The organism is Thalassococcus halodurans (genome assembly GCF_900108225.1).
GTDB classification, from domain to species: domain Bacteria; phylum Pseudomonadota; class Alphaproteobacteria; order Rhodobacterales; family Rhodobacteraceae; genus Thalassococcus; species Thalassococcus halodurans.
Genome location: NZ_FNUZ01000004.1, coordinates 169,907 through 226,675 on the forward strand (window position 1 = coordinate 169,907; position 56,769 = coordinate 226,675).

Below are 56,769 nucleotides of genomic sequence, written 5' to 3' on the forward strand. Positions count from 1 at the left end.
AACATGTGAACGTGACTGTGGCTGACATTGATGCATCGGCTGCTTTGCTGGGGCGTTTGTTCGACTGGAAAGTGCGCTGGGAAGGCGCCAGCATTCATGGTGGCCGGTCTGTCCATGTGGGGACAGAAGACAGCTATGTGGCGCTTTATCAGCCGACGCACCAAGCCCGCGCCGAGGCAGAGACCTATTTCACCACCGGCGGGATGAACCACATCGGTGTGGTGGTCAATGATCTGGATGCCGCTGAAAAGCGCGTCGCGTCCGAAGGGCTGATCCCGCACAATCACGCGGATTACGAGCCGGGCAAACGCTTCTACTTCGACACCCCTGACGGGATCGAAATTGAGGTCGTCAGCTATGCGTGATTGTTCGGGCGGCGTTAAGCCGACCTAGACAATTTGACCAGCATATGGGAAGGGCACTGCGAACAGGAGACTCGCATGACAACCACCCGTTTCGCACCTTCCCCCACTGGCCACATTCATGTGGGCAATTTGCGCACCGCTTTGATGAACTGGCTGATCTCGCGCAAGGCGGGCGGCACGTTCATTCTGCGTATCGACGATACCGACCCCGAACGGTCGAAAGAAGAGTATGTCGACGGTATCAAACGCGATCTGGAATGGCTGGGCCTGCATTGGGACCGGACCGAACGCCAGTCCGAACGTCTGGACCTTTACGCGGATGCCGCTGACAAGCTGCGCGGGATCGGCCGTTTCTATGAGGCGTTCGAAACGCCCACCGAACTGGACCTGAAACGCAAGAAGCAGCTGAACATGGGCAAGCCGCCGGTTTATGACCGTGCAGCACTTGCGCTGTCCGACGATGAAAAGGCCGCATTGCGGACTGAGCGCGGTGACGGCGTATGGCGGTTCAAGCTGGATCACGAGCGGATCGAGTGGACCGATGGCATCCTTGGCGACATCTCGATCGATGCAGCCTCTGTATCTGACCCTGTCCTGATCCGTGGCGACAAGCAGGTTCTGTATACGCTGGCCTCTGTTGTTGATGACACGGATATGGGCGTGACCCATGTTGTGCGCGGCTCGGACCACGTGACGAACACAGCGACGCAAATCCAGATCATGGCGGCACTTGGTTTTGACCATCCGTCCTTTGCGCACCATTCGCTGCTGACCGGCCCGCAAGGCGAAGGTCTCTCCAAACGTCTTGGATCGCTGGCGCTGAAAGACCTGCGTGAAAGCGGGATCGAACCGGAGGCACTGCTGAGCATGATGGCCCGTCTGGGATCGTCGCAGCCTGTAGAACTGCGCATGACGCTGGATGAAATTGCCGAAGGGTTCGAGCTGTCGCAGTTCGGCGCGTCGCCGACCAAGTTTGACGTAAACGACCTTTACCCGCTGACAGCACGCAAACTGCACGGTTTGTCTGCCGATGCGGTTTCCGCCGATCTGGACGCGCTGGGCATCCCTGCGGACAAACAAGAGGCGTTCTGGAACGTCGCGCGTGAAAACATCACCACACGCAAGGACATCGCCGGTTGGTGGGACCTGTTCACCAACGGCGCAGAGCCGCTTGTTGCGGACGAGGATCAGGATTTTATCGCTGAAGCGATGACCCTGCTGCCGGAACCGCCCTATGACGCCGAGACATGGAAGAACTGGACGCAGGCGGTCAAGGATCAGACAGGCCGCAAGGGCAAAGGTCTGTTCATGCCGCTGCGCAAGGCCGTGACTGGTATGGAGCGTGGCCCCGAAATGGGCGACGTGATGCCGCTGATGCAGGTGGTCAAGGCGCGCGGCTTAGCCAAGGCATAACTTTGCTATAGTCATTTTGAAAGCTATGGCGCAAAATGGCCTCGCAGACCCTGCGGGGCCATTTTCTTTTGGCATTTGCTAAGTGCGTTTTACTATCAATTACAGGTGTTTGCCTTACGTCAATAAAGGGAATTTAATATACATTTAACCTACAGAATATAGGCGGGTCGGCTCAGAACTGGGCGTTCGTGCATTTCCTTGCGTGGCCCGAGATACCTTTTGCCGAATCCATGAATACGACATTGGGTCGATTGATTTCGCATTTTAATACCGTGATGCGATTGCAATTCCCTTTTTCGGTATCCAGCCATCTTTTTTAATTGGAGGTGGGGTGAAAAAGCGGGGCTTTGAAATAATGTATTTTTAATGTTTATTTTCTATTTCTGATAAAATGGCGTTTTCATTTCTCAGTTTTACCCTGCGTTAATTATTTTAATTCGGCGTGATGCCAATTGTTCGTCAACCCAATCAGTTTCTTCCGCACTCAACTTTTGCGATCTTGGATAAAGCGGTGCAGCGCGATCATTGATGACCGGAGCATGCCACCCTGTGGTTGACTCGAAGAACTTCAGCGCGCCTTCAACGCCGTAAACCTCAAGGTAACCCTGCAAAACTACATCAAGGTAGGACAGGATGACGGGGTGATCATCGCTTGCGATGGTCGAATTGGCAGGGGGGATTGCGTAAATTGCGATATCAAGCGGCTCATTTACTGCGTGATCGGTGCATTCATTGGCATTTAGACGTTCATAGAATTCTTCACGCTCGTCCAGCGCCGCCCAATCCTGATTTGGGACCTCGGCAATTAAGCCTTCAATTTCGCTGCTTGAATCCGGAATTGCCGTTAGGAAAGCCAACTCTCTTCCGGGGACCCAGCGCCACTCTCTTCGCCATCCTTTTGCGCAAGCCTGAGTTGCACGCTTGTATAAATGCGTTTTCGTGTTTACTAGGGATCCATATCCAAAGAAAAACGATTTAGGCATAGCGGTTATTTTCCATTTCAACTAATAAGAGTAGCAAGCAGTCTATTCTTCAAGTTTATTGCTGAATTGAGGCGACGGTAATGCGGGTAACAAAGCGAACTGATATTGCGCTTAGGGTTTTGATGTTTTGTGCTATCAAGCGCGGCGAACGCATTACTAAGTCCTCCATTGCTCAGGTGTGCAATGTTTCCGAGCATCACCTTGGCCAGATCGTGAATCAACTTGCCCAGCTTGGGTACTTGCGAACCCAGCGGGGACGCAAGGGGGGGGCTCGCTCTTGCCCTAGCGGAAGAGGATATCACGGTGGGTGCCGTGTTCCGGTCTTTCGAATCCAAAGTGCCGATTGTCGAATGTCATGACATGGTGACAAACACCTGTCCGCTGGCTGCGGCCTGTCGTTTGCGCACCGCGCTCGATTCCGCCGAAGAAGAATTTTACAAAAGTCTGGATGACGTCAATCTTGCGTCCCTCGTCGGCGGAAACACCGAACTTTCGGGCATTTTTTCAGCAAGTTAACCCCTGCGACCTTCTTTCCGAATGGAACACTTGCCAGAGGCGGAAGCTTGGTCTAGCGTCTTTGCATCACAGTGGGAGAACCGACTTTAGTCGGTGCCGAAGGAGCAACCGCCCCGGAAACTCTCAGGCTCAAGGACCGCTGCGATATTATGCTCTGGAGAGTGGTTCGTTCATCGCGGACCCGCCGAAGGGATAACGATCTCAGGCGCGATGCAGACCTTGGTCTGCTGCAAGGACAGAGGGGGCGTTCCAGGCACGGGGAGGGTCCGTGTCGTGAATGCCCGAGAGCAGCACGTGGCTATTCTATGTGCGACGCGACCCGGGCGGCTAACAAGACGGGGTGCCGCATGGCCAACGGGGACGACAATCGTTTCAAGGAATTTGAAACACAGGATATTTGCGGCTGTGGCGTGCCGCATGGTCCTGGCGAACATCATCACCACCACCATCACGACCATAGTCACGTTGAAGAAACGGGGCCAAAACGTACGCCGCTTTATGATCTGCACGTCGAACTGGGCGCAAAGATCGTCGAGTTCGCGGGCTATGACATGCCGGTCAGCTATCCGCTGGGGGTGATGAAAGAACATCTGCATACACGCGAAAAGGCCGGTTTCTTTGATGTCAGCCACATGGGGCAGGTTGTTCTGATCGGTCGCCGCCGTGATGCCGCCGAGGCGCTTGAGGCATTGGTGCCTGTGAATGTGCAGGGGTTGGCCGAAAACCGTCAGCGTTATGGCTTTTTTACCAATGACGCGGGCGGGATCGAAGATGACCTGATGATCGCCAATCGCGGGGATCATTTGTTTCTGGTCGTGAACGCGGCCTGCAAGGATGCCGATATTGCTCGGCTGCGCGACGGGCTTGAACCGGATGTCGTTGTCAAACACATCGAAAACCGCGCGCTGTTTGCTATTCAGGGGCCCGCGTCCGAAGCCGTCATGGCGGAACTGGCACCGGCCTTGAAAGACATGCGCTTTATGGATGTCGCGACCGTTGAAATCGAAGGCGTTGAATGCTGGGTGTCCCGTTCGGGTTACACTGGTGAAGACGGGTACGAGATTTCGGTGCCCGAAGCCGCCGCTGTCATGCTGGCGCGCAAAATTCTGGATCATGATGACGTTGAGCCCATTGGCCTCGGTGCGCGAGATTCCCTGCGCCTTGAGGCTGGGCTTTGCCTTTACGGGCATGACATCGACACCGAAACCTCGCCGGTTGAGGCGGGGCTGACCTGGGCCATTCAGAAAGTGCGCCGCAACGGGGGCGACCGCGCAGGCGGGTTCCCAGGGGCGGATCGCATTTTGGCAGAATTGGATAATGGCGCAGACCGCCGCCGCGTGGGCCTGATGCCGGGAACGCGCGCGCCGATGCGCGAAGGCGTTATGTTGTTTGCCGATGAAACCGCGACCGATCCGGTCGGAAAGGTCACATCGGGTGGTTTTGGGCCATCGGTCGAAGGGCCGGTTGCCATGGGATACGTGCCTGCCTCGATGGCCGAGACAGGGACGACTTTGTTCGGGGAAGTACGCGGAAAACGGTTGCCGGTGACGGTGGCTGATCTTCCGTTCGTACCGGCCCGCTTTAAACGCTGACTTGTGTAGGGAGTATATACACATGAAATTCACAGAAGAGCACGAATGGCTGCGCGTAGAAGATGACGGCATCGTTGTGGTCGGGATCACCGAACACGCGGCCGAACAGCTTGGCGACGTTGTGTTTGTCGAACTGCCCGAGGTTGGCGCCACCATTTCCAAAGACGACGAAGTTGTTGTCATCGAAAGCGTTAAAGCGGCCTCGGATATTCTTGCCCCCGTTGATGGCGAGATCGTCGAAGTGAACGAAACGATCGTGGATGAACCCGGCAAGGTCAACGAAGACGCCGAAGGTGAATCCTGGTTCTTCAAGGTCAAAGTCGAAGACATGTCGCAGCTGGACGACATGATGGACGAAGCGGCCTACAAGAAGTTCATTTCCTGATTTCCGGCGGGCAGGCGCGGTGATGCGCGGCCTGCCTGTCCTGAAAGACAAACGAAAAAACAAGATCCGTCGCGGCCATCCCGTCGCGGCAGGCAACCGATATATTCAAGCGCTAGGGCCGTGGCCCGACACGCGTTAGCAAGGAGCCTGAGATGCCCTTTCAACCAACCGAATATCTGCCATACGATTTTGCCAACCGTCGCCACATCGGCCCGTCGCCGTCTGAAATGGCCGACATGTTCAACGCCCTTGGCGTGGCCGACCTTGAACAGCTGATCGAGGAAACGGTTCCTGCATCTATCCGCCAGAAAGAGCCGCTGGAATTCGGCAAGCCGATGTCCGAGCGCGAATTGCTATGGCACATGCGGCAGGTGGCCAAGAAGAACAACGTGGTCACATCGCTGATCGGGCAGGGGTATCACGGCACAGTCACGCCGCCTGCGATCCAGCGGAATATTCTGGAAAATCCGGCATGGTACACGGCCTACACGCCCTACCAGCCCGAAATTTCGCAGGGCCGCCTTGAGGCGCTGTTGAACTACCAGACGATGATCACCGATCTGACCGGTCTGGAAATTGCCAACGCGTCCTTGCTGGATGAATCCACGGCCTGTGCCGAAGCGATGACCATGGCGCAGCGTGTGGCCAAGTCGAAGGCCAAGGGCTTTTTCATCGATGAAAACTGCCACCCGCAGAACATCGCTGTCATGCGCACCCGCGCCGAACCGTTGGGGATCGAAATTATCGTCGGCAAACCCGAGGATATGGACCCCGAACAGGTGTTCGGTGCGATCTTCCAATATCCGGGCACCTATGGTGGCTTGCAGGATTTCTCGGCCCCGATCGAGGCGCTGCACGAGGCTAAGGCGCTTGGGATTATCGCCGCCGACCCGATGGCGCTGTGCCTGCTGAAAGAGCCGGGCGCAATGGGTGCCGATATCGCCGTTGGCTCGACCCAGCGGTTTGGCGTGCCCATGGGCTTTGGTGGCCCGCACGCAGCCTATATGGCCTGCCGTGATGCCTATAAACGCGCGATGCCGGGCCGGATTGTCGGCGTGTCCATCGACGCGCACGGCAACCGTGCCTACCGTCTGTCGCTGCAAACCCGCGAACAGCACATCCGCCGCGAAAAGGCGACGTCGAACGTCTGTACGGCTCAGGCTTTGCTGGCTGTGATGGCTGGTTTCTACGCGGTCTTCCACGGCCCCGAAGGCCTGAAGGCCATTGCACAACGCATCCACCGCAAAACTGTGCGTCTGGCCAAAGGTCTGGAAGAAGCAGGCTTTGCCATTGATCAGGCCGATTTCTTTGACACGATCACGGTTGATGTTGGCCTCTTCCAGAAAGGCGTGATGGAGGCAGGCATCCAGAACGGCGTGAACTTCCGTAAGGTTGGCAAGACCAAGATCGGGATCACGCTGGATGAAACCACACGTCCCGCCACAATCGAACGTATCTGGCGGGCCTTTGGCATCGAACGTCAGGATTTCGATCTGATGCCGACGTACCGTTTGCCGAACAACCTGATCCGTCAGAGCGCCTATCTGCAGCACGACGTGTTCCACATGAACCGCGCCGAAACCGAGATGATGCGCTACATGCGTCGTCTGGCCGACCGCGATCTGGCGCTGGATCGTGCGATGATCCCGCTGGGGTCCTGTACGATGAAGCTGAACTCGGCCGCGGAAATGATGCCGATCAGTTGGCCGGAGTTTTCCAACCTGCATCCATATTGCCCCGCCGATCAGGCGGAAGGCTATGAAGAGATGATCACCGATCTGAACGCCAAGCTGTGCCAGATCACTGGCTATGACGCGATTTCCATGCAGCCGAACTCGGGCGCGCAGGGTGAGTATGCGGGTCTGTTGACCATCGCGGCGTACCATCGTGCGAACGGGCAGGGGCACCGCAATGTCTGTCTGATCCCTGTGAACGCGCATGGTACCAACCCCGCGTCGGCGCAGATGGTGGGGTGGAAAGTGGTTGTCGTGAAATGCGATGATCAGGGGTCAATCGATCTGGACGATTTCCGTACCAAAGCCGAACAGCACGGTGAAAACCTTGCCGGCTGCATGATCACCTATCCCTCGACCCACGGCGTGTTCGAAGAAACCGTGCAAGAGGTTTGTGAAATCACGCATAAGTATGGTGGTCAGGTGTATATCGACGGCGCCAATATGAACGCGATGGTGGGTCTGTCCCGTCCGGGCGATCTGGGCGGCGACGTAAGCCACCTGAACCTGCACAAGACGTTCTGCATTCCGCACGGCGGTGGTGGCCCCGGCATGGGCCCGATTGGTGTGAAATCGCACCTGACGCCGCACCTGCCGTCGCATCCGCTGGATGTGACCGGTGCTGGCCCGGTGTCGGCTGCGCCCTTCGGATCGCCGTTGCTGTTGCCGATCAGCTGGGCCTATTGCCTGATGATGGGCGGCGATGGTCTGACCCAAGCGACCAAGGCCGCGATCCTGAACGCGAACTACATCGCGACGCGTCTGTCCGGTGCGTATGACATTCTGTACCGTGGCAAATCTGGCCGCGTGGCCCATGAATGCATCGTCGATGTGCGTCCGTTCGAGAAATCGGCAGGTGTTACGGTGGAAGACATCGCGAAGCGTTTGATCGACTGTGGGTTCCATGCCCCGACCATGAGCTGGCCGGTTGCAGGTACCTTGATGGTCGAGCCGACAGAGTCCGAGACCAAGGCCGAACTCGACCGCTTCTGCGATGCGATGCTGGCGATCCGCGAGGAAATTCGCGCGATTGAAGAGGGCAAGATCGATGCGGAAAACAACCCGCTGAAGAACGCGCCCCACACGACCGAAGACTTGGTCGGCGATTGGGATCGTCCCTATAGCCGCGAACAGGGCTGCTTCCCTCCGGGTGCGTTCCGCGTGGACAAATACTGGCCGCCGGTCAACCGCGTGGACAACGCTTATGGCGACCGCCATCTGATCTGCACATGTCCCCCGATGGAAGACTACGTAGACGCGGAATAAGCGTTTTAAATCAAATAAAAAGCCCCGTCTGAGCGATCAGGCGGGGCTTTTCTTTGTCGTGCGGGTAAGCGATCACTCGGCCGCGATGGCGGTTTCCTCAGATGTCTCAAGCAGAAACGCAAAGACATCGCGCAGCTTGTCCCATGTTTCCTTATTGGGCGCGCACAGCAGATAGCCTTCGGTCATGTCACCGCGATAGTCGCTGCCGTCCAGCATGGCCGCATAGCCACCGGCCTGACGCAGTACGGCGACGCCCGCAGGCTGATCCCACGGGGTCATTTTGCCGAACAGGACAAAGTCGATGTTGCCCTGTACCAGCAGGCGGAATTCGTGGCAGGCGCAGCGGAACATGGTGCAGCGCTGGAACTTGGTCAACGTCACAGCGGCCTGTTCACGCTTGTCTTCGGGCAGCAGGTAAAGCGGCACGCTGCCGGTCAGATCGGCGATATCGCCACCGTCCGAGACTTTGACCTCGCGGCGGATGCGGCGGGGCAGAACCATTTCGGCGGGGCTAGTGTGATCGGCCATGATCACATCGTTCATCACCGGATCATACAGCAGGCCAAACACCGGCTGACCATAGCGCAGGATCGCCACCATCACGCCAAAGACGGTCAGGCCATTGGCATAGTTCCACGTCCCGTCGACCGGATCGATGGTAAAGCACAGTTCGGCGCCCGCGATGTCCTTGATCACATCAGGATTGTCCGAGGCGTGTTCCTCGCCCACGATCAGTGCGTGGGGGAACATGATCTGAAGGCCGCGCGCGATCATCGCCTCGGCGGCTTTATCTGCCTCTGTCACCAAATCCTGCGGGCCGGATTTCTGATCAATCTGATGGCTTCCCAGATTGCGGAAGCGCGGCAGGATTTCGGCCTTGGCCGCACGGCGCACGAGGTTCAGGATTTGTGTCTTTTGCGCGTTGGACAGCGGCGCTGTGACGGTGGCGGGTAAAGTTTCACTCATCGAATCGTCTCCTGACGGCAAGTGCCTGTTGGGTAGGCCCCTCTGACTTTGTGTTCAAGTTATTCGCGGGCACGCAAGACCTGCGCAGGCCGTGCGGCCAATGGACGCCACGCAAAGAACAGACCTGCCAACAAAGTGGTCAACAGACCGCCCAGCACGATGCCAAAGGCGGATGGCCAGACGACGGCAAAGCTGGTTTCCATCAGGAAGGTCGACACAGCCCAGCCGCCCAGAACGCCTGCGACAATAGCCACGGCACCGGCCGCCGCGCCCAGCAGAGCAGAGCGCAAAGTGAAGCTGATCAGGATGCGTTTCCGGCTGGCCCCTAGGGTTTTCAGAATGGCGGCCTCATAGGTGCGGGCCTGTTCGCCTGCGGCTGCCGCCCCGATCAGAACAAGGAAACCGGTGAAGAGCGTTGCCGCCGCGCCCCAGCGCACCGCGCCTGCGACGCCGTCCAGCAGGACCGACACACGGTCGATTGCATCGCGCACGCTGATTGCGGTGATGTTCGGGAAGGCGCTGGCCACCTCGCGCAGAACGCGGGCCTCTTCCGCTGGATCCGCGTAGACGGTCGAGATGAAGGTATGCGGTGCCGCCTGAAGCGCATTTGCGTTCAGCGTCATGACAAAGCCCATGCCCGCGTTGGAAAAGTCGACCTCGCGGAACGATGTGATCGTCGCTGTGATATCTCGGCCAAGGATGTTGACAGTGATCTTGTCGCCCAATTCCAGCCCGATCTCGGCGGCTTCTTCGGCGGCAAAACTGACCTGCGGTTCACCAGTGTAATCCAAGGGCCACCATTCGCCCGCGACGACGTCTGTGTTGTCGGGCAGTGCGTTGGCATAGGTCACGCCACGGTCGCCGCGGATCACCCAGTGATCGCCGGCAACTTCGGTCGCGGGGATGCCGTTAATTTCGGTCACAACACCGCGCAGCATCGGCGCGCTTTCGATGCGGGACACGGCGCTGTCGGCGTTCAGGATCGCCAGATAGTCGTCCATCTGGTCTTTCTGGATGTCCACAAAGAAATAGGACGGCGCGACATCCGGCAGATCGCGGTTGATCGCCGATCGCAGGTTGCCGTCGATCTGGCCGATGGCGGCCAGAACCGACAGGCCAAGGCCCAATGACAGAACGACTGATGCTGCCTCTTCCCGTGGTCCGCCGATGGATCCCATCGCCCACCGCCAAGCGGGGCGACCGCGCATGGCTTTGACCGATTTGCGGGCGACGAAGCGGATCAGCATTGCGGCCAGCCCGAGGATGATCAAGGCGCCCAACAGGCCTCCTGCGGTCCAGAGCGTGATCAGCGCGTCGCCGGAAAACAGGATCGCGGTGCCCACGAGGATCGCGAGCAGGACCGCCGTCGCTAAGATGTAGCGCGGGGCGGGCAACAGGCTGGCACCTGCCATCGCATCGCGGAACAGGGTGGCGGCGCGGACCTCATCGGTGCGGGCCAGTGGCCAGAGTGTGAAAAGAAGCGCGGCGAGAACGCCGTATATCGCGGCCTCGAACAAGGGTGCGGGGTGGATGCCGAACATGGCAGGCACCGGCAGTGAAGCTGTGATCAGCGGTGAAAATACCACAGGGATCAACGCACCTAGGATCAGGCCCAGCACAATCCCCACCAATGAAAGCGCACCGATTTGCAGGAAGTACGTTTGGAAAATCGTCGCGCGGCTGGCCCCCAAGGTGCGCAGCGTCGCGATGACGGATGTTTTGCGCGATAGGTAGGCGCGGACCGCAGCGGACACGCCGATGCCGCCAACGGCCAAGCCGGAAAGGCCAACCAGCACCAGAAACGCACCCATCCGGTCGACAAAGCGTGCTGTTCCAGGCGCACCATTCCGGCTGTCACGCCAGCGGATTCCGGTATCGCGGTAGCGGTCTTCGGCCTCGGCCTTGATCGCGTCCAGATCGGTGCCTTCGGGCAGCAGCATCCGGTATTCGGTTTCAAACAGCGTACCCGGTTCCAAAAGGCCCGTACCGATCAGATCGGTCGTACGCACCATGGTGCGGGGGCCAAGACTGAACCCGCCGCCGGTGTCATCCGGTTCGGTTTCGATGACAGCGCTTAGATGAAAGTCCTTATCGGCCAGCTTGAACGTGTCGCCGGGGGCAATGCCCAGCCGGTCTGCCAGAAGCGGCGCCATAACCGCGCCGGGAAGCGCGTCGGTTCCGTTTAGGGCTTGGGGCAGTGGAATGTCCGGCGATAGCACCATGTCGCCTAGCAGGGGATAAGCGTCATCGACGGATTTGACTTGCGTCAGACCGCGTTCGGCGGTGTCGCCTTCGCCAACAACGACCATCGACCGGAAGTCGGTCACCTCGGACAGGGCCGTGGATTGGCTTTCTAGCCAAGCGCGTTCTTCGTCTGTGGCAAAGCGGTAGGTGAACTGCGCCTCGGCATCGCCGCCCAACAGAACGGCACCCTGATCGGAGAGACCCGCCTGAATGGCTGACTTGACCGAGCCGACACCGGCAATCGCGGCCACGCCCAGCGTCAGGCAGGCGAGAAAAATCCGGAAGCCCTTGATCCCGCCCCGCAATTCACGGCGGGCAAATTTTGCGGCTGTCTTCAGGCTCATTCGGCGGCCTGCAGGGCTGCCTGGTCAATCGCGCCGTCGGTCAGGCGAATGACGCGGTCGCATTTATCGGCCAACTCGCGCGAGTGTGTGACCATGACCAAGGTCGCGCCATGCCGGTCGCGCAGACCGAACAGCAGGTCCATGATCGCTTCGCCGTTGGTGCCGTCCAGATTGCCGGTGGGTTCATCGGCCAGCAGGATTTCAGGTCGCGGTGCGGACGCGCGGGCTAGGGCGACGCGCTGTTGTTCACCGCCCGACATCTGGGACGGGTAGTGATCGGCACGGGACGCAAGGCCCACGGCCTTCAGTTCTTCTGCCGCGCGGTCGAACGCATCGTCTACGCCAGCCAGTTCCAAGGGCGTCGCCACGTTTTCCAAGGCGGTCATCGTCGGGATCAGGTGGAAGGACTGAAACACAACGCCCATGTGATCGCGGCGGAACCGCGCCAGCGCGTCTTCGTCCATCGCCGTCAGATCACGGCCAAGCGCGCTGACGGTGCCCGATGTCGCGCGTTCAAGCCCGCCCATGATCATCAGTAGCGAGGATTTGCCAGAACCAGACGGCCCGATCAGACCCAGAGTTTCCCCTTTTGTGACGTCCAGAGAGATGCCGTGCAAAATCTCGACAAGTCCGGCATTGCTTCTGAGCGACAAGGTCACATCTTTAAGGGTAAGAACGGTATCGGGCATAAAATGAGGATCCGGCAGATGTTACGTTTATTCACATATGGGGCTTCAAATCGCCTGAGCAAGACGGCGCTGGCCCTGATTTTTTGCACAAGCGCCGTTGCAGCGGAACCTGTCGAGGTTGTGGCGTTGGGGGATTCCCTGACGGCTGGCTATGGTTTGCCGCAAGGTCAGGGCCTTGTGCCCAAATTGCAGGCATGGCTAGACGAACAGGGTGTCGACGCCAAGGTCGTGAACGCTGGCGTGTCAGGCGACACGACGCGCGGGGGGCTGTCGCGGGTGGAATGGTCTTTGTCTGATCAGTCCGATGCGATGATCGTGGCGCTGGGTGGCAATGATCTGCTGCGTGGCATTGATCCAACCAGTTCGCGCGACAACCTTGCTGCCATTCTGGACATTGCGGCCGCGCGCGACTTGCCTGTGTTGCTGGTCGGGCTTGAGGCGCCGTCGAATTACGGGGCCGGCTTTAAAGAGGCTTTCGACAGTATGTATGCAGACCTGTCACAGGAATATGACACGCTGTTTTTGCCCGATTTCTTTGAAGGGCTTCGCGTGAAGGGCGGAACCAACCTGCAAGACGTTCGGGAATTCATGCAGCCGGACGGCATTCACCCCAATGCTGAAGGGGTCGAGAGGATCGTATCCGTGCTTGGGCCGCGCGTCGAAGAACTGGTCGAGCGGACGCAGTAATCCGTCGCTTGCTTTGCATTAATTGCTTCGCGGTTGGTTTGGCCGGGTTGCTTGTTTGATAACTTTGATGTGCAAAAAAGCCCGCACGATGGCGGGCTGATGTAAGCAGGCTTTGCGAAAATTCCTTAGGGTTTCGCGAGGCCGACCATTCCGTGGCAATCTTCATCGGAATTTGTCGACAGGGACAGCATTGCGCCCAGAACGCCAAATCCAAGGCTGATGGCTAGGTAAACACCAAAGCTTTGCAAAAATCCCAGATCAAACGCGGTCCAGCCAGCCAGAGCCGAAAGAGAACCTACGATGGAACCTGCCATGATCATTACCAATGCCATTTGTCGTGCACCTTTGCATTAACCGCTTGTCCCCATCTCTAACGGTCATTGGGGCGGGAATGTGACAGGGGCTAGGCAAATAAATGAATTAAAATTTTGGAGCGCCGATCGGGGTTGCCGCCCGCATCAGTAGTCTTGGCATTTTAGTCAGTATCTTACGGGATATTTCGCTGTATTCGGTCTGGCCAGAAAGTAGCTGCATATAGGCGTTTTTCATGGTGGAAGACCGTTGAAATCCGTTCAAAAACGGCCGTCGAAGCGTCGGATTGAACAAAAGGTGCCGCAACTGTCGTGCTTGCCACATCGCCAGATGCAAGGGGCGCAGTTGGGCGCGATAGATCGAAAGCGCTGCCTCGGGGCGTCCTTCGTGTAGCGCTGTCTGCGCGGCATCCGCAGCCATCTTCCCGCTTTGCAGCGCAAAGGCGATGCCTTCGCCGGTGATCGGATCAACCAGCCCCGCGGCATCCCCAGCCAGCAGAACGTGCGCCTTGCCGGGTTTTGTACGGGCGAAGCCGAAGGGCAGATATTGCCCCTTCACCTTTGGGGCGTCAGCGATGCCAAGGGTTTTCAGATAATGCAGCATGTCGCGCCGCATATCAGGGTTACGGGCATGGATGCCGCCAATCCCGATTGTGGTGCTGTCTGCCTTCGGAAACTGCCAGCCATATCCCCAGTTGGCCGCGCCGAAATCAATGCGCAGCGGCAGATCGGGGGAAAGGCCAACTGCTTCAACCTCAAGCGCGAAACCGATCTGGTCTGGTTCAAAGGCCTTGCCGAACAGATGCCTAGCGACAAAGCTGTTCACCCCATCGGCGCCGATCAGCACAGGTGCGGTCAGAACGCTGTGACCCAGATTGACCCTGACCGGATCCGTCGACAGACCGGTGATGCGAGAGCCGGTAAAATCCTGCGCGCCTGCATTTATAGCCAGTTCGAACAGATGCGCGTCCAGCGACCGGCGCATTGTCAGGCGGAGGGGGGCAGGGCTGTGCAACTGCCCAAGCGGCGATCCGAAGGCGTAGAATTCGACGGCATCGCGCGCGACGTAGGGCGCGCCCAGATCGTTTTGTGCAAAAATCTGACGGTAAAGCCCCATGGCGCGCTCGGTAAACGCGCCGCCACACAGTTTGTCGCGGGGGAAGGGATGTTTGTCGATCAGCGCGACCTTCAGTCCGGATCGCGCCGCCCAACATGCAGCCGCAGAGCCCGAAGGCCCTGCGCCAATCACGATAAGGTCGAAATGTAAGGTCCGGTTCACCCGTCCGTCAGACGACGGTCACTTTGGTGCCGCGCGGAACACGGTCGTACAGGTCGATCACATGGTCGTTGATCATCCGGATACAGCCGTTGGACACAGACAGGCCGATGGTCGAGGGCTGTGTCGTGCCGTGGATGCGGAAGTAGGTGTCACGACCGTTCTGGAACAAATACAACGCACGAGCGCCCAGCGGGTTGCCGGGGCCACCGGGCTGGACATAGTCGTTGTCGACGAACTCGGTGTACTTGTGCGGATCGCGTTCGATCATGTCGTTTGTCGGACGCCATGTCGGCCATTCTTTTTTGACCTGAATGGTCGCGGTTCCGGTAAATTCCAGACCGGCCTTGCCCACGCCAACGCCATAGCGACGGGCCTGACCCGGGGCTTCGACGAAGTAGAGGAAATGCGCCTTGGGCGCGACGATGATCTGACCTGCTTCAAGATCGGAGCGCACCTTAACGGTTTGCGGCATGAAGCGAGGTTTGACGGTAAATGCCAGCGCCGGTGATGCCAGTGTCACCGAAGCTGCGGCAGATGTAGCAAGAAAAGAGCGTCGGGAAAACATAGCGAGTCTCATATAATTTTAGCAGCCATCCTATTTTGCCGAGGTGTCCTCGGGAATCAATGCACAGTCTGGTCAACTGTTTTTGAGTTGTTGCGGGGCAACATATACGAAGGCTGTGGTTTGTTTCGGGTTAAGGCGGTTATTTGCACAACGCGCGCCCTTCCATTATGGTTCCCGCATCTGCGTGAGCACCCGTCTGAGATACGGCCTCACTGAACCCATCCCCTGACTTGATTGGATACCTAATGACCGACGTCAAAAGCGGTGACACCGTTCGCATTCATTACACAGGCACGCTGGCTGACGGCACGACCTTTGACAGCAGCGCAGGCCGTGACCCGCTGGAATTCACCGTAGGCTCGGGCCAGATCATCCCCGGTCTGGACAAGGCGCTGCCTGGCATGACCGTGGGTGAAAAGAAAAAGGTCGAGATTCCGGCAGACGAAGCCTATGGCCAGCCCAACCCCGACGCGATGCAGAAAGTCCCGCGTGAACACGTGCCCGCGGACATCCCGCTTGAGGTTGGCGGTCAGCTGCAGGTGCAGACACCCACAGGTCAGGTCATGCCCGTGACCGTGGCAGAGGTGACCGAAACCGAAGTGACGCTAGACGCCAACCACCCGCTGGCAGGCAAAGACCTGACCTTCGACTTCGAGGTCGTCGAGATCGTCTGATCTGTTTGCCCATTGTGGTGTGAGATTGAACCAGTCCCGTTTCGGGGCTGGTTTTTTTTGTTTGACAGGAGAGTGCGGCTGCGCTTCCTAGGGTTGTATTAATGCATCATTGTCTTGATGTGCGGCAGTTGTTGTAGAGAGCTTCTTGACCATAGACAGCGCCCTGTACCTATTCGCCAATAGGTTTCGCTCGGTTACGAGTGGTCTGTGCAACTATTTAATGAAGCTAGTTTATAGTAGGGAGTTTTACATTGAAGCGTGCATCAGTTTTGAGCGTCTTTCTTTTCGGATTCTGTAGCCAAGCCTATGCATCAGACATAGCTGAAGACTTTTATGATAAATCCTATCTTCAGGTGGAGGCGTGTTTCGAAATTGATCCGGTCCAGCGTGAGCAATGCGTAATTTCCGGAATTCAACGATGCGAGAAAGCTCTGGAAAAAGTGCTTTTTCGTAATGGATTGGGGAGTCCGGGGGGAGGCGCTGTGTCACCGCGTGAATACTGTAACTTTATTGGTCTTGAGCGCGCAGACGAGCACCTGAATGCGGTTTATAACAGGATTTTGAAGCAAGGGCCGCTTATTGCGCACGACGAAACGGCTTTGCCGAATTTGCGCAGCGCTCAGAGGCTCTGGCTTCAGTTTTCCAGCGAATTGTGTTCCGAAGATAATATCGTTGGTTGGCATGCGGGGGGCTCTGGCTGGGGAGCAGTTACCGCTGAGTGCACTACGCGCCTCTCGATTCAGCAAGCCGGTCATTTGGAGCGTTACTTCACAATCTCTGATTGAATTTCTGCGGGCGAGGTCAGTGGCCGATACCTGATACCGAAGAAGGTTGATGATCAAGCATGGACGACGCGCGCGGTGGCGATCCGGCCTATGAACTCCTCGATTTTTCCCAACCAAATCCGAAGGAGTCCAGCGCTTTAAGCCAAGCCCGACAAATCGCCGCCGCGTGGGCGCGCGTCGTCGATGCGCGGCGGCCTTCGGCCTTGATTCCGCGCTTTGGTCCTTAGTCGATTAAGCCTTAGTCTCGTTTCCCCGAGAACCGTTCCTGCCACTCTGCGCGCTCATCATCTGTGATCTTGCGGAACAGGTTTTCCGGTACGGTAAAGGCGTGGCCTGCCTCTAGGGCTGTGGTTGCAGCGCCGATATCGGACGGCCAGTCGGTGCCCTCGGCGCCCATTGCTTCCAGCATCACAGCGGCGGCGTCGGGGATGAAGGGGGCGGACAGGACGCCATAAAGCGGGATCAGGTTCAGCGCCGTGCGGATCTGCATTGCGGCCTGATCGGGGTCTTCCTTGAACGTGGCCCAGGGGGCGACCTCTTGCAGGTATTCGTTGCCCAGAACCCAGATCGCGCGCAGCGATGCGGCGGCTTTGCGGACCTCGATCGTGTCCATATGTGTCTGGTATTCGGCCAGTTTCGCCGCCAGATCGGCCCGCAGCTGTTCTTCGCGCGCGGTCTCGGTCCCGCCTGCGGGGACGGCCTCGGAGAATTTCGAGCGGCAGAATTTGGTGACGCGGCTGACAAAGTTGCCCAGCACGTCGGCAAGGTCTTTGTTCACAGCGGTCTGGAAATTTTCCCACGTGAATTCGGCGTCCGAGCTTTCGGGTGCGTGGCTCAGCAGCCACCAGCGCCAGTAGTCGGACGGAAGGATCGCCAGCGCCTGATCCATGAACACGCCACGCCCGCGTGATGTGCTGAACTGGCCACCTTCATAGTTCAGGTAGTTGAAGGATTTGATGTAATCGACCAGCTTCCAGGGCTCTTCCGAGCCAAGGATCGTGGCGGGGAAGGACAGGGTGTGGAAGGGAACGTTATCCTTGCCCATGAACTGGGTGTAGGTCACATCATCCGCGCCCTTGTCGGTGCGCCACCAGCGTTCCCAATCGGTGCCTTTGCCCGCATCGACCCATTCCTGCGCACAGGCGATGTATTCGATGGGCGCGTCGAACCAGACGTAGAACACTTTGCCTTCCATGCCCGGCCAGTCTTCGTCGCCTTTTTTGACGGGTACGCCCCAGTCCAGATCGCGGGTGATGCCGCGGTCTTGCAGGCCGTCACCGTCGTGCAGCCATTTCTTGGCAATCGAGGTGGTCAGAATGGGCCAGTCGGTTTTGCTGTCGATCCATGCGTCCAGCGTGTCTTTCATCTTGGACTGGCACAGATACAGGTGCTTGGTGTCACGCATCTCCAGATCGGTCGAACCCGAGATTGTGGAATGCGGGTTGATCAGGTCAACGGGGTCCAGCTGTTTGGTGCAGTTGTCGCACTGGTCGCCGCGCGCACTGTCAAAGCCGCAGTTCGGGCAGGTGCCTTCGATATAGCGGTCGGGCAGGAAGCGGCCGTCGGCGTGGGAATACATCTGGGTTTCAGACACTTCGCGGATCAGGCCGCGTTCGGCCAGAACACCTGCGAAATGCTGGGTCAGCTTCTGGTTCTGTTCCGAAGACGAGCGACCGAAGTGGTCAAAAGACAGGCGGAAGCCTTTTGCGATTTCGGCCTGAACCTCGTGCATTTCGGCGCAGTATTCCGCGACGGGCTGGCCTGCTTTGGCGGCGGCCAGTTCGGCGGGGGTGCCGTGTTCGTCGGTGGCGCAGATGAACATCACCTCGTTGCCGCGGGCGCGTTGGTAGCGGGCAAACAGATCGGCGGGCAACTGAGAGCCCACAAGGTTCCCGAGGTGTTTGATCCCGTTGATGTAGGGAATTGCCGAGGTGATAAGATGCCGTGCCATATGCCTGTCCCTAAGCGAAAGTCGCGTTTGATCTGTCCCTTAACTTATGTCGCGGGCGGGGGAAAGTGTGCGTCACGGCTGTTGTGGCTTTGCAGGCCCGTTGGGGCCTAATTGCCAGCTTTTGGGCGGGGCCATTCGGGCGCGCAGACGGTCCAGTCGCCAGCGGGGGCTGTCGGGCGTGTGGGTCGGATCCATCCGGTAGCGCGTTTCCACACCCGCCGCGCCGCCATCGCCCGGTGTCAGCAGCAGGCCAAGGGGGCGACATTTGCCCAACTCGGCCCCGCTTTGCGCGGCGAGGTGCAGGCGACGTACCGGTGTCAGGGGCGGCGGGCCGGGCAGGTCGCAGATGACTACGGGGGCCACGCCGGACCGCAACGCCTCTTCCATAGACCACAGCAGGTCTTCAGGGCGGCGGGGGGTGACAAACACCAGATTGCGTGGAGGCACGATATCGGCCACCGCTACAGGGTTCAGTGGATCAGCGCCCCACGCAGGGGCAATCCACAGCACAGGCCCGCCCGTTTTGGCCGCAATACGCAAAGCCAAGGTGCGCCGCGCCCTCCCGCACAGTTCATGCACCCGCGAGACCGGCAAGGCGATATCGTCCCACAGCGCTAACGCCGGAGGTGGTGTGTGCGTGGTCCGTTTCAGCAGTGTATGAGTCATGCGGGTGAGTATAAATGTTCACCAAATGCTCTCAAGGATGTTCGGCGACTTTTGCCGAAGGTCACAGAGGCTGTGACCCGCTCGTGAAAACAATGGATGTTCTGCGGTCGCATTTGTTTTGTGCGTAATGTTCAGAAGGCCTCAGGATTGTTTCCATTTTTGATACAAATCCTGTTGGTTTATGTCGATATTGCCATTCTGTTGGACCTCTGAGACCGATCCCGTTAGGGTTGATTCCAATTTTTATTAGTCATTTGGAGCTTGAGAATTATGGCGAAGCCCAGCGGTAAAGGTAAAGGTGGCAACGATGGTGGGGACGGTACCACCGACAGTGGCGGCGGCAAGGTTCGCGGGACGAACGGCAATGACGTGTTCACTTCGACATCCGGCAACGAGCTGTTTCAGGGCCGCGAAGGTACTGACACGCTGATCCTAAACGGGTCGGTGTGGGATTATGACTGGAACGTCGAACTGCACGAACGCGGCGTCGACTGGACCATTCTGGATACCACTGGCGCCGATGGCGAGGATTCCCTCAGCAGCGTTGAAATCCTGCAGTTCGACGACGCAACGATTGTTCTGGGCCAAGACACGCCCATGGAAATCATCGCGGATGCGCCGGAACGGTTTGTGGTCTACGAGGATGAGACCGACAGCTTTAATCTGATCATTCAGGATCTTGATGACACTGACGTTGATGTAAAATTCGAAACGGGTCTCTGGTCGCAGGATCGCGACTATGCGGACCTGACCATTTTGCAAAACCTCGACAGTGATCATAATCGTTATGGTGCACATTCGGTGCAGCGGGTGTACGAGTTCACCTATGACTACGTCGAAGGCGACGTATCGCTGGCCGAAGGCGAGGAATACGTTCAGACGGTCACGTTGATGGCAACCACAACGTCGTCGGAAGATTTCTTTGGCTACACCGAAGAGGAAACACGCGCGATCACCTTTGATCTGGTCATCATCGGCCAGAACGATGCGCCGACCATTGGCGCTGGCGCTAGCTTTACCACTAATCAAGTTGCTGGCGATGTGTTCGACCTGTCCGGCCTTGGTGATGATATCGACAGCGACGATGACGGGGCTACGCTCGACTATGAAATCGTCTCAGTCACGCAGCAATATACCTATTACAGCTATCCTCTTAGCTTCTCGACAGATGGCAGCACTTTGGTCATGTCTGGCGACGGCCTGCCCGTCGGTATGACAACAGACGAAGAGGCATGGGCCCAAGTCGAGTTTCGGGCGGTCGATCGCCATGGCGCGACGTCTGCAACCACGGCCGAGGTGGATATTGTCGTCCAAGGGACCGCCACAGAACGCGTTCGCGCCTCTGTTTTGGATGAAAATGGCAACATTGATCTGTCGTCGGTTGCCTTTGGTCCGGACGACGTTGTCGACTATGGTCCGGATATCCTTTTTGATACTATAGATCTCGATCCAGCACTGATCGCACCAATGTTGGAGTACACGTTGGGTGATGACGTGCGCCATATTACGGCAGGCACCATCAGCGGTTTCGAATTCGAAACCGATGCCACAGCGACTGCCGATGGCGGCATCGGTGCAGACACTCTGATATTCACTTTTGAAAGTCCGGTGGAATCGTACTTTGCCTTGAACTCGATCGAGACAGGATATGGTGAAGACGTGGTGATCGTCGATATTACCGGCGCGCCGGAAACATATCATTATGGCACCAGCATCGACACCGGAGCGCAGAGCGATCAGGTGATCATTCGACAGGATGCATCTGTGAATGCATGGCTAATGCCGGATGTATTTACAGGGTCTGGCCATGACGTTGTCGATATCGAATTTGTCTGGGACGGCACGGGCGATTATTCGCAACTGATGTTGCAGCCGAATGTGAGCCTTTGGTCAGGCGATGACACGTTCCGGTTCGTTGCAACATCCAGCACCGGCAACGCAGCAGGTTATAATCTGACCTTTGGCGTGGATGCTGGCGACGGTGATGACTATCTGGTCATCGACACGTCCGGACTGCCTGCGGGAACGCCGATCCCTGGTGGACTTGGTGACGCGTACAATATCTACAACGAACAATATCCGGGCGGCGCAGGCGGCCATATCTCATTGGGTGCCGGAAGCGACACGCTTGAACTGGCTGTCAGCGATCCGTTCTATGGTGAGCGCACTTTGGTTGTCACTGGCAACGCGTTCTATGAGGAAGGAGCCGACTGGGATCACGTCATTCTGACCGAGTGGACCCAAGCCGATCTTGATATCAACATGTTCACCGATGATTACGGTCGGGCTGGGTTCCGCTTGTCGACCGATGGCGGTCAGCATGTTGAACTGATCGGGATCCAACAGGTCACCTTTGCCGACGGCACGGATTGGGTTCTGTAAGCGCTTGGATCAACCAGCAGGGCGGGCGCCGGTCCAGTGGCCGTCCTCTAGCAGTTTCTGAATAACCGAATGCAACACATCCCTAACGGCTGTCTGTGCGCGGGTGGCGGGGCGGTTGCTTTGTGCGACCAGATGCACACGCCGCCACAGTCCAGGGGTGGTGACATGCACGGCTTTCAGGCGGCCATGGGACACGTCACGCGCGACCGCGTGATAGGGCAGGATCGATGCGCCATAGCCTGAAGAGACAAGGCTTTTGATACTGGCGTAGGCGTCGATTTCGACGGCGATTTGCGGCGTGACGCCGATTTCCCCCAAGGCCAGGTCGATCAATGCCCGCAGGCCGTGGGCGGGGCTGGGCAGAACCATTTTCATGGCGTCCAAATCTGACAAGGAGATCTCGGTTGGGCTGTCTACGTCGGCAGCAAGGATTAGCACCAACTCTTCATCCAAGAGCGGCTGCGATGTTACATCCGATCCATTCGGTGCGCTGTAAAGCACACCGATGTCCACGCGGCCTTCGGTCAGCCAGTCAGAGACGAAGCCGCTCATTCCCTCAAGGATATTCAGTGTCACGCCGGGGTATTGGGCGTGGACGGCCTCGATCAATGGCAGGGCGACGAGTTCTGCGATCGTGCCGGGAAGACCGATGCGCACAGTGCCTGTCGGGGCGGCCTCTAACGTGCGGATGTCATCGGTCATGCGGGCGACGTCATCCAGAATGCTGCGGGCGCGCGAGGCCAGCAGGCGACCGGCTTCGGTCGGGGTGACGCCAGCCGCGTGCCGCTCGAGCAACTTCGTGCCCAGTTCCGCCTCCATATTCTTCAGATGCAAAGACAGGGCAGGTTGCGCCACGCCCAATACCTCGGCCGCGCTGGTGATCGAACCGCGGTCGGTGATAGCAAGGAAGTAACGAAGCTGGCGCAGGTTCACAGGCAGTCCATATATATTTGTTATCGAATGTATATGCATCATATATTTGATAAATGATAGCCCGCAGTCCTATGTGGTCTGAACCTGCAAAAGGACCAGACCCGAATGACCTTGATCCAAGACGATTACCAAGACATCCGCGATGGCGTGCGTGCGCTGTGTGCCCAGTTCCCTGCCGAATATCACCGCAAGGTCGATGAACAACGCGGATACCCCGAAGAGTTCGTCGATGCGCTGACCAAAGAGGGCTGGATGGCGGCGCTGATCCCCGAGGAATACGGCGGCTCGGGTCTTGGGTTGGCCGAGGCCTGCGTGATCATGGAAGAGATCAACCGCGCCGGCGGAAACTCGGGCGCGTGCCATGGCCAGATGTACAACATGAACACGCTGGTGCGACACGGGTCCGAAGAACAGCGCCAGCGTATTCTGCCGAAACTGGCGACCGGCGAATTGCGCCTGCAGTCCATGGGCGTGACCGAACCCACAACGGGCACAGACACAACCAAGATCAAGACGACCGCCGTCAAGAAGGGTGATAAATACGTCATCAACGGCCAGAAAGTCTGGATCAGCCGCGTCCAGCATTCCGACCTGATGATCCTTCTGGCGCGGACCACGCCGCTGGCCGAGGTCAAAAAGAAGTCCGAAGGTCTGTCGATCTTTCTGGTCGATATCAAAGAGGCGATGAAAAACGGGATGGAGGTCAAGCCGATCCCGAACATGGTCAACCACGAAACCAATGAGCTTTTCTTCGATAATCTGGAAATTCCGGAAGAAAACCTGATCGGGGAAGAGGGTAAGGGATTCAAATACATCCTGACGGGACTGAACGCTGAACGGACCCTGATCGCGGCGGAATGTATCGGGGATGGCTATTGGTTCACCGATAAGGTCACGGCCTATGTGAACGAACGCGAAGTTTTTGGCCGCCCCATCGGGATGAACCAAGGCGTGCAGTTCCCGATTGCCGAGGCGTTCATCGAGGTCGAGGCAGCAAACCTGATGTGCCGCAAGGCCGCCGCGCTGTTCGATGCGGGCCAACCATGCGGGTCAGAGGCGAATATGGCGAAATATCTGGCTGCCAAAGCCAGCTGGGAAGCGGCCAACGCCTGTATCCAGTTCCACGGCGGGTTCGGCTTTGCCAATGAATACGATGTCGAACGCAAGTTCCGCGAAACGCGTTTGTACCAAGTGGCCCCGATTTCGACGAACCTGATCCTGTCCTACGTGGCCGAGCATGTGCTTGGCATGCCGAGGTCCTTCTGATGCGCGCGCTTGAAGGCGTAAACGTCGTTGCCATCGAACAGGCGGTTGCGGCGCCCTTTGCCTCGTCCCGTCTGGCGGATGCTGGTGCCAAAGTCACCAAGGTCGAGCGGCCCGAGGGCGATTTTGCGCGCGGCTATGATGCTGCGGTCAAAGGCCAATCCAGCTATTTCGTCTGGCTGAACCGAGGCAAGGACACCGTCACGCTGGATTTACGTCAGGACGCGGACAAGGGCGTTCTGGCCGATCTGATCGGTCAGGCGGATGTTCTGCTGCAAAACCTGAAACCCGGCGCGCTGGATCGTTTGGGTTTTGCGCCTGCGTCTTTGCGTGAAGCGAACCCCCGCCTGATCACCTGTTCCATCAGTGGCTATGGCGAAAGCGGGCCTATGGCCGATCGCAAGGCGTATGACCTGTTGATACAGGCCGAGGTTGGCTTGTGTTCCGTTACTGGCGGCCCGACCGAGCCGTCACGTGTGGGCGTCTCTGTTGTCGACATCGCTACGGGTGCTGCCGCCTATTCCGCGATCCTTGAGGCGCTGATCCGCCGCGGCATCACGGGGCAGGGCGCCGAAATTCAGGTATCGATGTTTGACGTTATCGCCGAATGGATGGCTGTGCCGCTGTTGAACCACGAAGGCGGCAATAGCCCGAAACGCATGGGGTTGGCGCATCCGTCCATTGCGCCTTACGGGGTGTTCACGCCCAACTCCGGCGCGGATATCCTGATCTCGATTCAGAGCGACCGCGAGTGGCAGGTCCTGTGTGACCGATTTATCGGTCAGCCTGATCTGGCGACAGACCCCCGTTTCGCCACCAATGTTGTGCGCGTTAAGAACCGCGATCAGACGGATGCGATCGTGGCCGAGGCGTTCGCGCGGTACGATGCCACCGAGGCAGTCCAGCTGTTGTCCGAGGCCAAGATCGCCTTGGCATCGGTGAATAACATGGCCGCGCTGAGCGATCATCCCCATTTGCGCCGTATCTGTTTTGACAGCCCGAACGGCCCCGTATCAGTGCCCGCACCGGGCGTGCGGTTTGCTGGTGAAGACCGTGATTATGGCCCCGTGCCCGCCTTGAAACCTACCGGAGCTTCCACATGACCGACGTCGATATCGACCACCTGCGCAGCTGGATCGGGCGGCAAGAAACCGCCTCTGAAGGTCTGTCGCCGACGCTGGTTAAGCAATTCTGCACGACTTTGGGTGCCGAGGTGTCCGACGGTGACATCGCCCCGCAGGTGATCCATTTCTGCCTGACCCAGCCCGCCGCGCCGATGGATGCGCTGGGCCGCGACGGGCATCCGGCGCGCGGTGGCTTCCTGCCGCCAGTGCCATTGCCCCGCCGCATGTGGGCCGGTGGCGCGCTGGAATTCCATGCGCCTTTGCGGGTTGGGCAAGAGGTTACGCGTAAGTCCGTGATCAAGGACGTGGTGATGAAACAAGGGCGCAGCGGGCCTTTGTGTTTCGTCACCGTCGAACATGAAATCCGTGGCGACGGAGAGTTGGCCGTCATGGAACGGCAGGATTTGGTCTACCGCGAAGACGGCTCAGGCGGTGCCGCACCGAAGCCCGTCGGCGACGTCCCGCAGGGCGATCACACAACCAGCTTTATGCCTACTCCGACGCTGCTGTTCCGCTACTCGGCCATGACATTCAACGGCCACCGCATCCACTATGACCGCGACTACGCGCAACAGGTCGAAGGGTACCCCGGATTGGTCGTGCATGGCCCCATGAAGGCGACCTTGATGTGCCACTTCGCGGGAAAGATTGCAGGAAAACCGCCCAAAACCTTCCGCTTCCGCGGCTTGGCACCGGCCTTTGATGGTACGGAAATTACCCTACATGCCCGTAAGGAGGGCGACGGGATGAAGCTATGGACCGTGCCGGACGGTGGCCCCGTTTCGATGGAGGCCTGGGCGGGGTGGTGATTGGTTGTAACAGGTGTGCATCAGTCTACAGATTGCAATAAGTGACGGCACCTGCGTCAACAGCGATACGCCCTTGTTTTTCAAGAGCAGTAACGAGGTCTTCGCACTCCGCGATATCAAGGCTGTTGCCGAACATGCTTTTGATAGAATTTGCCAACGTTTGGGTTTTCTTGGGCAGATTTGCTTTTCGTGACTTTAAATTGGTAGTGACCAATTCAATTCTGTCTTTAATCAAGTCTTTTTGGTTAGCGGCGATAAATGGCAGCTCGCTGATCGATGTCCATCTTCGCACCTTTAAATTGTCGGCCCGCAGGTGCTCGATCAGGGGATCGTAGCCTTTGTCTTTTGATATTATGTGAAAGTAATCACCGTCCTTAAGAGCGCACGCGCGGCCCAAGTAATAAGTGATATGAAAGTCCAAGGCATTGGCGCGAGTTTGCGAAATTGAGCAGTAAGTCGCTCTGTCGCCTAATGATTGAACCGCTTTCGCGACCTCAGTGGATATCGTTGTTTGGGTGGCTCCGACGAAAACGATTACTCGGACGTCATGCTCTAATAGGAGCCCAAAGTTCTTCGGTTGTACGTTTTCGAAATCTACAAATATGTGGTTTGTGCTCAACGCGAATGTCCCAAATTCAAAAATCTGCCACTCTAAATCGGCGGCTAAACTAACAGTAATTGATTGGGATTGATCAAAGCACGGTGTTCAATGATTTCAAGTCCAAAGTTTCGATCAGACCTTGAGACTGAATTTATAACTTTGTGCGGCTAGAGAAGTGATCCTAGTAGCTTACGTGTCGCCTCCATGACCCGTTGCAAAACTGGGCGCGGGCCTTCGGCCTCCAAAAGACCCGTCATTGGTACTTCCAGACCTAAAGGCAAATCATCCGGCAAAGCGCCTAGGAAATCGTGCAGGGGGATGTCCCCTTCACCCGGTGCCAAACGTTCGGCACGGCCCGCGAAGAGCAGGTCGTCGGTTGTATAGCTCGGCATGACGGGTGCATCGCAGAGGTGCGCAAAGCGTAGTCTGTCGCGCGGGATGGCCCGTAGCTGTTCCAGCGTGCTGCCTGATCGGTTGAAGTGCAAGCTATCGACGAGAATGCCCACTTCAGGCCCCGCGCGTTCGACCAAAGCCAAGGCGGACGTCAGGTCGGGCACAACTGTCCACGGAAAGAACTCGAACGACACGTTCAATCCGCGTTCCTGTGCCAAATCGGATAACTGGCCCAAGCGGTCTGCAAGGCGGTTGAGGTCGGGGTCATAGGGCGCGGTGATCACTTCGCGAGCGCCCAATTCGACACCTGCGTCGAGGAAGGGGATCAGGGACTTAACATCGGTGTCAGGTTCGATTTTGACGAACTCGATGTCATGTACCTTCAGCCCAGTGTCTTTCAGCGCGGCCTTGGTGGCGCGCATCATGGCGGGATCGTCCATCAGCGGATAGCCGGGGCTGGCGTCGGTCACGCGGATCAGACGCAGGCCCACGGCGTCAAAACCCACGTCCGCGGCCGCGTGGATCAAGTCCGGCGGGGGAAGGGTGATCGCGGTCAGATGGGCGAGGGAAAGAAGCCGTGTCATGATGAGCTTTCTGCTGCGTGGCGGCCTGCAATAAATCCGAAAGTCAGGGCGGGGCCCAGATTGATGCCGCCGGCGGGGTAGTGCCCGCCCATGACGCTGGCCATGTCCGTGCCTGCCGCATAAAGGCCCGGGACGGGCGTGCCGGTGTCATCCAGAACGCGGGCTGAACCGTCTGTTTGCAGGCCCGCAAAGGTGCCGAAACTGCCGGGGATGACTTTGACCGCGTAGAACGGCGCTTTGAGGATCGGGGCGACGTTGGGGTTTGGTGTGACGTCTGGGTCGCCCTGAAGACGCATGTAGGCGGTTGTGCCGCGTCCGAAGGCAGGGTCTTCGCCCTGTTCGGCGTGCTCATTGTAGGCCGTCACTGTGCCAGTCAGTCCATCGGGATCAATCCCGCAGGCGCGGGCCAGATCAGCGATGGTCTTGCCGGTTTTCAGATAGCCGGACTTGATCCAACTTTGGTGCGGGACAGGTGCAAGGCGCACGATGCCCAGGCCATAGCGGCGCAGAAAGTGGTGATCGCAGATCAGCCAAGAGGCTGCTTCGGCACCTTCTGGCAGCGCGGTCAGCATGTCGCGGACGTAATCGTGATAGCCTAAACCTTCGTTGCAGAACCGTTTTCCGTCCGCCAGCACCCCAATCACGCCGGGTTTGCCGCGGTCGATGATGTGGGGGAAAACGCCTGTCTTGCCATCCGGCCAGGTCACCTCGGACACAGGGCACCACGCACCATAGGACGCCAGATCATCCGCCTGATGGCCGCCTGCATCTTCGCCCAGTCGCAACCCGTCACCGGTGGAGGCTTCGGTCGCAAGGGCGCGATGGGTTTCGGGATGCGGGAAGGTCCGTTTGCGGCGGGGCAGGTCGTGGGAATAACCACCGCTGGCCAGCACGACGCCACGTTTGGCGAGGATATCGATTTCACCGTCTGGGGTGTGTAGCGTGGCCCCTTCGACTTTGCCATTGTTCTGGATCAGACGGGCGACGGCGTGTTCAGGGCGGATATCGACACCGGCATCCAGCGCGCTGCGCAGCAATCGACCAACAAGCGCGTTGCCGTTCCGAAGCTGCATGCCCCTCCCGTAAAACGCCAGATCCAACAGATGGCGGGTCACGCGACGGGTGACATAGGCCAGCGATTTCACCGACCGCATCACCGTCATAAAGGCGCGCAGGTCGGGGCCTGCCTGAATGGTCATGCCCCAAAAGGTGGTTTCGCGCATAGGCTTGCGCAGCAGCTCCAAGTCCTTGCCCAACTTCCGCGCGTCATAGGGCCGGGCGATGACGGACCGCCCGCCGAACCCTGCGCCGGGTAGGTGGCTGTAGGTGTCAGGGATCACAGCGCCGCAGTCGAATGTCAGGTCGGTTTTGTCTTCGAAGAAGCCGACCATTTCGGGGGCGGCCTGCAGAAAGGCATCGACCAGTTCAGGATTGAAATTGTTGCCTAAAACCGCCTCGAGGTATGTGCGCGGTCCGCTGGTGTCTTCGTCGATGCCGTGGCGTTTTGCGACCGGATTGCAGGGGGCCCAAATCCAGCCGCCGGACCATGCCGTGGTGCCGCCGATCACGGGTTCTTTTTCAGCAAGGATCACTTGCAGACCCGATTTCGCGGCTGTTACCGCCGCAGCGAGACCCGCAGCGCCAGAGCCGACCACCAAGAGGTCGCATGTTTCAGAAGTGGATGATGAATGCGTTGGCACAGAAAGCTTCCCGATTTTGCGCCAAAATCAGGGGCGGTGGCCTGTAACGTCAAATGCTTTTCTTTGCACCTTTTTAACATCGTGTTAAGTCGCGGGAAGGAGGTGCTGCTATGCCCGAAATGACGCTTAGACAAATCGAAGTGATCCGTGCCGTGATGATGACCGGCACGATCAGCGGGGCGGCTGACATGCTGAACGTGTCTGCGCCGGGCATCAGCCGATTGGTCAAACATACCGAAGAGTCGCTGGGCATCCGCCTGTTCGAACGCAAGGCAGGGCTGTTCGTGCCGTCGATCGAGGCCAGCAAGGTCTTTGATCAGGTGCGCGAGGTCTATAAAGGCGTGGCCAACCTGCAAAGCGCGGTGGGTGCCCTTCAGCAGGGCGATGATGTTGTGCTGGCCTTCGCCTCGGCCCCGTCTATCGCGCAATTCATCGCGGCGCGGGTTCTGAAACGGGTCAGGTCGCGGTATTCCGATCTGTTTATCGATCTGAACATCCTGAAAATCGAAGAGACGGTGGATTATCTGCTGCTGGAACGGGGCGAGTTCGTGATCATGAGTTCGCCGGTGCAGAACGCAGCGGTCGAGAATGACCATATTGCCGAAGGGCGGTTGGTGGTGATTCTGCCTGAAGGTCATCGGTTGGCCGAGAAACAGGCGATCTCGGTTCATGATCTGGCCAAAGAAGACATGATCGGGATCGATCCGAACGATCCTTATGGCCGGTTGATCAGCCAACCCTTTACCGAGGCGGGGCTAGAGTTGAAGCACTCAATGCGCGGCCGGTTTGCGCAAACGGTGGTTAGCCTTGTGCGCCACGGGTTGGGCGTGGCCGTTATCGACGAATTTTCTGTGGCCGAGGTCTATATGCCCGGTGTGGTTCGTAAACCTTTGGAACAGCACATCCCGATTTCGACGTTCGTTGTGCGTAAAAAGGGGCGGGTGCTGTCCAACTTTGCCGAATTCACCATCCAGCAATTTCGGCGTGAATTGGCCAAAGCGGTCGAAGATGGGCCGTGGTACCGCTCACATTATTAACATCATGTTAATCTCAGCTAATAATTGATATTTGCAGTTATCTTCTGTCAGGCTCATGACATTAAGGTCATTCGCTGGAATTGCCGGCGAACGAGAACGTGACTTGATGGGAGGACATTCATGAAACGTTATCTTATCGGCGCCATCAGTGCGCTGGCTTTGACCGCGACAACCGTTGCTGCCGAATACCCCGAGAAAGAAATTCAGGGCATCATCCAGTGGGGCGCTGGTGGCTCGACTGACACTGTTATGCGTTCGGTCACCCCGCACGCCGAAGCCGCGCTTGGCGGCACTGTTGTCATGCAGAACATGACTGGCGCTGTTGGTGCGATCGCGCTGAACTACGTCGCTGACGCCGAAGCAGACGGTTACACCGTTCTGATGGGCGCAGAAAACCCGATGCTCTACAAGATCATGGGTCTGGGCGACAAAGATTATGGCGAATTCGTTCCGATCAACATCCTTGCACGCGGCACGCCGCTGCTGGTTGCGAACAACGACGCGCCCTTCAACTCGTACTCCGAGATGATCGCCTACGTAAAAGAAAACCCCGGCACAGTGCGCTTTGGTTCCACTGGCCCCGGCGGTCTGCCGTCTGTTGTGACAGCGATGATCAACGCGGTTGAAGGTGAGCTGGACGTAATCGCCGTTCCTTACGACGGTGACGGCCCGGCCCTGACAGGTCTGCAAGGCGGCGCAATCGATGTGATGCCTGCGGTTCTGGGTGCGGCGATCGAAGGCGTTCGCGCTGGCAACATGAAGGCGCTGGCCGTTTTCGACACAGCCGAAAACGATAAGCTGCCGGGCGTTGAGGCCGTTGCAGAGGTAAACGACGGTTACAACACATACCTGCCGTGGGGCCCGTTCTTTGGCGTATTCGTCCCCAAAGGCACACCTGATGACGCGGTTGCCAAACTGTCTGCCGCCTATGCCGAAGGCGCGAAGAACCCCGAGTTCATCGAGCTGATGGAAGGCCGCGGCTTTACCCTGATGGGGATCTCCGGTGACGAAGCCGAAGCGTTCCTGTCCAAGTGGCAGCAAGGCACAGCATGGCTTCTGCAGGACGCAGGTCTGACCAAAGCGTCGCCCGAGGAATTCGGCATCGCACGTCCGGGCGAATAAGCACCATCCCCGTCGCAGGTCACTGTGACCTGCCGGACCTTGGACGTCGCATTTCATAAAAGAGGTGCGGCGTCCTTTGACTTTAAGACGACAACACTGGGGGAGGCCCATGCAACACATCGATCCGGACCACCACGATGGCACATCCGATGCCACACCCGGCGGAGAGCCGGACAAGCGCAGACCGGGAGAGCTGGTTTTTGCCCTTGTGATGTTGCTGGCCAGCCTTTTCCTTTTGAACAGCGCCTATGGCATTGCGGGCTTTGATGCCCTGTCATCGCCGGGGGCCATTCCGATGGCCACAACGGCGGCCATGGTGCTGAGTGCTGCTGTCATTCTGTGGAACACGGCGAAACTGCCGTTGGATCGCACAGAAAGCCTAATCAAAGACATCCTGCCGCTGACTGTTGTGATGTTCGCGCTGTTTCTGGTGGCCTTCGGTGTTCTGCTGAAACCCTTGGGCTTTCTGCCCACATCGGCATTGTTCCTGATCGCCGCGATCAAGATCCTTGGCAAGCGTAGCTGGCTCTGGACCGTGGGAATCGCGGTGTTCAGCCTTGTGGTGGTCTGGCTGATCTTCCGCATTGTGTTCACCGTTCTGATGCCCGCCGGCATCGTGCCCGAGGCCGAGTTGATCCAGTTTTTCCGAAACGTCTTTGCAGGAGGGGCGCAGTGATGGAAACGTTGATGCACTTCCTGACCGTTTTCTCGGACCCGCAGTTGTTGCTGCTCGTGGGTCTTGGCACCTTTGCCGGTGTCTATGTCGGTGCGATCCCCGGCCTGTCGGTGACGATGGCCGTGTCGATCCTGATCTCCTTTACCTTCTCGTGGGATGTCTATCCGGCGATCTCGTTGATGATCGGCATCTATATGGGGGGCGTTTACGGTGGCTCGCGGACGGCGATCCTGTTGAATATCCCAGGTGCCCCTTCGGCGATTGCAACAGCGTTGGATGGCTATCCCATGGCCAAACGCGGCGAGGCGGGTACAGCCATTGGTGTGACCACGGTTATGTCCTTCATCGGTGGCTTTATCGGCATCGGCGTTCTGGCGCTGGCGGCACCCTTCGTGTCGGACTTCGCGCTGAAATTCCAGCCGCGCGACTACATGCTGCTGGCGATCCTTGGTATTCTGCTGGTGGGCTCGCTGAGCCAAGGCAGCCTTGTGAAGGGCATCTTCGCCGGTGCTTTGGGCATCGCGATTGGCGCAGTGGGCCGTGACCCGCTGACCTTTGCGGAACGCTTTACCTTTGACTTCCGCCTGATGGAGGGCGGTATTTCGTTCATCGCGGTGATGATCGGTATGTTCGGCGTGTCCGAGGCGCTGCTGCAACTTCACCACGTCGACAAGGACGCCGTGCGTCAAAAGATCACCCGCATTGTGCCGTCGCTGGCGACCGTGAAAAAACACCTGCCGCTGTCTGTGCAGACATCAACTATCGGGGTGACCATTGGCGCACTGCCGGGCACCGGTGGCGATATCGCGGCGCTGATGGCCTATGACCACGCCAAGCGTGTCACCAAGAACCCTGATCGTGAATTCGGCGATGGCGCGATGGAGGGTCTTGTGGCCCCTGAGACCGCCAACAACGCCGCCGTGGGCGGGGCCTTTATCCCGATGATGACACTGGGCATCCCCGGTGATGCGGTCACCGCGATCATGATCGGTGCGCTGTTCATTCACGGCCTGAACCCCGGCCCCATGCTGATGATCGACCAGCCGGATATGTTCTGGTTCATCGTTGGCTGTCTGGTGATGGCAAACTGCTTTATGCTTCTGTTCGGCCTGACAGGGATCAAGCTGTTCACCAAGATCGTCGAAATGCCCCGCAGTGTGCTGATCCCGTTGATCATGCTGCTGTCCATCGTGGGTGCGTTTGCGGTGAATAACTCGATCACCGATGTCTACTGGATGCTGGGCTTTGGTGTCTTTGGCTACTTCATGCGCCACTACGGCTATCCGTTGGGGCCGGTCATTCTGGGCGTGATCCTGTCGCGCCTTCTGGACGACAACTGGCGCCGCGCGATCATTTCGGAACGTGAAGATCTGGGCAACTTCTTTGCCGGTGTCTTCGGCAGCCCGCTGTCCACCGTTCTTCTGATCGCAGTGGTTCTGATTTTTGTCAGCCAGACACCGGTCTGGGCATGGGGCAAATCCCGCATCTTCGCAAAAAAGGAAAACACCTGATGACGGCCAAGCCGGATCTTAAACTGGGTCTGATCGGCGACAATATCGCGCGGTCTCGCTCTCCCTTGCTGCACCGGCTGGCTGGCCAGCAGAATGGCATGGAGGTGCAGTACGACCGTCTGATCCCCAAGGATATGAACGAAGACTTCGATACTGTGTTCGGCAAATGCGTCGAGCGCGGGTATCGCGGGATCAACGTGACTTATCCCTACAAGGAGCGCGCGGCCAAGGTTGTGACCATCGACGATCCGATGGTCCGCGCCATCGGTGCCGTGAACACTGTTCTGTTCGAAGCCGACGGCCCGAAAGGCCAGAACACCGATTACAGCGGATTTATCGCGGCCTATCGTCTGGCCCGTGCTGACAAAGCGCCGGGCGTTTGCTGTCTGATCGGCACCGGCGGTGTGGGACGTGCGCTTGCCTTTGGGCTGGTCGAGCTGGGCGCATCGGAACTACGGCTGGTGGATCGTGAGGCGGATAAGGCCAAGGCGCTGGCGGATGAACTGGCGGCATTGGGCAGCAAGACAAAGATCGTTGTGGAAACCGACGCGGTTGTGGCTGCAACCGGTGCAACGGGTCTGCTGAACGGCACGCCTGTTGGCATGGTCGGCTATGGCGGCACACCGCTTGCGGCGTCGGCAATGGATGGCGCGGAATGGGCCTTTGATGCGGTCTATACGCCCGTTGATACGCAATTCCTGACCGATGCCGAAGCTGCCGGTCTGGATGTGATTTCCGGTTACGAGTTGTTTTTCTTCCAAGGCGTTCATGCATGGGCGCATTTCTCTGGCACGGCACTGGATCAGGACGGGCTGCGCAAAGCCCTGCTTGAAACGGTCGAGCCAGAGCTGAAGTCCGCTTAACGCGGCGATCAAGGTGCGGGTAAGCCGGCGCTGGTGTGACAGAGAAGGACAAAAGATGAAGACTTCAATCGCGACCGTCTCGATTTCCGGAAACCTTCGGGAAAAATTGCATGCCATTGCCAAGGCTGGCTTTGACGGCATCGAAATCTTTGAACAGGATTTCATCGCCGACGAAGGCACCCCGCGTGAAATCGGCCAGATGATCCGTGACCATGGGCTTGAGATTACCCTGTTCCAGCCGTTTCGCGATTTCGAAGGCCTGACAGGCGATCTTCGCCAGCGGGCCTTTGACCGCGCGAAGGCCAAGTTCGACACGATGGCGGAACTGGGCACAGATCGCATTCTGGTTTGTTCCACGGTGCACCCTGCCTCTGTTGGCGGGATCGATCGTGCGGCGGATGATTTTGCAGAGCTGGGTGAAATCGCCAAGCCTTACGGCATTCAGGTCGGGTACGAGGCGCTGGCGTGGGGCCGTCACATCCATGATCACCGCGATGCATGGGAAATCGTGCGACGTGCCGATCATCCGAACGTGGGCATCATTCTGGACAGCTTCCACACACTGTCCCGCAAGATTGATCCGAACTCGATCCGCAGCATTCCGTCGGACAAGATCGTCTTCGTGCAGTTGGCAGATGCGCCGCTGATCGACATGGATCTGCTCTATTGGTCGCGCCACTTCCGCAACATGCCGGGCGAGGGCGATCTGCCCGTGACCGATTTTATGCGTGCGGTGGCCGCCACCGGTTATGACGACTGGATCAGTCTTGAGATTTTCAACGACCAGTTTCGCGGCGGACGCCCCGTCGGGCTGGCGCGGGATGGCTACCGATCGTTGATCGCCCTGATGGACGACGTGCGCCGGATCGAACCCGATATCGCCGCCACTGTGCCGGATATTCCGGCGCGTCTGACCGTTGATGGTGTGGCGTTTGTCGAATTCACCACGCGCGGGTCCGAGGCGGATGCTCTGGGCAAGTTGCTGTCCTCGATGGGCTTTACACACGTGGGCAACCACGTGTCGAAAAAGGTGGCGCTTTGGCAGCAGGGCGATATCCGGATCGTGCTGAACCAGGAAGAAACCGGCTTTGCTGGGTCGGCCTATACGATGCACGGCACCTCGGTTTGTGACGTAGGTCTGCGCGTGTCCAATGCGACCGATACGACCATCCGTGCCAAAGCGTTGGGCGAGGACCTGTTCAGCCAGCCGGTCGGACCCGGTGAATTGGAAATCCCAGCAATCCGCAGTGTCGGTGGTAGCGTTCTGCATTTTATCGACGAAGCCAGCGGTCTGAGCGACGTTTGGGATGTGGAATTCCGGCCATCCGGGCAAGGGCCCGAGAATAAAGTGGGCCTGTCACGGATCGACCATGTGGCCGAGACGATGAACTATGACGAAATGCTCAGCTGGTCGCTGTTCTACACCTCGATTTTCGACATGAAGCGCGCGCCGATGAATGACGTTATCGACCCCGACGGGTTGGTGCGCAGTCAGGCGATTGAGACGCCGGACGGACAGGTGCGTATCACGCTGAACGGCGCGGAAACGCACCGGACGCTGGCGGGCAGTTTCCTGGCCGAAAGTTTTGGTGGCGCGGTCCAGCATCTGGCGTTCCAGGCGGACGATATCTTTGCCACTGCCGAAGAAATGGCGGGCCTTGGATTTGAGCCGCTGCCGATGACAGGGAACTACTACCGCGACCTGAAGGCGCGGTTCGCGATTGATGATGCGCAGTTGGAGAAACTGAAAGCCCATCACATCCTGTATGACGAAGACGCACAGGGCGGGTTCTATCAGTTCTATTCGAAACCTTTTGCGGGCGGCTTCTTTTTCGAGATCGTGCAACGCGTCGATCACTACGACGGATATGGCGCGCCGAACGCGCCGTTCCGGATTGCGGCGCAGAAACGTCTGTTGCGGCCCAAAGGCATGCCCAAGGCATAAATCCTTGCGTCGCGCCTAGATGTTTTCCGGTGTGAAAATGTCAAAGCCCAACGCCACCCGTTGCGCCCCTGCGCCGGGGCCAAGGTCTTTGGACTTGATCATGGTGGCGATGGCCTCGCGGGCGAAGGCCTCCATCGGGTGGGCGATCAGCATGGTCAGCGTCCCGTCGGCCAATGCGCTGCGGGTGACATCGAACAACTCATAGCCGACTGCCACGAAATCATCGCGACGCGGATTGTCACGCAGGGCACCGATGGCCCCCGTGATCCCGCCACCCGAGATGAAAAGGCCGCACAGGTCAGGGTGATCGCGCAGCATCTGCTCAACGATATCGCGGGCTGCTGCGGCGGACTCGTAGGTCGCCTGAGGTTCCAGCAGGGTGAAGTTGGGATTGTATTCCCGCATATAGGACCGGAAGCCGCTTTCGTTCATTTCTTGATTGCGGAAGCGGTGGTTGCCCACAAGGATGCCGATCTTGCCGGGGTTGCGGACCATTTTGTCAAAGGCCCATGCGGCGGTGCGGCCGATCTTCCAGTTATCAAGCCCGACAAAGCTGACATTCCCGCGCGCTGACAGGGGGCCGATCAGGGCCGCGACAGGCACGCCGTTGTCCAGAACCGTGTCGATGGCATTGGCGACGATAGGATGCTGTGCCGCGACAACGGCAATCGATTCGCATCTTTCACCCAATGAGATGATCTGTTGGGCCACATTTTCAGGAGACAGGTTGCTGACGAACTCAAGCGTCAGTTTGATCCTGCAATTTGGATGCATCTCAGCTGCGCTGCGAATCGCCTTCCCGAGTTCGTCGTAAAACGTCCTGCCGCTTTGCTGGAGCAGAACGCCCAGATGATAGGTTTTTCGTTGTGCCATAACGGATTGCGTCATGGCGCCAAGGCCATAGAAGCCAATTTCTTCAGCCGTTCTTAGCACCGATTCCCGCGTCGATTCGCGCACATTTTCGGCGCCGTTGATGATTCTGTTCACTGTCGAAACCGAAACCCCAGCGGCTTCGGCGAGATCGGGAATGGTGGGGCGTTTCATTGTGCCTCTTTCGTATCATTTTATCTCATTCAGGAAATGATCTGACATGTTTTGAAACGAAATTGCAACGAAAAGTATCAGACTATTGATCGAAAATGTGTCGTTCTGGCAGAACCCAGGTCCAGCAAATCTTAGCGCTAACAAGTGGCGCTTGATTGCGGATGGGAGGGAATGAATGGACGATCTGCTTTACGGCACACGCGACAAACGCGGCAATTGGGCCCCGAATGAACAAGCCAAGCCAGCACCTATCTGGCAGCGCCCGTTCAGTCTTCGGAAGGTTCTTGCCTGGGTGCCCGAGTACTTGTGGCCGTGGAATGCGTTCCATCTGGCGACAGCGATCATTTGGGTCACTCTGCTGATCCCGAGTTGGGAAAGCCTCGCGACGCTTTCCATCACGAATTACCTTTGGCTGTATGGCCTGAACGCGGCTGGACTGTTTGTCTTTCTGGGCAGCTTCGAGCTGATCTACTACGTCAAGCGCAAGCAGGGGAACCGGTTCAAGTACAACGGCAAGTTCCCGTCGGAAAACCCGTCAGACGTCTTCTGGTTCAAAAGCCAGAACATCGACAACTTCCTGCGGTCGTTTTTTATCACCGTGCCGCTGTGGACGGTCGTCGAGATCGTGATGCTATGGGCCTATGCCAACAGCTGGGCGGTCTGGTTGCCGTGGACGACGCATTGGGTCTGGCTGACGGTGGTGATCCTTTTGGCACCGGCTGTGCATGAGATCTATTTCTTCTGTCTCCACCGCCTGATCCATACGCCTTTCTTGTACAAACACATCCATTCCGTTCACCACAACTCGATCAACCCGAGCCCATGGTCGTCGCTGTCGATGCACCCCGGTGAAGGCTTTCCTTACATGGCCGAGGCGTGGCTGCACCTGCTGATCCCGTCCAACCCGATTTGCGCGTATTTCACGCTGCATGCGGCAGGCTTCGGGGCGATCAACGGGCACCTTGGCTTCGAGAAACTCGAACTGACCGAAGACACCACTTTGGATAGCCACGCCTACGTTCACTACCTGCACCACAAGTACTTTGAGGTGAACTACGGCGGCGACGGTGTTGTGCCCCTCGATATGCTGTTCGGCACTTGGCACGACGGCTCGAAAGAGGCGGACGAGAAGATGAAGGCGCGTTTCCGCAAGAAAAAGGAAAAGCAGAATTCAAGAAAACCAACGGCAACGCCTGCGGAATAGGTCGACTGACCTGAAGAGCTGCGCGTCACAGCGCAAAACGGCCCCACGGCCATAACCAATGTCACCCGTAAGAGGAACGGGACCACTAGGGAGGATATGACATGAAACTGAAGGCAATCATCACGGCGGCGGCGACCGCCACGCTGATGGCAACGGGCGCATATGCGCAGGACATCGCGGTTATCGCGGGCTCTGTCGAAGATGCGTTCATGGACAAGATCAAAAAAGGTGTCGATGACGCGACACACATGGTCGAAGCCAACGGCGGTACAGTTCAGTACCTGCGTACACAGAACTACGAAAACTTCGGTCCCGATCTGGTGACACTGATCAACCAAGCGGTTGCGCAGGGCGTAGACGGCATCGCGATCCCCGTCTGGGTTCCGGACGCACAGATCCCCGCACTGCAGGCCGCAGGCGAGCAGGGCATCAAGATCATGCAGTACAACTCGGGTCTGCCGGTCAAAGCTGACATCAACGCGATCAACTACTTCGGTTCTGACGAATACGAAGCGGGCTTCGGCGGTGGTAAGTACCTTGCTGAAAAAGGCGCGAAGCACATCCTTTGCCACATCCAGGTTCCGGGCGCGATCAACCTTGAAGAGCGTTGCCGCGGTGTAACCGACGGTGCTGCAGAAGCAGGCGCGAAAGTGACTGTTCTGAACACACCTGCGAACCTTGACGGTGACGTCACAGGTACAGCGGAGGCGCTGAAAGCGGAATTCATCGGCGACAGCTCGATCGACGCGATGGTATCCTGCGCGGACTTCGGTGCGGCCGCTGGTGCAAACGCGGTTGAGCAGACCGGTCTGGACATCATGGTTTCCGCCTTTGACTTCTCGCCCGCATCGCTTGAGCGTATCTCGGCCGGTACCCAGACAATGGCTATCGACCAGCAGCCTTATCTCCAGGGCTTCCTTGCAACGTCCATGCTGTTCGCCAACCTGAAGTTTGGCACAGAGATTTCGACAGATCCGGTTCTGACCGGTCCGGCGATCATCGACGCATCGAACGTTGACGCTGTCAAAGCAGGCGCAGCACTCGGCGCACGCTAATCAGCACATTCGCCCGGCTGGCCCATGCTGGCCGGGCAACTCATTGCGCCCGTAACATCGGACATGCGCAAAAGGCAAAAGTTCACCTTGGGGAATAAAATGGCGGACACACAATCAACAAAGAACGAGTCTTCAGAAGGAGGGTTTTCACTCCTCAGCTTGTTCAGACGCCCAGAAGCGGGCGCGGCAGCCGGTTTCGTACTGATCTTTCTTTTCTTCAGCTTCTTCGGTTGGGATAAGAACTTTCTGACACCGCTCGGCGCATCGACCTGGCTCAATTTCGCCTCCAAGGTGGGTATTATCGCTATTCCGATCGGATTTCTGATGATCGCGGGCGAGCTGGATATTTCGGTCGGGGCGGTTATCCCTGCCGGTGGTATCGTGCTGGCCATGGCGGTCGAGATCTTCGGTTTCAATTTCTGGGTCGCAGTCCTGTTCAGCTTTGCTGTCGCTGCCGCCATCGGCTGGATAAACGGGATGCTGGTGACCCGCACGCAGGTGCCGTCGCTGATCGTAACGCTTGCCACACTCTTCGTTGTGGCCGGTCTGAACGCTTATGTCTCCAAGCAAATCGCGGGCACCACACAGCATAGCCTGCCTGATGTGGGTGCCATCTCTGAATTCCTGATGGGCGATTATCATTCGCTGGTGATCGGTGAGGGCGAAAGCGCGTTCACAATCTTCCGCAGCCTGCAAAGCTCGTTCTTTATCTGGATCGTTGTGGCGGTCATGTGCTTCTACATCCTGCACGTTTCCCCTTGGGGCAACTGGATCTTCGCTATGGGCGGTGATCAGGAAAGCGCTCGCAACGCAGGTATCCCGACCAACCGTCTGAAGATTGCGCTGTTTATGCTGTCTGCCATGGCCGCCGCACTGGTCGGCATGACCGAAGCGGTTCTGGCGAACACGGCAAGTACGACAACCCAGTTCGGCATGATCTTTAACACCATCATCTGTGTGGTTGTTGGCGGCGTGCTTCTGACCGGTGGTTTCGGGACAGTGACAGGGGTTGTGTTCGGCACGCTGACATTCGGCATCGTGTTCCAGGGCATCAACTTCACCACCTTCGACAAAGACCTGAACATGCTGTTCATCGGCGCGCTTCTTCTGATCGCGGTTCTGATGAATGACACCTTCCGTAATCTCGCGACCAGTGCGTCGACGTCCAAGAAGAAGTGAGGTCTTAACGATGTCTGATAAAGCTCCTGTATTGGAAATGCGCAACGTCGACAAAAGCTTTGGCCCGATCGACGTTCTCCACGAAATCTCGCTCAAGGTGCACGAAGGCGAAGTTCTTTGTCTGCTGGGCGACAACGGTGCCGGCAAGTCCACGCTGATCAAAACGCTGTCGGGTGTGCATCAGCCGACCCGTGGCCAGATGATGATGGACGGCCAAGAGGTCCGCTTCCCGCGTCCGCGCGATGCGCAGGAAATGGGGATCGCGACTGTGCACCAGTTCGGCGGGACCTATCCGCTGATGTCGGTGGGCCGGAACTTTTTTGCCGGTGCGGAACCGACCAAAGGCTTTGGCCCGTTCAAGGTGTTTGATCGCCAGAAGGCCAACCAGATCGCGGTCGAGGAAGTCCAGAAGATGGGCATCACCCGCATCACCGATGGCGACCGTTTGGTTGGTGGCCTGTCGGGTGGTGAGCGTCAGTCGCTGGCGATTGCCCGCGCGGTGTATTTCGGTGCCCGCGTTCTGATTTTGGACGAACCGACAGCGGCCCTTGGCGTGAAACAGGCAGCCCACGTTCTGCGGATCGTGAACGAAGCCAAACGTCGTGGTCTGGCGGTGATCTTCATCACCCACCAGGTCATGCATGCGATGGCCGTTGGCGACCACTTCGCGGTTCTGATCCGCGGCGCGATCGCGGCGGACTTCCGCAAAGGCGAAAAGAGCCGAGAAGAAATCGCCGACCTGATGGCGGGCGGTGAATCCATGGCAGATCTGGAAGCCAATATCGACGGAATGGCCGACGCGTAATCGCGCGTCGACCACTAGGACAAACCACCTGAATGGGCTGACTTCCCATTCTTCCCCCCTGACGGCCTGGCGCTTCGCCGGGTCGTCGCATCACTCTTTAGGTCAGATAGAAACATGACAACACGACTTGCTATCATTGGGGCTGGCTTGATGGGCGAAGATCACGCCCGAATTTTCGCTCAGGAAGTGCCCGGTGCGACACTTCAGGTGATCTGTGATCCCGACAACAACCGCGCGGCTGCGGTTGCAGACAAATTTTCGGCGGCGGATGTGGCGACAGATGCCGCAGCGACCATCGCACGGCCAGATGTTGACGCTGTTGTCATCGCAAGCCCCGACTTCACCCACGCGGACCTGACACGACAGTGCATCGACGCGGGCAAACGTGTGCTGTGCGAAAAGCCGTTGTCGCAGAAATCGTCCGAATGCCTTGAGGTCATGCAGGCCGAAGTTCTTCTGAACGCGCGCCACGTGATGCTGGGCTTTATGCGTCGCTATGATCAATCCTACATAGACATGCGCGCGGCATTGACCGGCGGCAAACTGGGTCGTGCGTTGATGATGCACAACTTCCACCGCAACGTGGAAACGCCTGCGTCGGACTTTACCGGTGCAATGGCAATTACCAACTCGGCCCCGCATGAATTCGACGTTGTGCGACATGTCATGGGTGTTGAATACACCTCGATCACAGCGCATCAGCCGCGCCGGTCGGACAGCCGCGTGGCACCCGTTGTGATGGTGCTGGAAACCTCTGATGACCAGCTTGTCATGATCGAGATCAACAACAACGCGGCCTATGGCTATGACGTGCGTGCCGAACTGGTGGGCGAAGCCGGTTCCATCGCGATCAACAACGTGGCCTACACGCGCACCGACAGCCGTTTCACCTCCAGCACGCCTTATGATGCGGACTGGCGCAGCCGTTACGCGGACGCCTATCGCCGTCAGAACCGTGAATTCATCCGCTTTGTCGAAACCGGCGAATTCCCAGGCATCGCGTCGGATGCGTGGGATGGTTACTGCGCCGCAGTTGTCGCCGAAGCGGGCGTGCGCGCGCTGGAAAGCGGCCAGACAAGCCCTGTTTCCCTGATCGAAAAGCCGGAGTTGTACGCATGAAGCTTGGTTTCGTTTCCGACAGCCTTGGTGGCATGAGCCTTGATCACCTGCTTGATAGCGCGGTGCGCATGGGTGTTTCGGGTATTGAGGTGAATACCTGTGGCTGGTCCACAGCGCCGCATTTCGATCTGCAAACGATGTTGAAAGACGCCAGCGCGCGGAAAGAGTTTCTGAACGCTTTCGGCGAACGCGCGCTTGAGGTGATCAGCCTGAACGCCAACGGCAACCCGTTGCATCCCACCGACCCCAAGCAAGGCAGCGACCTAAAGGATACAATCCGCGTTGCCGGTGAGATGGGTATCAAGACCGTGTGCACCATGTCCGGCCTGCCTGCGGGCAATGCCAATGACACGATGCCCAACTGGGTTGTGTCCAGCTGGCCGCCGGAAACTCAGGCGATCCTGAACTACCAGTGGAACGATGTTCTGATCCCGTTCTGGCAAGAGATCGTTGAACTGGCAAAAGAATGCGGTGTCGAGCGCATCGCGTTGGAATTGCACGGTAACCAGTGTGTTTATAACGTACCCTCCCTCCTGAAACTGCGCGACGCGGTCGGGCCCGTGGTTGGGGCCAACCTCGACCCGTCGCACCTTTTCTGGATGGGCGCCGATCCTTTGGCTGCGGCCGAGGCGTTGGGCGATGCGATCTATCACGTGCATGCCAAAGACACGATGCTGAACGCCCCTGTCCAGGCCACGACCGGTCTGCTGGAAAACGGATCCCTGATGGATATTCCGGCGCGCAGCTGGTCCTACATCACGCTTGGCTTCGGCCACGGCGAAGAATGGTGGCGCCAGTTCTGCTACCGCCTGAAAATGGCCGGCTACGACGGCTGGCTGTCTATCGAACACGAAGACGTTCTGTTGAACTCTTTGGAAGGGTTGGAGAAATCCGTGACCCTTCTGCAGGGCGTGATGCCAAGCGCGCCCGCTGACTTCAAACCCCAAGACATCTGAGGAAAGACCAATGCCAACTTGGATTGATGCCTGCGCTGCTGAAGATATCGATGAAGAAGATGTCATCCGTTTCGATCACGGGGACCGCACCTTTATCATCGTTCGCGATCACGAAGATAACTACTATTGCACAGATGGTCTGTGCACCCACGAAGACGTGCACCTGTGCGACGGTCTGGTTGTCGAAGCGACAATCGAATGCCCGAAACACGCGTCGATTTTCGACATGACCAACGGCGAAGTGGAAACGCCGCCTGCATGTGAAAACCTGCACACCTACCAAACCAAGGTCGAAGACGGCCGCGTGTTCGTGGAAATCTGATATGGCGTTCCAACTGGCCGCTTGTGCGGAAATGCTCTGGCAGGACAAGCCTATTGCATGGCGCGCGTCGCGATTGAAAGAGCTGGGGTTTGGTGTCGGGCTTTGGAACTGGCCGGATTGGGACTTGGACGCGCTTGAGAAAACAGGTGCGACCTTCACCATCATGAACGGATATCTGGAAGGCCGTCTTGCAGATGCCGAGGGGGCGGACATGTTGATCAAGTCCGCCCGCGAAGCAGCGCAGGTCGGCAAGCGTTTGGGCGTCCACCGCCTGAACCTGCATGGCACCGGTCTGGGGGATATGGGCATTCCGATCCCGCAGATGGCGCATGTGGCGCCTGGCATGTGGCTGCGCGCCCGCGACACGCTGCACCGGATTTGCGATATGGCCGAGGAAGAAGGCGTGATGTTCACGCTGGAAAACCTGAACCTGCGCGAACACCCCGGCTGTCCGTTCAATTCCACCGCTGACGTTCTGTCACTGGTTGCCGCTGTGGATCGCCCGCAGTTGCGCATCAACCTTGATCTTTATCACACGCAAATCGGCGAGGGCGATGTGATCCGCCACGCCGAAGCCTGCCTGCCGTGGATCGGCGAAGTGCAGGTTGCAGACAACCCCGGTCGCTGTGAACCCGGCACCGGCGAAATGAACTGGCCCATGATCGCCAAGGCATTGCACGCGATGGGCTATGACGGCCCCGTCGGCATGGAAGCCTTTGCCAAAGACGATCCCGAGGACGCGCTGGACGCGTTCCGTGCGGCCTTTACCCTCTAAAGAAGGAACCCCAGATGTACCACAATCGTCCCCATGTCGAAGACCTCCGTGCGATGAAAAAGCGTGGCGAAAAGATTTCGATGCTGTTCGTCACCACACCGGAAGAAGCGGCTGCGGCCAATGCGGCTGGCATTCACATGCTGTCGATCGAAGGCAAGTTCTTTGACGCAGAGATGCGCGAAGCGGCGGGCGATTGTTTCGTTCAGGTCGGTCTGCCTTATGGCGGTTGGGGCCGGTTTGAAGGCCGTCCCATCGCAACGGGCGAAGACTATTTGCGCGCGGCGTTCCATTACGCGGGCATCGGCGGTGACGCCTACTATTGCTCGGCGTCCTACGACATTCAGAAGCTGCTCTGTGACAACCACTTGCCAGTTGTTGGCCACATCGGTCTGATCCCGTCCTACATCACATGGACTGGCTGGCGCGCAGTTGGCAAAACCGCGGACGAAGCGCTGGCGTTGTGGAAGCACACCCAGATGCTGGAAAAGATCGGTGTCTTCGGTGCCGAGCTTGAGGTCGTGCCGGATCGCGTTGCGAAATACCTGACAGAAAACTCGTCGCTGCTGATGCTGGGTATGGGCGCAGGCAAACATGCCGACGCGCAGTACCTGTTTACCGAAGACGTCTGCGGCTACGGCAAAAACCACAAGCCGCGTCACGGCAAGGTCTATCGCAACTTCGCGCCAGAACTTGAGCGTCTGCAAAACGAACGCATCGCGGCGTTCAAAGACTTCAAGGCGGACGTGGACAACGGCGGCTACCCCGAAGCCTGCCATTCGGTGGCGATCAAGGACGATCAGTTCGATGCGTTCCTCGAGCAGGCAAAAAACGATGCTTAAGGTTGGCGTTGTAGGATACGGCACCGGTGGTCAGCATTTCCATACGCCGTTTATCGCAGCGGCCGAGGGCTGTTCGTTGGCAGGCATCGTTGCACGGGCCGAGGCGACTGTCGCCAAGGCGCGTGCCGACTGGCCGGATGTTCCGATTTTCCCAAGCCTGACGGCCATGATCGAAGCGGGCGTTTGCGATGCGGTGACCATCACCACACCGCCCCAGACGCGCCGTGATCTTGTTCTGGAAGCGATCAATGCTGGCCTGCACGTGGTGGCGGACAAACCCTTTGCCCCGAATTACGAGGGCGCAATGGAGTTGGACGCAGCGGCCAAGGCCAAGGGCGTGACACTGGGTGTGTACCAGAACCGCCGCTACGATTCCGATTTGCAGACCTTGGCCAAGATCATCAGGGATGGTCGTCTGGGTCAGGTCTGGCGCATTCACAGCCGGATGGATTTCGACGATCCCGCAACGCTTGAGGCCGGCCCGACAGGCGGTCTGTTGCGCGATCTGGGCAGCCATCTGGTGGACCAGATGATCTGGTTGAACGGTCCGGTCACGTCGGTTTCGGTGCACATGGATCACGTTGATCTGCCCGAGGGTCGTACGGACGCCAGCTTTGTCATCACACTGAACCACGAAAGCGGTCCGGTGTCTGTGGTGTCGGCATCAAAACTGAACCGCCTTAGCACCCGTGAACTGCGGGCCTATGGCGACAAAGGCGCCTACGTCAGCTACGGCACCGACGTGCAGGCGCAACAGATTTTCGCGGGCCAGCAACCCACCGATGATCCGGATGCCTGGGGCTATGAGCCTGAAAGCAACTGGGGCACGCTTTATACCGACGAAGGTCCGGCAAAAGTACCAGCCGAGCAGGGGCGCTATCACGACTACTACGCCGCCTTCGCCAAAGCGGTCGCCGACGGCACCGAGCCGCCCGTGACGGCCGAAACAGGTGCGCGGACGCTTGCCGTTCTGGATGCCGCGCGGCAAAGCGCGGAAGAAGGCCGGTCCATCCAGCTTTGAAACAACAGGGGTAAAGGGCCCCGATCATCAGGAAATACACATATGATTAAAGTCGGACTTCTAGGCGCAGGTCGCATCGCTGGTGTGCACGCAACCGCCATTTCTTCGCACCCGGGCAGCGAACTGGCTGCGGTATCGGATTACTTCCCCGAAGCGGCGCAGAAACTGGCGTCGCAATACGGCACGGTTGCCCGCACGACCGAGGAAATTATTGCTGACGACAGCATCGACGCGGTTCTGATCGCCACCTCGACCGACACACACTCGGATCTGATCGAGGCCGCAACTGCGGCTGGTAAGGCCGTGTTGTGCGAAAAGCCCGTGGACCTGAGCCTTGAGCGCGCGCAGGCCTGTCAGGTGGCGGTCGCCAAAACCGACCGTCCCGTCATGATCGGCTTCAACCGCCGCTTTGATCCGAACTTCGGTGCATTGAAAAATGCGCTCGTCGCTGGCGAAATCGGCAAGGCCGAACTTCTGTCGATCACATCCTTCGATCCGGCCCCGCCGCCGCTTGAGTATGTGAAGGTTTCGGGCGGTCTGTTCCGCGACATGATGATCCATGACTTCGACATGGCGAATTTCATTATGGGCGATCTGCCTGTGTCCGTCACAGCCGTTGGCACATCCATCGTCGATCCGGCTATTGGTGATGCAGGCGATGTGGACACAGCTGCGGTTACACTGACCTATGCAGATGGGCGCATTGCGGTGATCAAAAACTCGCGCCGTGCGGTCTATGGCTATGATCAGCGTGTTGAACTGCTGGGATCCGAGGGCCTTCTGCAAGCGCAGAACATGCTGGAAAATACTGTGGTCAAAAGCACGACTGCGGGCGTGACCGGTGCTAAGCCGACCTACTTCTTCCTTGAGCGCTATATGCCTGCCTATGCGGCGGAATGGGCGGCGTTTGTCGAGGCGTTGACCAACGGTGGCGCGCTGCCCGTGACACTGGCAGACGGCGTAGCCGCGCTGGCCATGGCCGAAGCGGCAACACGGTCGGCCAAAACCGGTGCGCCAGTGATGATGGCTAATATTCTGTCCTAAAACTTCCGCGCCGGACGGCGGGTTTCGTCCGGCGCGACACTTTGGTCGGCTTGCTCATCGCCGCCTTTCGGGACAAGGTTCACCTGACTAATCCGGTGACTGTGTCCATGCTTCGTTTTCTTCTGTCTTTCTGGCTGTTTGCCGCGCCTGCTTGGGCTGCGGACCTGACCGTGTTTGTTGCCGCCAGCATGGGCGATGTGCTGGGCGAGGCGGCGGATGTTTGGGAAGACAAAACAGGCCAGCATGTCACCATCGCCCCAGCAGGAAGTTCGGTTCTGGCCCGCCAGATCGCGGCTGGCGCGCCTGCCGACATCTTTGTGTCTGCAAGCCCAGAATGGATGGATTGGCTGGATCAGAAGGGGATGATCGCGCCTGATACGCGGCGCGATCTGGCGGCGAATGCATTGGTTTTGATCGGGCATGGTTCGGGCGAAGCGGGTGATATGCCCACGGACATTGCGGCACTTCTGCCCGACGATACACGGCTGGCCATGGCGCTGGTCGATGCGGTGCCTGCGGGTATCTACGGCAAGGCGGCGCTGGCGCATCTGGGGCAATGGGATGCCTTGGCTCCACGTGTGGCGCAGACGGATAACGTGCGGTCTGCGCTTGCCTTGGTTGCGCTGGGTGAGGCGCCGTTGGGCATCGTCTATGCCACCGATGCAGCCTCGGATGACCGTGTCCATGTGGTTGCGCAGTTCCCCGAAGATAGCCATCCGCCCATCACCTATCCTGCCGCTATCACAGCCGATGCGTTGAACGCTGATGCGGCGCGGGCGTTTCTGGAATGGCTGGCAAGTGCCGAAGGTCAGGCGCTTTTTGCCCGATACGGCTTTGTTCCTGTGACCGAGTAAGCTAAGCAATCATCATGGATTACCTAGGACAAGAGGCATGGCAGGCGGTGGCGCTGTCGCTCAAGGTGGCCTTCTGGGCCACGGTCCTTAGCTTGCCTTTGGGGATTGTAACGGCCTACGCGCTGGCGCGGGGGCGGTTTGTGGGGCGTCAGATATTGAACGGTCTTGTGCTGGTGCCACTGATCATGCCGCCGGTGGTGACAGGCTATCTGTTGTTGCTTACATTCGGGCGGCAGGGGCCGGTTGGCGGGCTGCTTTATGACTGGTTCGGGGTGACATTGGCGTTTCGCTGGACAGGCGCGGCGCTGGCGGCGGCGATTATGGCGTTCCCGCTGATGGTGCGTGCGATCCGGTTGGCGATCGAGGCTGTGGACCCGAAACTGGAAGACGCGGCTGCCACATTAGGCGCATCACGGCTGCGCGTGTTTTGCACAGTCACCCTGCCGCTGATCGCACCGGGGATCATCGCAGGGGCAGTGATGGCCTTTGCCAAAGCGGTCGGTGAATTCGGCGCAACGATTACTTTCGTGTCGAACATCCCCGGCCAGACCCAGACGATCCCGTCAGCCATCTATGCCTTCCTGCAAGTGCCCGGCGGCGAAAACGCGGCGCTGACGCTGGTGGTGATTTCCATCACGCTGGCTTTGGGCGCAGTTGCCCTGTCGGAATGGCTGGCGCGTCGTGTGGCACATAGGATTTCCGGCAAATGACGCTGTCGGTGAACATAAAACGCCGCCTTGGCGATTTCGCCCTGGACGTCAGTTTCGACGCGCCGGACGGGGTGACCGTTCTGTTCGGTCGCTCTGGGTCGGGCAAAACATCGGTGGTGAACGTGGTTGCCGGTTTGCTGCGACCCGATGAGGGGCGGATCGCTTTGCATGACCGCGTGCTGTTTGATGCAGGCGCGGGCGTCGATGTGCCGGTTCACAAACGCCGTCTTGGCTATGTCTTCCAAGAAGCACGGCTGTTCCCGCATATGTCGGTGCGCGACAACCTGCTTTATGGGCGCAAGGCTTCGGGCCTGAAGGGGCAGGGTGATCTTCGCCGCGTGGCCCAGATGCTGGGGATCGAGGGCCTGTTGGACCGTCGCCCCGCGCGACTGTCGGGCGGCGAAGCGCAGCGCGTGGCGATTGGCCGTGCCTTGTTGTCCGAGCCCGAAATCCTGTTGATGGACGAACCGCTGGCCGCGCTTGATGCGCCGCGCAAGGCGGAAATCTTGCCCTATCTGGAACGCCTGCGCGCCGAAAGCGGCTGTCCGATCATCTACGTCAGCCACAATCTGGCCGAGGTCGCACGGCTTGCGACCCATCTGGTGGTTCTGGAAGACGGCAAGGTTCTGAAGGACGGTGCTGTCAGTGATCTGCTGTCCGATCCGTCGATGGTCCGCGTCTTTGGTGTGCGCGATGCGGGTTCGGTCCTGACCGCGCAGGTCGTGGATCATGCCGATGATGGTGTGACGGAACTGAAAGTATCTGGCGGAACGCTTTGGCTGCCCACAGTGCCAGCCGAGGTTGGTAGCCACTTGCGCGTGCGCATTCTGGCACAAGAAGTTTTGATCGCGGCGGACCGGCCTGTTGGATTGTCGGCGCTGAACGTCCTGCCGGTGACTGTGCTGTCGATGAAACGTGGCGACGGGCCGGGTGTGATCGTGCAGCTAAAAGCAGGCGATGACACGCTTCTGGCGCGTGTCACACGGCGCAGTGCGGATGCCTTGGGCCTGCATGAAGGGGGCACATGTTTCGCCGTTCTCAAATCCGTGGCGGTGGCTCCGGCTGACGTGGGTGGGGGCTTGCAGTCAGGGTGAGAGCGCGTAAGGTCCGCCGCAAACACCAATAAGGAGCGCCCCCATGAAAATGCGACCGCTGGGAAGCACAGGCATCGAAGTTTCCGAACTCTGCCTTGGCACCATGACTTTCGGCAACCAGACACCCGCCGAAGAGGGCCACGCACAAATCGAATATGCCTTTGATCATGGCGTGAATTTCATGGACACGGCCGAGATGTATCCGGTCAATCCGGTCAAGGCCGAAACCGTCGGCAACACCGAGGCGATCATCGGCGACTGGTTCGAAAAGACGGGACGCCGCAATGACTGGATCCTAGCGACCAAGCTGACCGGTCCCAGCCAGTTGGTCCGCGACGGGGCACCCATGTCGCCGGACACCATGCGCGCCGCGCTGGAAGGGTCGCTGAAGCGTCTGAAAACCGATGTGATCGACCTTTATCAGCTGCACTGGCCGAACCGTGGCAGCTATGGCTTCCGTCAGAACTGGAAATACGATCCGTCCAAACAGAACCGCGAAGACAACCTTCAGCACATGGCGGATATGTTGGGTGCGCTTCAGGATGAAATCACACGCGGTACCATCCGCCACATTGGCCTGTCGAATGAATCCGCTTGGGGCCTGACCAACTGGATCCGCGTCGCGGAAAAGATGGGCGGCCCGCGTATGGAAACGGTTCAGAACGAATATTCGCTGATGTACCGGATGGCTGACACCGATCTGGCCGAGGCGCTGATCAACGAAGGCGCGGGCCTTCTGCCCTATTCGCCGCTGGGTGCCGGCCTGTTGTCGGGCAAATACCAGAACGGTGCGTTGCCGGAAGGCAGCCGGATGGCGATCAACGGTGATCTGGGCGGGCGCAAGACCGACCGGGCGTTCCTTGCGGTGGATGCCTACCTTGAGGTGGCCAAGAAGTTCGGGATTGATCCGGTGCACATGGCGTTTGCTTGGTCTGCGCGTCGTCCGTTTGTGTCTTCGTCGATCTTCGGCGCGACCACGATGGAGCAATTGAAAGTCGCGCTTGCCTCTGCGGATGTCGAGTTGTCCGAAGAACTGCTGACAGCGCTGGACGAGACGCACAAACAGCATCCTTTCCCCTTCTGATCGGGTTTAAACATGGAATTGTGGATCGTCTTTGCCATCGCCGCGGCGCTGTTTCAGACGATCCGCTTTATGTTACAAAAGGTGCTGAGCACAGGAACGCTTAGCACCGCAGGCGCTACCATTGCGCGGTTTGCCTATGCGATGCCTGCGGCTTTGGTTCTGACCAGCGGCTATCTGTTTTACACTGGTCAATCTGTGCCAGCTTTGGGCGGTGTTTTCTGGCCCTACGCCTTGGCTGGTGCCATCGGCCAGATTATGGCGACGCTGTGCGTGGTGGCCCTGTTCCGGCAGCGTAATTTCGCAGTCGGTATCACCTTCAAGAAAACCGAAGTGATCCAGACCGCGCTGGCTGGCTGGATCGTGCTTTCCGAACCTTTAAGCGGCTACGGCTGGCTGGCGATCCTGATCGGGCTGGTTGGCGTTCTGATCCTGTCCGACACGCCAAATACCAACGGCTCCTTCCGCGAACGGTTCCTGACGCGGGCGGTGGCGCTGGGTCTGTTGTCGGGCGCGTTTTTCGCCATGGCGGCCATCGGCTATCGCGGTGCGACGCTTCAGGTTGCCAGCGATGATCCCATCATCCGCGCAGGTGTTTCGCTTGTTCTGGTGACCCTTTCCCAAACAGTGATGATGGGGCTGTGGATGCGGTTCAAACAGCCGGGTGAACTGACCCGTGTCTGGCAGGCGCGGCGCACGGCGGTCTGGGTGGGTATCACTTCCATGGCGGGCAGTTTCGGCTGGTTCGTTGCCTTTACCCTGCAAACCGCCGCCTATGTTCAGGCCGTGGGTCAGATCGAACTGATCTTTTCGATCATGGCCTCGACCCTTTTCTTCAAGGAAAAGATCACGGCCAAGGAGATCGCGGGTATCGCGGTCCTGACCCTGTCGATTTTGATGCTGATCCTGATCCTGTGACGGTTCGATCTGCGTCCGACACAAGCCCAACTTCTTGACCTTAAGCGCGCTCTGTTGCATGGCGCGTCCCATGTCAGAGAAAAAGCACCCCTCGGGCGCCCCGTGGCGCAATTTCTATGGTCGGTTCAAGGGCAAGACCCTGAGACCGAAGCAGGAAGAATATCTGGAAAACGATCTGGCGGCTCTGTCCCCCGGAGCGGTCGGTTGGGACGTAAACCCTGACCGCGAAAAGCTGGATATCGACGCGTTGTTCGGTGGTCGGCCCTTGTGGCTGGAGATCGGCTTTGGCGGTGGTGAACATCTGGTGCATCAAGCCAAGAACAATCCGGACAAAGGGTTTATCGGGTGTGAACCGTTTATCAACGGCGTCGCGATGCTGTTGGGCAAGGTGAAGGACGCAGGGCTGGATAACCTTCGTATCCATCCCGGCGATGCGCGTGACCTGTTCGACGTGCTGCCCGATGGTGTGGTTGAGAAGGCATTCCTGCTCTATCCCGACCCATGGCCCAAAAAGCGCCATCACCGTCGGCGCTTTGTCACGCAAGAACATCTGGAGCCCTTGCATCAGGTGATGCGGGAAGGAGCCGAGTTCCGTGTTGCGACGGACATTCCCGACTATGTGCGCCAGACCATGTTAGAAGTGCCGAAAGCCGGTTTCGAATGGCTGGCCGAAGGCCCGTCCGACTGGCGTGACCCGTGGGATGATTGGCTGTCGACACGGTATGAGCAGAAGGCGCTCCGCGAAGGCCGCACGCCCCATTATATGACGTTCCGCCGGACCTGAGGTGGCTGGGGGCTTTGCCCCCTTGGCCTTTGGCCAATTTCCCCAAGGTATTTGTGGAAAGAAAATACAATGGTTTGGGCTTGATCGCGGCTTTTGTCGCGTTTGAGGGCCGTGGAAGGTGTGGACCTTGCGCGGCGGGACAAGTATCAAACCGCGACTGATGAATAAGGAAGGTTTCTATGTCGAGCCACGGCCCCGCCACTCCTATGTCTGCACATAAATCCTCGGGTCTGTCCGGTGAGGCGCATGTCCCCGGTGACAAGTCGATTTCACACCGTTCGTTGATCTTTGGCGCGATGGCTGTGGGCGAGACCCGCGTGACCGGCCTTTTGGAAGGTCAGGACGTGCTGGATACGGCCAAGGCGATGCGGTCCTTTGGTGCCGATGTGGAAAAGCAGGGCGACACTTGGGTCGTGCATGGCGTGGGTGTCGGTGGTTTTGCCGAGCCCGATCACGTGATCGATTGCGGCAACTCTGGCACTGGCGTGCGCCTGATCATGGGCGCGATGGCGACCTGTCCGATTGCGGCGACGTTCACAGGTGATGCCAGCCTGAACAAACGCCCCATGGCGCGTGTGACCGATCCTTTGGCGCTGTTCGGGGCACGGTCCTATGGCCGGTCAGGTGGCCGTTTGCCGATGACGATCATCGGTGCGGAAAACCCTGTGCCCGTGACCTACACCACGCCGGTGCCGTCCGCGCAGGTGAAGTCGGCTGTTCTGTTGGCGGGTCTGAATGCGCCGGGGCAGACCGTGGTGATCGAACGCGAAGCTACACGCGATCACTCCGAGCGGATGTTGGCGGGCTTTGGTGCACAGATCGTGACCGAAGATACCGATGAGGGCCACGTTATTACGCTGACCGGCCAACCCGAGCTGAAACCGCAGACCATCATCGTGCCGCGCGATCCGTCCTCGGCGGCGTTCCCTGTCTGCGCGGCGCTGATCACCGAAGGATCGGATGTGTTGGTGCCGAACATCGGCCTGAACCCGACGCGCGCGGGGCTGTTCTATACTCTACAGGACATGGGCGCTGATCTGACGTTTGAAAACATGCGCGAAGAGGGCGGCGAACCTGTCGCCGATCTGCGCGCCAAGTATTCTCCCGATCTGAAGGGCATCGAGGTGCCGGCAGAACGTGCGGCGTCGATGATCGACGAATATCCTGTGCTGTCCGTCGTTGCGGCCTTTGCCGAGGGCAAAACCTATATGCCGGGCGTGAAAGAGCTGCGCGTCAAGGAAAGCGACCGGATCGATGCGATGGCTACCGGCCTTCGTGCGGCGGGTGTGGACGTGGATGAGGGCGAGGACTGGTGGACTGTTCATGGCCGTGGCTTTGGCGACGTTGCCGGTGGTGTCACGGTGAAAACCCATCTGGATCACCGCATTGCGATGTCCTTCCTTGTGATGGGCTTTGCAACGAATGCGCCGATGACGGTTGATGACTCGGGTCCGATTTCCACATCCTTCCCGATCTTCGAAAGCCTGATGACCCAGTTGGGTGCCAAGCTGACACAGTAAGGGTTGAAGGGTAGGGGGCGACCATGGCGTTTACGATTGCAATCGACGGACCTGCGGCAGCGGGGAAGGGAACGATCAGTAAGGCTGTGGCAGCCCACTATGGCTTTGCCCATCTGGACACGGGCCTGTTGTACCGCGCCGTCGGCAAGCAGGTTCTGACCGGTACTGCGGCAATTGAGGCCGCGCAGAATCTACGTGCCGAGGATTTGCAAGCCGACGATCTGCGCACGCCCGAGGTGGCGCAGGCCGCGTCCAAGGTTGCTGTGATCCCCGAAGTGCGTGCGGCACTGGTAGATTTCCAGCGGGTTTTTGCCCGCCGGTCGGGCGGTGCGGTTCTGGACGGGCGCGATATCGGGACGGTGATCTGTCCGGATGCCGAGGCCAAGCTGTTCGTCACGGCCTCTGCCGAAATCCGTGCTGATCGCCGGTTCCGCGAATTGGTGGCAAACGGGCTGCGTGTGGATTTCGAAACGGTTTTGGATGATGTGCGCCAACGTGATGCCCGAGATATGGGGCGCAAGGATGCGCCGCTGCGTCCTGCCGATGACGCCATTCAGATTGATACGTCCGAGCTGTCCATTGATGAGGCCATCGCAACGGCTATTCGGGAAATCGACGCGCGCCGCGCAGGCTGAATTCCGGTCGGAATTGGTGCGTTAGTTCGCGTCCTTGGGGCTGCGCATGATGCGCTTGGCCGCCAACATCACGGCAAGAACCACAGCCAAACCCAACATTTTGCTTCCAAAGAACACGACCAGATCCGTTGACGGCGGTGTCGTGTATGGATGTGTGCCTGCCAGAATGTGCGTTGCTAGGGTTTCGACCATCGCGATCATGATGCTTCCCGACGCAAGGATGCGCCAGCCTGAAGGCGTATTGAGCATCTCAATATGGGGGACAGGGGATGCCCAGTCGAAAAGCATGAAGATCACTGGCGCGGCCGTAAGCAGGATCAGCATGACCAAGCCATTTTCGAAATGCAGCCCAAGGATGGTCTGGCTTGTGGCATCAAGAACCAAGGCTGCGGGGGCAAAGAAGATTATGGATTTAAAACCTGCCAAATAGGCCCCCAGCACGCGCAGGCCAAAGGTCAGGCAAATGATCGGTATTTCGACTTGTGCCGCCGTATCTGCGCGGAATGTTGTGTAGGGGATAAGAGCCTGTTCGATCAGCGACGCAAACAAAAGGAAAAAGCTGAAAACCGCTATTTGAAGCAGGGTTTCCAAAATGCTGGTTTGCTTTTTGGTCGCGTCGAAATCAGACATGGCGCCTCCTATCGGGTTCGGGCGCGGAAATGAAAACAATAAAAAAACTGATCAGCAGAGCTTTGCTGATCAGTTTCAATTTCTAGTAGATTTCTGCCAAAGCGCCTAGTGTTTTTCAGGCACGGGGGCTTTCTGACGGAAGCACATAAGTGCCCAAAGGCAGATCATCCGACTGAATCACCAACCCTTTGTCCAACAAACGGCGCAAGGTGCGGTGAAAAGTAGGTTGAGAAATCCGAGAAACCGTCGGATGTGCACGTACTTTGTCTGTTGTGCAGACATAACCAACATCGGCGCGTTCAGCGGCATTCGCGTAAAATGCCAACAAAATGTCCCGTTCATTCGAGCTTAGGCTATCCAGCCCAAGATCCCGTTCCATGGAGCTAAGCAGATCCCTCAACTGTGCGACCTGTGTCCAGATACCCATTACCATAACCCAACCTACGTTACTAATTCATAGTCACTTTGATAACTTAGGTTGGGCGGGTCTATCAATCTATCCGTATGGTTAGATTGGGGAGAAAAAGTATGGCGTGTTTTACGAGAAAAACTCGCCCTTTAGGCGAAGGTTTGTGTTTCGGCAGGCAAGGCCCATTCCGCGGAGCAGTTCAGAGTCACTGATCGGCATCCGCAATGAACAGTCGGCAATGGCGCGGCGTTCTAACGTCGTGTCATTATGATGGAAGTGGCTAGAAACGATAATCGTTGTCAGCCCCGGACTTGCGCGCCGCAAGTGCAACAGCTTCGGAACCGCGTCGCCATCGCTAGGCAGTGTGTCGAGGTCCATTACAAAGATACTTTTCAGTCCGTCAGCATACTTTGC

57 protein-coding genes and 1 riboswitch (2 of these 58 only partly in view) are annotated in these 56,769 nt (G+C 58.3%); of the genes, 40 read left to right on the forward strand and 17 right to left on the reverse strand.

Annotation, left to right across the window (positions count from 1 at the left end; translation table 11 throughout):
- Positions 1–365: the 3' portion of a VOC family protein gene (locus tag C4S59_RS13320; RefSeq protein WP_103911020.1), read on the forward strand. The gene continues 16 nt to the left of window position 1, outside the view; the window shows 365 of its 381 coding nt (coding positions 17–381); its start codon lies off the left edge, out of view; the stop codon is at positions 363–365.
- Positions 366–440: 75 nt separating this feature from the next.
- On the forward strand, positions 441–1,778 hold the full coding sequence (gene gltX, locus C4S59_RS13325; protein ID WP_103911021.1) for a glutamate--tRNA ligase: 1,338 nt from the start codon (positions 441–443) through the stop codon (positions 1,776–1,778).
- Between the two features lie 413 nt (positions 1,779–2,191).
- Here the strand turns inward: gltX and C4S59_RS13330 are convergent, their stop codons facing one another.
- Complete coding sequence (locus C4S59_RS13330; RefSeq protein WP_103911022.1) at positions 2,192–2,761, reverse strand: gamma-glutamylcyclotransferase family protein; 570 nt, start codon at positions 2,759–2,761, stop codon at positions 2,192–2,194.
- A 122-nt stretch (positions 2,762–2,883) separates the two neighbouring features.
- Here C4S59_RS13330 and C4S59_RS19895 point away from each other — a divergent pair, with 122 nt between their 5' ends.
- The 5 genes from C4S59_RS19895 (at position 2,884) to gcvP (ending at position 8,253) form a co-directional block, all read left to right on the forward strand.
- Positions 2,884–3,120, forward strand: coding sequence for an Rrf2 family transcriptional regulator (locus C4S59_RS19895; RefSeq protein WP_327346544.1), 237 nt, complete (start codon positions 2,884–2,886; stop codon positions 3,118–3,120).
- Complete coding sequence (locus C4S59_RS19900; RefSeq protein WP_327346476.1) at positions 3,074–3,277, forward strand: hypothetical protein; 204 nt, start codon at positions 3,074–3,076, stop codon at positions 3,275–3,277. The genes C4S59_RS19895 and C4S59_RS19900 overlap by 47 nt, the downstream gene beginning before the upstream one ends.
- Positions 3,278–3,339: 62 nt before the next feature.
- Positions 3,340–3,426: riboswitch (glycine riboswitch) on the forward strand.
- A gap of 198 nt (positions 3,427–3,624) precedes the next feature.
- The gene (gene gcvT / locus C4S59_RS13340) at positions 3,625–4,869 is read left to right on the forward strand and encodes a glycine cleavage system aminomethyltransferase GcvT (RefSeq protein ID WP_103911023.1); all 1,245 of its coding nucleotides are present in this window, start codon (positions 3,625–3,627) and stop codon (positions 4,867–4,869) included.
- Between the two features lie 22 nt (positions 4,870–4,891).
- Positions 4,892–5,254, forward strand: a complete 363-nt coding sequence (gene gcvH / locus C4S59_RS13345; protein ID WP_103911024.1) for a glycine cleavage system protein GcvH — start codon at positions 4,892–4,894, stop codon at positions 5,252–5,254.
- Between the two features lie 152 nt (positions 5,255–5,406).
- Entirely contained in the window at positions 5,407–8,253 is a 2,847-nt protein-coding gene (gcvP, locus tag C4S59_RS13350; RefSeq protein ID WP_103911025.1) for an aminomethyl-transferring glycine dehydrogenase, read from the forward strand.
- A gap of 72 nt (positions 8,254–8,325) precedes the next feature.
- Here the strand turns inward: gcvP and C4S59_RS13355 are convergent, their stop codons facing one another.
- Genes C4S59_RS13355 through C4S59_RS13365 form a run of 3 tightly spaced genes read right to left on the reverse strand, consistent with a single transcriptional unit; the run spans position 8,326 to position 12,496 of the window.
- Positions 8,326–9,219, reverse strand: a complete 894-nt coding sequence (locus C4S59_RS13355) for an inositol monophosphatase family protein (RefSeq protein ID WP_103911026.1) — start codon at positions 9,217–9,219, stop codon at positions 8,326–8,328.
- Between the two features lie 59 nt (positions 9,220–9,278).
- Positions 9,279–11,807, reverse strand: a complete 2,529-nt coding sequence (locus C4S59_RS13360) for an ABC transporter permease (RefSeq protein ID WP_103911027.1) — start codon at positions 11,805–11,807, stop codon at positions 9,279–9,281.
- Positions 11,804–12,496, reverse strand: coding sequence for an ABC transporter ATP-binding protein (locus C4S59_RS13365; RefSeq protein ID WP_103911028.1), 693 nt, complete (start codon positions 12,494–12,496; stop codon positions 11,804–11,806). Before C4S59_RS13365 ends, C4S59_RS13360 begins: the two co-directional genes overlap by 4 nt.
- Positions 12,497–12,514: 18 nt before the next feature.
- On the opposite strand from C4S59_RS13365, the gene C4S59_RS13370 reads away from it, so the two are divergent.
- Positions 12,515–13,183, forward strand: a complete 669-nt coding sequence (locus tag C4S59_RS13370; protein WP_234994770.1) for an arylesterase — start codon at positions 12,515–12,517, stop codon at positions 13,181–13,183.
- Between the two features lie 125 nt (positions 13,184–13,308).
- Here the strand turns inward: C4S59_RS13370 and C4S59_RS13375 are convergent, their stop codons facing one another.
- From C4S59_RS13375 to C4S59_RS13385, 3 genes are all read right to left on the reverse strand, one after another.
- On the reverse strand, positions 13,309–13,515 hold the full coding sequence (locus tag C4S59_RS13375) for a hypothetical protein (RefSeq protein WP_103911030.1): 207 nt from the start codon (positions 13,513–13,515) through the stop codon (positions 13,309–13,311).
- An 88-nt stretch (positions 13,516–13,603) separates the two neighbouring features.
- Positions 13,604–14,773, reverse strand: a complete 1,170-nt coding sequence (locus C4S59_RS13380) for a geranylgeranyl reductase family protein (RefSeq protein ID WP_234994771.1) — start codon at positions 14,771–14,773, stop codon at positions 13,604–13,606.
- 7 nt (positions 14,774–14,780) lie between these two features.
- Positions 14,781–15,338 carry a L,D-transpeptidase gene (locus tag C4S59_RS13385; RefSeq protein ID WP_103911031.1) on the reverse strand — a complete coding sequence of 186 codons (558 nt, stop codon included), beginning with the start codon at positions 15,336–15,338 and terminating at the stop codon, positions 14,781–14,783.
- Positions 15,339–15,583: 245 nt separating this feature from the next.
- Here C4S59_RS13385 and C4S59_RS13390 point away from each other — a divergent pair, with 245 nt between their 5' ends.
- The 3 genes from C4S59_RS13390 (at position 15,584) to C4S59_RS19595 (ending at position 17,024) form a co-directional block, all read left to right on the forward strand.
- Positions 15,584–16,012 (forward strand): FKBP-type peptidyl-prolyl cis-trans isomerase, encoded by a 429-nt coding sequence (locus C4S59_RS13390; protein WP_103911032.1) that lies wholly within the window; start codon positions 15,584–15,586, stop codon positions 16,010–16,012.
- Positions 16,013–16,263: 251 nt separating this feature from the next.
- Complete coding sequence (locus tag C4S59_RS13395; RefSeq protein ID WP_160006877.1) at positions 16,264–16,797, forward strand: lysozyme inhibitor LprI family protein; 534 nt, start codon at positions 16,264–16,266, stop codon at positions 16,795–16,797.
- 59 nt (positions 16,798–16,856) lie between these two features.
- Complete coding sequence (locus C4S59_RS19595) at positions 16,857–17,024, forward strand: hypothetical protein (RefSeq protein ID WP_160006880.1); 168 nt, start codon at positions 16,857–16,859, stop codon at positions 17,022–17,024.
- 11 nt (positions 17,025–17,035) lie between these two features.
- Here C4S59_RS19595 and metG read toward each other — a convergent pair whose 3' ends face one another.
- Both metG and C4S59_RS13405 read right to left on the reverse strand, forming a co-directional pair.
- A complete protein-coding gene (metG, locus tag C4S59_RS13400) occupies positions 17,036–18,748 on the reverse strand; it encodes a methionine--tRNA ligase (protein WP_103911034.1) in 1,713 nt (570 codons plus the stop codon).
- A gap of 72 nt (positions 18,749–18,820) precedes the next feature.
- Positions 18,821–19,414, reverse strand: a complete 594-nt coding sequence (locus C4S59_RS13405; protein ID WP_103911035.1) for an ImuA family protein — start codon at positions 19,412–19,414, stop codon at positions 18,821–18,823.
- A gap of 270 nt (positions 19,415–19,684) precedes the next feature.
- Between C4S59_RS13405 and C4S59_RS13410 the strand changes: the two genes are divergently transcribed.
- A complete protein-coding gene (locus C4S59_RS13410; RefSeq protein ID WP_103911036.1) occupies positions 19,685–21,796 on the forward strand; it encodes a hypothetical protein in 2,112 nt (703 codons plus the stop codon).
- 9 nt (positions 21,797–21,805) lie between these two features.
- On the opposite strand, the gene C4S59_RS13415 is transcribed toward C4S59_RS13410, so the two are convergent.
- Complete coding sequence (locus C4S59_RS13415; RefSeq protein WP_160006883.1) at positions 21,806–22,729, reverse strand: LysR family transcriptional regulator; 924 nt, start codon at positions 22,727–22,729, stop codon at positions 21,806–21,808.
- A 105-nt stretch (positions 22,730–22,834) separates the two neighbouring features.
- On the opposite strand from C4S59_RS13415, the gene C4S59_RS13420 reads away from it, so the two are divergent.
- Genes C4S59_RS13420 through C4S59_RS13430 form a run of 3 tightly spaced genes read left to right on the forward strand, consistent with a single transcriptional unit; the run spans position 22,835 to position 25,925 of the window.
- Positions 22,835–23,995 (forward strand): acyl-CoA dehydrogenase family protein, encoded by a 1,161-nt coding sequence (locus C4S59_RS13420; protein ID WP_103911038.1) that lies wholly within the window; start codon positions 22,835–22,837, stop codon positions 23,993–23,995.
- Complete coding sequence (locus C4S59_RS13425) at positions 23,995–25,095, forward strand: CaiB/BaiF CoA transferase family protein (protein WP_103911039.1); 1,101 nt, start codon at positions 23,995–23,997, stop codon at positions 25,093–25,095. Before C4S59_RS13420 ends, C4S59_RS13425 begins: the two co-directional genes overlap by 1 nt.
- A complete protein-coding gene (locus C4S59_RS13430; RefSeq protein ID WP_103911040.1) occupies positions 25,092–25,925 on the forward strand; it encodes an FAS1-like dehydratase domain-containing protein in 834 nt (277 codons plus the stop codon). Before C4S59_RS13425 ends, C4S59_RS13430 begins: the two co-directional genes overlap by 4 nt.
- Before the next feature lie 25 nt (positions 25,926–25,950).
- On the opposite strand, the gene C4S59_RS13435 is transcribed toward C4S59_RS13430, so the two are convergent.
- The 3 genes from C4S59_RS13435 to C4S59_RS13445 all read right to left on the reverse strand — a co-directional run bounded on the left by C4S59_RS13435 (position 25,951) and on the right by C4S59_RS13445 (position 29,203).
- Entirely contained in the window at positions 25,951–26,544 is a 594-nt protein-coding gene (locus C4S59_RS13435) for a PIN domain-containing protein (protein ID WP_103911041.1), read from the reverse strand.
- Between the two features lie 149 nt (positions 26,545–26,693).
- Positions 26,694–27,503, reverse strand: a complete 810-nt coding sequence (locus tag C4S59_RS13440; RefSeq protein WP_103911042.1) for a sugar phosphate isomerase/epimerase family protein — start codon at positions 27,501–27,503, stop codon at positions 26,694–26,696.
- Positions 27,500–29,203 (reverse strand): FAD-dependent oxidoreductase, encoded by a 1,704-nt coding sequence (locus tag C4S59_RS13445; protein ID WP_103911043.1) that lies wholly within the window; start codon positions 29,201–29,203, stop codon positions 27,500–27,502. The genes C4S59_RS13440 and C4S59_RS13445 overlap by 4 nt, the downstream gene beginning before the upstream one ends.
- A gap of 110 nt (positions 29,204–29,313) precedes the next feature.
- Here C4S59_RS13445 and C4S59_RS13450 point away from each other — a divergent pair, with 110 nt between their 5' ends.
- The 6 genes from C4S59_RS13450 (at position 29,314) to C4S59_RS13475 (ending at position 36,357) form a co-directional block, all read left to right on the forward strand.
- Complete coding sequence (locus C4S59_RS13450; RefSeq protein WP_103911044.1) at positions 29,314–30,240, forward strand: LysR family transcriptional regulator; 927 nt, start codon at positions 29,314–29,316, stop codon at positions 30,238–30,240.
- Positions 30,241–30,360: 120 nt separating this feature from the next.
- Positions 30,361–31,362 (forward strand): Bug family tripartite tricarboxylate transporter substrate binding protein, encoded by a 1,002-nt coding sequence (locus C4S59_RS13455; RefSeq protein WP_103911045.1) that lies wholly within the window; start codon positions 30,361–30,363, stop codon positions 31,360–31,362.
- Between the two features lie 109 nt (positions 31,363–31,471).
- The gene (locus C4S59_RS13460; protein ID WP_103911046.1) at positions 31,472–32,038 is read left to right on the forward strand and encodes a tripartite tricarboxylate transporter TctB family protein; all 567 of its coding nucleotides are present in this window, start codon (positions 31,472–31,474) and stop codon (positions 32,036–32,038) included.
- The gene (locus C4S59_RS13465; RefSeq protein ID WP_103911047.1) at positions 32,038–33,549 is read left to right on the forward strand and encodes a tripartite tricarboxylate transporter permease; all 1,512 of its coding nucleotides are present in this window, start codon (positions 32,038–32,040) and stop codon (positions 33,547–33,549) included. The genes C4S59_RS13460 and C4S59_RS13465 overlap by 1 nt, the downstream gene beginning before the upstream one ends.
- On the forward strand, positions 33,549–34,412 hold the full coding sequence (locus C4S59_RS13470) for a shikimate dehydrogenase family protein (RefSeq protein ID WP_103911048.1): 864 nt from the start codon (positions 33,549–33,551) through the stop codon (positions 34,410–34,412). The genes C4S59_RS13465 and C4S59_RS13470 overlap by 1 nt, the downstream gene beginning before the upstream one ends.
- Positions 34,413–34,467: 55 nt before the next feature.
- Positions 34,468–36,357, forward strand: a complete 1,890-nt coding sequence (locus C4S59_RS13475) for a bifunctional sugar phosphate isomerase/epimerase/4-hydroxyphenylpyruvate dioxygenase family protein (RefSeq protein WP_103911049.1) — start codon at positions 34,468–34,470, stop codon at positions 36,355–36,357.
- A gap of 15 nt (positions 36,358–36,372) precedes the next feature.
- On the opposite strand, the gene C4S59_RS13480 is transcribed toward C4S59_RS13475, so the two are convergent.
- The gene (locus tag C4S59_RS13480) at positions 36,373–37,401 is read right to left on the reverse strand and encodes a LacI family DNA-binding transcriptional regulator (protein ID WP_103911050.1); all 1,029 of its coding nucleotides are present in this window, start codon (positions 37,399–37,401) and stop codon (positions 36,373–36,375) included.
- A gap of 175 nt (positions 37,402–37,576) precedes the next feature.
- Here C4S59_RS13480 and C4S59_RS13485 point away from each other — a divergent pair, with 175 nt between their 5' ends.
- The 19 genes from C4S59_RS13485 (at position 37,577) to cmk (ending at position 55,316) form a co-directional block, all read left to right on the forward strand.
- Positions 37,577–38,605 (forward strand): sterol desaturase family protein, encoded by a 1,029-nt coding sequence (locus C4S59_RS13485; RefSeq protein WP_103911051.1) that lies wholly within the window; start codon positions 37,577–37,579, stop codon positions 38,603–38,605.
- A 101-nt stretch (positions 38,606–38,706) separates the two neighbouring features.
- On the forward strand, positions 38,707–39,660 hold the full coding sequence (locus C4S59_RS13490) for a substrate-binding domain-containing protein (protein WP_103911052.1): 954 nt from the start codon (positions 38,707–38,709) through the stop codon (positions 39,658–39,660).
- Between the two features lie 159 nt (positions 39,661–39,819).
- The gene (locus C4S59_RS13495) at positions 39,820–40,839 is read left to right on the forward strand and encodes an ABC transporter permease (protein WP_234994772.1); all 1,020 of its coding nucleotides are present in this window, start codon (positions 39,820–39,822) and stop codon (positions 40,837–40,839) included.
- A gap of 10 nt (positions 40,840–40,849) precedes the next feature.
- Positions 40,850–41,644, forward strand: a complete 795-nt coding sequence (locus C4S59_RS13500; RefSeq protein WP_103911054.1) for an ATP-binding cassette domain-containing protein — start codon at positions 40,850–40,852, stop codon at positions 41,642–41,644.
- A gap of 114 nt (positions 41,645–41,758) precedes the next feature.
- Positions 41,759–42,763 carry a Gfo/Idh/MocA family oxidoreductase gene (locus C4S59_RS13505; protein WP_103911055.1) on the forward strand — a complete coding sequence of 335 codons (1,005 nt, stop codon included), beginning with the start codon at positions 41,759–41,761 and terminating at the stop codon, positions 42,761–42,763.
- Positions 42,760–43,719 (forward strand): sugar phosphate isomerase/epimerase family protein, encoded by a 960-nt coding sequence (locus C4S59_RS13510; RefSeq protein ID WP_103911056.1) that lies wholly within the window; start codon positions 42,760–42,762, stop codon positions 43,717–43,719. Before C4S59_RS13505 ends, C4S59_RS13510 begins: the two co-directional genes overlap by 4 nt.
- A 10-nt stretch (positions 43,720–43,729) precedes the next feature.
- Complete coding sequence (locus C4S59_RS13515; RefSeq protein ID WP_103911057.1) at positions 43,730–44,041, forward strand: MocE family 2Fe-2S type ferredoxin; 312 nt, start codon at positions 43,730–43,732, stop codon at positions 44,039–44,041.
- A gap of 1 nt (position 44,042) precedes the next feature.
- A complete protein-coding gene (locus tag C4S59_RS13520; protein WP_103911058.1) occupies positions 44,043–44,816 on the forward strand; it encodes a TIM barrel protein in 774 nt (257 codons plus the stop codon).
- Between the two features lie 14 nt (positions 44,817–44,830).
- The gene (locus tag C4S59_RS13525; protein ID WP_103911059.1) at positions 44,831–45,655 is read left to right on the forward strand and encodes a 3-methyl-2-oxobutanoate hydroxymethyltransferase; all 825 of its coding nucleotides are present in this window, start codon (positions 44,831–44,833) and stop codon (positions 45,653–45,655) included.
- Positions 45,648–46,676 (forward strand): Gfo/Idh/MocA family protein, encoded by a 1,029-nt coding sequence (locus tag C4S59_RS13530; protein ID WP_103911060.1) that lies wholly within the window; start codon positions 45,648–45,650, stop codon positions 46,674–46,676. The genes C4S59_RS13525 and C4S59_RS13530 overlap by 8 nt, the downstream gene beginning before the upstream one ends.
- Positions 46,677–46,718: 42 nt before the next feature.
- Entirely contained in the window at positions 46,719–47,720 is a 1,002-nt protein-coding gene (gene iolG / locus C4S59_RS13535; protein WP_103911061.1) for an inositol 2-dehydrogenase, read from the forward strand.
- A gap of 107 nt (positions 47,721–47,827) precedes the next feature.
- Positions 47,828–48,574: a molybdate ABC transporter substrate-binding protein gene (gene modA / locus C4S59_RS13540; RefSeq protein WP_103911062.1), complete on the forward strand. Its 747-nt coding sequence runs from the start codon at positions 47,828–47,830 to the stop codon at positions 48,572–48,574.
- A 14-nt stretch (positions 48,575–48,588) separates the two neighbouring features.
- Positions 48,589–49,284 carry a molybdate ABC transporter permease subunit gene (modB, locus tag C4S59_RS13545; protein WP_103911063.1) on the forward strand — a complete coding sequence of 232 codons (696 nt, stop codon included), beginning with the start codon at positions 48,589–48,591 and terminating at the stop codon, positions 49,282–49,284.
- Complete coding sequence (gene modC / locus C4S59_RS13550) at positions 49,281–50,378, forward strand: molybdenum ABC transporter ATP-binding protein (protein ID WP_103911064.1); 1,098 nt, start codon at positions 49,281–49,283, stop codon at positions 50,376–50,378. Before modB ends, modC begins: the two co-directional genes overlap by 4 nt.
- A gap of 43 nt (positions 50,379–50,421) precedes the next feature.
- Entirely contained in the window at positions 50,422–51,462 is a 1,041-nt protein-coding gene (locus C4S59_RS13555) for an aldo/keto reductase (RefSeq protein ID WP_103911065.1), read from the forward strand.
- A 12-nt stretch (positions 51,463–51,474) separates the two neighbouring features.
- Entirely contained in the window at positions 51,475–52,377 is a 903-nt protein-coding gene (locus tag C4S59_RS13560; protein WP_103911066.1) for a DMT family transporter, read from the forward strand.
- A 70-nt stretch (positions 52,378–52,447) separates the two neighbouring features.
- A complete protein-coding gene (gene trmB, locus C4S59_RS13565; RefSeq protein WP_103911240.1) occupies positions 52,448–53,161 on the forward strand; it encodes a tRNA (guanosine(46)-N7)-methyltransferase TrmB in 714 nt (237 codons plus the stop codon).
- Between the two features lie 179 nt (positions 53,162–53,340).
- Positions 53,341–54,681 carry a 3-phosphoshikimate 1-carboxyvinyltransferase gene (gene aroA, locus C4S59_RS13570; protein WP_103911067.1) on the forward strand — a complete coding sequence of 447 codons (1,341 nt, stop codon included), beginning with the start codon at positions 53,341–53,343 and terminating at the stop codon, positions 54,679–54,681.
- A 23-nt stretch (positions 54,682–54,704) separates the two neighbouring features.
- On the forward strand, positions 54,705–55,316 hold the full coding sequence (cmk, locus tag C4S59_RS13575) for a (d)CMP kinase (protein WP_103911068.1): 612 nt from the start codon (positions 54,705–54,707) through the stop codon (positions 55,314–55,316).
- Between the two features lie 21 nt (positions 55,317–55,337).
- Here the strand turns inward: cmk and C4S59_RS13580 are convergent, their stop codons facing one another.
- The 3 genes from C4S59_RS13580 to C4S59_RS13590 form a co-directional block, all read right to left on the reverse strand.
- Positions 55,338–55,946 (reverse strand): hypothetical protein, encoded by a 609-nt coding sequence (locus C4S59_RS13580; RefSeq protein ID WP_103911069.1) that lies wholly within the window; start codon positions 55,944–55,946, stop codon positions 55,338–55,340.
- Positions 55,947–56,061: 115 nt separating this feature from the next.
- Positions 56,062–56,373: a hypothetical protein gene (locus C4S59_RS13585; protein ID WP_146064544.1), complete on the reverse strand. Its 312-nt coding sequence runs from the start codon at positions 56,371–56,373 to the stop codon at positions 56,062–56,064.
- Between the two features lie 111 nt (positions 56,374–56,484).
- Positions 56,485–56,769 carry the 3' end of a hypothetical protein gene (locus C4S59_RS13590; protein ID WP_103911071.1) on the reverse strand. It continues 288 nt past the right edge of the window, so 285 of the gene's 573 nt are visible here — the last part of the coding sequence; its start codon lies beyond the right edge, outside the window — the gene reads right to left on this strand; it ends in the stop codon at positions 56,485–56,487.

Coding starts and splice junctions, on each gene's coding strand:
- gltX (WP_103911021.1), top strand. CDS start 441: ATGACAACCACCCGTTTCGCACCTTCCCCCACTGGCCACATTCATGTG.
- C4S59_RS13330 (WP_103911022.1), bottom strand. CDS start 2,761: ATGCCTAAATCGTTTTTCTTTGGATATGGATCCCTAGTAAACACGAAA.
- C4S59_RS19895 (WP_327346544.1), top strand. CDS start 2,884: ATGTTTTGTGCTATCAAGCGCGGCGAACGCATTACTAAGTCCTCCATT.
- gcvT (WP_103911023.1), top strand. CDS start 3,625: ATGGCCAACGGGGACGACAATCGTTTCAAGGAATTTGAAACACAGGAT.
- gcvH (WP_103911024.1), top strand. CDS start 4,892: ATGAAATTCACAGAAGAGCACGAATGGCTGCGCGTAGAAGATGACGGC.
- gcvP (WP_103911025.1), top strand. CDS start 5,407: ATGCCCTTTCAACCAACCGAATATCTGCCATACGATTTTGCCAACCGT.
- C4S59_RS13355 (WP_103911026.1), bottom strand. CDS start 9,219: ATGAGTGAAACTTTACCCGCCACCGTCACAGCGCCGCTGTCCAACGCG.
- C4S59_RS13360 (WP_103911027.1), bottom strand. CDS start 11,807: ATGAGCCTGAAGACAGCCGCAAAATTTGCCCGCCGTGAATTGCGGGGC.
- C4S59_RS13365 (WP_103911028.1), bottom strand. CDS start 12,496: ATGCCCGATACCGTTCTTACCCTTAAAGATGTGACCTTGTCGCTCAGA.
- C4S59_RS13370 (WP_234994770.1), top strand. CDS start 12,515: ATGTTACGTTTATTCACATATGGGGCTTCAAATCGCCTGAGCAAGACG.
- C4S59_RS13375 (WP_103911030.1), bottom strand. CDS start 13,515: ATGGCATTGGTAATGATCATGGCAGGTTCCATCGTAGGTTCTCTTTCG.
- C4S59_RS13385 (WP_103911031.1), bottom strand. CDS start 15,338: ATGTTTTCCCGACGCTCTTTTCTTGCTACATCTGCCGCAGCTTCGGTG.
- C4S59_RS13390 (WP_103911032.1), top strand. CDS start 15,584: ATGACCGACGTCAAAAGCGGTGACACCGTTCGCATTCATTACACAGGC.
- C4S59_RS19595 (WP_160006880.1), top strand. CDS start 16,857: ATGGACGACGCGCGCGGTGGCGATCCGGCCTATGAACTCCTCGATTTT.
- metG (WP_103911034.1), bottom strand. CDS start 18,748: ATGGCACGGCATCTTATCACCTCGGCAATTCCCTACATCAACGGGATC.
- C4S59_RS13405 (WP_103911035.1), bottom strand. CDS start 19,414: ATGACTCATACACTGCTGAAACGGACCACGCACACACCACCTCCGGCG.
- C4S59_RS13410 (WP_103911036.1), top strand. CDS start 19,685: ATGGCGAAGCCCAGCGGTAAAGGTAAAGGTGGCAACGATGGTGGGGAC.
- C4S59_RS13420 (WP_103911038.1), top strand. CDS start 22,835: ATGACCTTGATCCAAGACGATTACCAAGACATCCGCGATGGCGTGCGT.
- C4S59_RS13425 (WP_103911039.1), top strand. CDS start 23,995: ATGCGCGCGCTTGAAGGCGTAAACGTCGTTGCCATCGAACAGGCGGTT.
- C4S59_RS13430 (WP_103911040.1), top strand. CDS start 25,092: ATGACCGACGTCGATATCGACCACCTGCGCAGCTGGATCGGGCGGCAA.
- C4S59_RS13440 (WP_103911042.1), bottom strand. CDS start 27,503: ATGACACGGCTTCTTTCCCTCGCCCATCTGACCGCGATCACCCTTCCC.
- C4S59_RS13450 (WP_103911044.1), top strand. CDS start 29,314: ATGCCCGAAATGACGCTTAGACAAATCGAAGTGATCCGTGCCGTGATG.
- C4S59_RS13455 (WP_103911045.1), top strand. CDS start 30,361: ATGAAACGTTATCTTATCGGCGCCATCAGTGCGCTGGCTTTGACCGCG.
- C4S59_RS13460 (WP_103911046.1), top strand. CDS start 31,472: ATGCAACACATCGATCCGGACCACCACGATGGCACATCCGATGCCACA.
- C4S59_RS13465 (WP_103911047.1), top strand. CDS start 32,038: ATGGAAACGTTGATGCACTTCCTGACCGTTTTCTCGGACCCGCAGTTG.
- C4S59_RS13470 (WP_103911048.1), top strand. CDS start 33,549: ATGACGGCCAAGCCGGATCTTAAACTGGGTCTGATCGGCGACAATATC.
- C4S59_RS13475 (WP_103911049.1), top strand. CDS start 34,468: ATGAAGACTTCAATCGCGACCGTCTCGATTTCCGGAAACCTTCGGGAA.
- C4S59_RS13480 (WP_103911050.1), bottom strand. CDS start 37,401: ATGAAACGCCCCACCATTCCCGATCTCGCCGAAGCCGCTGGGGTTTCG.
- C4S59_RS13485 (WP_103911051.1), top strand. CDS start 37,577: ATGGACGATCTGCTTTACGGCACACGCGACAAACGCGGCAATTGGGCC.
- C4S59_RS13490 (WP_103911052.1), top strand. CDS start 38,707: ATGAAACTGAAGGCAATCATCACGGCGGCGGCGACCGCCACGCTGATG.
- C4S59_RS13500 (WP_103911054.1), top strand. CDS start 40,850: ATGTCTGATAAAGCTCCTGTATTGGAAATGCGCAACGTCGACAAAAGC.
- C4S59_RS13505 (WP_103911055.1), top strand. CDS start 41,759: ATGACAACACGACTTGCTATCATTGGGGCTGGCTTGATGGGCGAAGAT.
- C4S59_RS13510 (WP_103911056.1), top strand. CDS start 42,760: ATGAAGCTTGGTTTCGTTTCCGACAGCCTTGGTGGCATGAGCCTTGAT.
- C4S59_RS13515 (WP_103911057.1), top strand. CDS start 43,730: ATGCCAACTTGGATTGATGCCTGCGCTGCTGAAGATATCGATGAAGAA.
- C4S59_RS13520 (WP_103911058.1), top strand. CDS start 44,043: ATGGCGTTCCAACTGGCCGCTTGTGCGGAAATGCTCTGGCAGGACAAG.
- C4S59_RS13525 (WP_103911059.1), top strand. CDS start 44,831: ATGTACCACAATCGTCCCCATGTCGAAGACCTCCGTGCGATGAAAAAG.
- C4S59_RS13530 (WP_103911060.1), top strand. CDS start 45,648: ATGCTTAAGGTTGGCGTTGTAGGATACGGCACCGGTGGTCAGCATTTC.
- iolG (WP_103911061.1), top strand. CDS start 46,719: ATGATTAAAGTCGGACTTCTAGGCGCAGGTCGCATCGCTGGTGTGCAC.
- modA (WP_103911062.1), top strand. CDS start 47,828: ATGCTTCGTTTTCTTCTGTCTTTCTGGCTGTTTGCCGCGCCTGCTTGG.
- modB (WP_103911063.1), top strand. CDS start 48,589: ATGGATTACCTAGGACAAGAGGCATGGCAGGCGGTGGCGCTGTCGCTC.
- modC (WP_103911064.1), top strand. CDS start 49,281: ATGACGCTGTCGGTGAACATAAAACGCCGCCTTGGCGATTTCGCCCTG.
- C4S59_RS13555 (WP_103911065.1), top strand. CDS start 50,422: ATGAAAATGCGACCGCTGGGAAGCACAGGCATCGAAGTTTCCGAACTC.
- C4S59_RS13560 (WP_103911066.1), top strand. CDS start 51,475: ATGGAATTGTGGATCGTCTTTGCCATCGCCGCGGCGCTGTTTCAGACG.
- trmB (WP_103911240.1), top strand. CDS start 52,448: ATGTCAGAGAAAAAGCACCCCTCGGGCGCCCCGTGGCGCAATTTCTAT.
- aroA (WP_103911067.1), top strand. CDS start 53,341: ATGTCGAGCCACGGCCCCGCCACTCCTATGTCTGCACATAAATCCTCG.
- cmk (WP_103911068.1), top strand. CDS start 54,705: ATGGCGTTTACGATTGCAATCGACGGACCTGCGGCAGCGGGGAAGGGA.
- C4S59_RS13580 (WP_103911069.1), bottom strand. CDS start 55,946: ATGTCTGATTTCGACGCGACCAAAAAGCAAACCAGCATTTTGGAAACC.
- C4S59_RS13585 (WP_146064544.1), bottom strand. CDS start 56,373: ATGGGTATCTGGACACAGGTCGCACAGTTGAGGGATCTGCTTAGCTCC.